The organism is Nonomuraea antimicrobica, from assembly GCF_039536965.1.
In the GTDB taxonomy this organism is placed as follows: Bacteria; Actinomycetota; Actinomycetes; order Streptosporangiales; family Streptosporangiaceae; genus Nonomuraea; species Nonomuraea antimicrobica.
This window is the reverse complement of the sequence record NZ_BAAAZP010000219.1, coordinates 1-43,973: the sequence shown is the minus strand read 5'-3', so window position 1 is coordinate 43,973 and position 43,973 is coordinate 1. Positions and strand designations below refer to the sequence as shown.

General features: G+C 70.5%; 51 protein-coding genes. 31 read left to right on the top strand and 20 right to left on the bottom strand.

The genetic code is table 11. The annotated features are described in order from the left end of the window. Together ABD844_RS47235 and ABD844_RS47230 are read left to right on the top strand one after the other, a co-directional pair. A partial coding sequence (locus ABD844_RS47235) for a transposase (protein WP_344894624.1) occupies window positions 1-427 on the top strand: 427 nt, incomplete at its 5' end. 653 nt (window positions 428-1,080) lie between these two features. Further along, on the top strand, window positions 1,081-1,704 hold the full coding sequence (locus ABD844_RS47230; protein WP_344894621.1) for a DJ-1/PfpI family protein: 624 nt from the start codon (window positions 1,081-1,083) through the stop codon (window positions 1,702-1,704). 484 nt (window positions 1,705-2,188) lie between these two features. Here ABD844_RS47230 and ABD844_RS47225 read toward each other — a convergent pair whose 3' ends face one another. After that, complete coding sequence (locus ABD844_RS47225) at window positions 2,189-2,449, bottom strand: CopG family transcriptional regulator (protein ID WP_344894618.1); 261 nt, start codon at window positions 2,447-2,449, stop codon at window positions 2,189-2,191. Between the two features lie 368 nt (window positions 2,450-2,817). Between ABD844_RS47225 and ABD844_RS47220 the strand changes: the two genes are divergently transcribed. Together ABD844_RS47220 and ABD844_RS47215 are read left to right on the top strand one after the other, a co-directional pair. Beyond that, on the top strand, window positions 2,818-3,273 hold the full coding sequence (locus tag ABD844_RS47220; protein WP_344894615.1) for a hypothetical protein: 456 nt from the start codon (window positions 2,818-2,820) through the stop codon (window positions 3,271-3,273). A gap of 130 nt (window positions 3,274-3,403) precedes the next feature. Further along, window positions 3,404-3,868 (top strand): hypothetical protein, encoded by a 465-nt coding sequence (locus tag ABD844_RS47215; RefSeq protein ID WP_344894612.1) that lies wholly within the window; start codon window positions 3,404-3,406, stop codon window positions 3,866-3,868. Between the two features lie 695 nt (window positions 3,869-4,563). Here the strand turns inward: ABD844_RS47215 and ABD844_RS47210 are convergent. Further along, complete coding sequence (locus ABD844_RS47210; protein WP_344894609.1) at window positions 4,564-5,058, bottom strand: FBP domain-containing protein; 495 nt, start codon at window positions 5,056-5,058, stop codon at window positions 4,564-4,566. 74 nt (window positions 5,059-5,132) lie between these two features. On the opposite strand from ABD844_RS47210, the gene ABD844_RS47205 reads away from it, so the two are divergent. Beyond that, window positions 5,133-5,705 carry a TetR/AcrR family transcriptional regulator gene (locus ABD844_RS47205; protein ID WP_344894606.1) on the top strand — a complete coding sequence of 191 codons (573 nt, stop codon included), beginning with the start codon at window positions 5,133-5,135 and terminating at the stop codon, window positions 5,703-5,705. A gap of 27 nt (window positions 5,706-5,732) precedes the next feature. Here the strand turns inward: ABD844_RS47205 and ABD844_RS47200 are convergent, their stop codons facing one another. Further along, window positions 5,733-6,206 carry a GNAT family N-acetyltransferase gene (locus tag ABD844_RS47200; protein ID WP_344894639.1) on the bottom strand — a complete coding sequence of 158 codons (474 nt, stop codon included), beginning with the start codon at window positions 6,204-6,206 and terminating at the stop codon, window positions 5,733-5,735. A gap of 192 nt (window positions 6,207-6,398) precedes the next feature. On the opposite strand from ABD844_RS47200, the gene ABD844_RS47195 reads away from it, so the two are divergent. Further along, window positions 6,399-6,602, top strand: coding sequence for a hypothetical protein (locus ABD844_RS47195; protein WP_344894603.1), 204 nt, complete (start codon window positions 6,399-6,401; stop codon window positions 6,600-6,602). A gap of 3 nt (window positions 6,603-6,605) precedes the next feature. On the opposite strand, the gene ABD844_RS47190 is transcribed toward ABD844_RS47195, so the two are convergent. The 3 genes from ABD844_RS47190 to ABD844_RS47180 form a co-directional block, all read right to left on the bottom strand. Further along, window positions 6,606-7,085 (bottom strand): GNAT family N-acetyltransferase, encoded by a 480-nt coding sequence (locus ABD844_RS47190; protein ID WP_344894600.1) that lies wholly within the window; start codon window positions 7,083-7,085, stop codon window positions 6,606-6,608. 49 nt (window positions 7,086-7,134) lie between these two features. Next, window positions 7,135-8,112 carry a DUF2332 domain-containing protein gene (locus tag ABD844_RS47185; RefSeq protein ID WP_344894597.1) on the bottom strand — a complete coding sequence of 326 codons (978 nt, stop codon included), beginning with the start codon at window positions 8,110-8,112 and terminating at the stop codon, window positions 7,135-7,137. Window positions 8,113-8,205: 93 nt separating this feature from the next. Further along, window positions 8,206-10,209 (bottom strand): GxGYxYP domain-containing protein, encoded by a 2,004-nt coding sequence (locus ABD844_RS47180; RefSeq protein WP_344894594.1) that lies wholly within the window; start codon window positions 10,207-10,209, stop codon window positions 8,206-8,208. A gap of 205 nt (window positions 10,210-10,414) precedes the next feature. Here ABD844_RS47180 and ABD844_RS47175 point away from each other — a divergent pair, with 205 nt between their 5' ends. The 4 genes from ABD844_RS47175 (at window position 10,415) to ABD844_RS47160 (ending at window position 14,971) form a co-directional block, all read left to right on the top strand. Then, window positions 10,415-11,668 carry a sensor histidine kinase gene (locus tag ABD844_RS47175; protein ID WP_344894591.1) on the top strand — a complete coding sequence of 418 codons (1,254 nt, stop codon included), beginning with the start codon at window positions 10,415-10,417 and terminating at the stop codon, window positions 11,666-11,668. Then, a complete protein-coding gene (locus tag ABD844_RS47170; RefSeq protein WP_344894636.1) occupies window positions 11,665-12,330 on the top strand; it encodes a response regulator in 666 nt (221 codons plus the stop codon). Before ABD844_RS47175 ends, ABD844_RS47170 begins: the two co-directional genes overlap by 4 nt. A 172-nt stretch (window positions 12,331-12,502) precedes the next feature. Beyond that, window positions 12,503-12,844, top strand: coding sequence for a hypothetical protein (locus ABD844_RS47165; protein WP_344894588.1), 342 nt, complete (start codon window positions 12,503-12,505; stop codon window positions 12,842-12,844). Between the two features lie 3 nt (window positions 12,845-12,847). Then, a complete protein-coding gene (locus tag ABD844_RS47160; protein ID WP_344894585.1) occupies window positions 12,848-14,971 on the top strand; it encodes a carbon starvation CstA family protein in 2,124 nt (707 codons plus the stop codon). 71 nt (window positions 14,972-15,042) lie between these two features. Here ABD844_RS47160 and tenA read toward each other — a convergent pair whose 3' ends face one another. Continuing rightward, the gene (gene tenA / locus ABD844_RS47155) at window positions 15,043-15,717 is read right to left on the bottom strand and encodes a thiaminase II (protein WP_344894582.1); all 675 of its coding nucleotides are present in this window, start codon (window positions 15,715-15,717) and stop codon (window positions 15,043-15,045) included. A 175-nt stretch (window positions 15,718-15,892) separates the two neighbouring features. Between tenA and ABD844_RS47150 the strand changes: the two genes are divergently transcribed. After that, window positions 15,893-16,840: a DNA polymerase domain-containing protein gene (locus ABD844_RS47150; RefSeq protein ID WP_344894579.1), complete on the top strand. Its 948-nt coding sequence runs from the start codon at window positions 15,893-15,895 to the stop codon at window positions 16,838-16,840. A gap of 125 nt (window positions 16,841-16,965) precedes the next feature. Next, entirely contained in the window at window positions 16,966-18,462 is a 1,497-nt protein-coding gene (locus ABD844_RS47145; protein ID WP_344894576.1) for a M28 family metallopeptidase, read from the top strand. A 59-nt stretch (window positions 18,463-18,521) separates the two neighbouring features. Here ABD844_RS47145 and ABD844_RS47140 read toward each other — a convergent pair whose 3' ends face one another. The 3 genes from ABD844_RS47140 to ABD844_RS47130 form a co-directional block, all read right to left on the bottom strand. After that, window positions 18,522-19,139, bottom strand: coding sequence for a hypothetical protein (locus ABD844_RS47140; protein WP_344894573.1), 618 nt, complete (start codon window positions 19,137-19,139; stop codon window positions 18,522-18,524). A gap of 445 nt (window positions 19,140-19,584) precedes the next feature. Continuing rightward, window positions 19,585-19,917 carry a helix-turn-helix domain-containing protein gene (locus tag ABD844_RS47135; RefSeq protein ID WP_344894570.1) on the bottom strand — a complete coding sequence of 111 codons (333 nt, stop codon included), beginning with the start codon at window positions 19,915-19,917 and terminating at the stop codon, window positions 19,585-19,587. A gap of 4 nt (window positions 19,918-19,921) precedes the next feature. Continuing rightward, on the bottom strand, window positions 19,922-20,245 hold the full coding sequence (locus ABD844_RS47130; RefSeq protein ID WP_344894567.1) for a type II toxin-antitoxin system RelE/ParE family toxin: 324 nt from the start codon (window positions 20,243-20,245) through the stop codon (window positions 19,922-19,924). A gap of 692 nt (window positions 20,246-20,937) precedes the next feature. Here ABD844_RS47130 and ABD844_RS47125 point away from each other — a divergent pair. Genes ABD844_RS47125 through ABD844_RS47115 form a run of 3 tightly spaced genes read left to right on the top strand, consistent with a single transcriptional unit; the run spans window position 20,938 to window position 23,456 of the window. Then, window positions 20,938-22,011, top strand: a complete 1,074-nt coding sequence (locus ABD844_RS47125) for a sensor histidine kinase (RefSeq protein WP_344894633.1) — start codon at window positions 20,938-20,940, stop codon at window positions 22,009-22,011. Then, window positions 22,008-22,703 carry a response regulator gene (locus tag ABD844_RS47120; RefSeq protein WP_344894564.1) on the top strand — a complete coding sequence of 232 codons (696 nt, stop codon included), beginning with the start codon at window positions 22,008-22,010 and terminating at the stop codon, window positions 22,701-22,703. The genes ABD844_RS47125 and ABD844_RS47120 overlap by 4 nt, the downstream gene beginning before the upstream one ends. A 42-nt stretch (window positions 22,704-22,745) precedes the next feature. Next, the gene (locus ABD844_RS47115) at window positions 22,746-23,456 is read left to right on the top strand and encodes an FkbM family methyltransferase (protein WP_344894561.1); all 711 of its coding nucleotides are present in this window, start codon (window positions 22,746-22,748) and stop codon (window positions 23,454-23,456) included. A gap of 7 nt (window positions 23,457-23,463) precedes the next feature. Here the strand turns inward: ABD844_RS47115 and ABD844_RS47110 are convergent, their stop codons facing one another. Then, window positions 23,464-23,907 carry a MarR family winged helix-turn-helix transcriptional regulator gene (locus ABD844_RS47110; protein ID WP_344894558.1) on the bottom strand — a complete coding sequence of 148 codons (444 nt, stop codon included), beginning with the start codon at window positions 23,905-23,907 and terminating at the stop codon, window positions 23,464-23,466. A 108-nt stretch (window positions 23,908-24,015) separates the two neighbouring features. Between ABD844_RS47110 and ABD844_RS47105 the strand changes: the two genes are divergently transcribed. After that, the gene (locus ABD844_RS47105) at window positions 24,016-24,396 is read left to right on the top strand and encodes a VOC family protein (protein WP_344894555.1); all 381 of its coding nucleotides are present in this window, start codon (window positions 24,016-24,018) and stop codon (window positions 24,394-24,396) included. Here ABD844_RS47105 and ABD844_RS47100 read toward each other — a convergent pair. The 4 genes from ABD844_RS47100 to ABD844_RS47085 form a co-directional block, all read right to left on the bottom strand. Further along, complete coding sequence (locus tag ABD844_RS47100; RefSeq protein WP_344894552.1) at window positions 24,371-25,549, bottom strand: hypothetical protein; 1,179 nt, start codon at window positions 25,547-25,549, stop codon at window positions 24,371-24,373. The two genes, ABD844_RS47105 and ABD844_RS47100, sit on opposite strands and share 26 nt — an antisense overlap. Beyond that, on the bottom strand, window positions 25,546-26,130 hold the full coding sequence (locus tag ABD844_RS47095; protein WP_344894549.1) for a DUF6879 family protein: 585 nt from the start codon (window positions 26,128-26,130) through the stop codon (window positions 25,546-25,548). The genes ABD844_RS47100 and ABD844_RS47095 overlap by 4 nt, the downstream gene beginning before the upstream one ends. A gap of 43 nt (window positions 26,131-26,173) precedes the next feature. Beyond that, window positions 26,174-26,299 (bottom strand): hypothetical protein, encoded by a 126-nt coding sequence (locus tag ABD844_RS47090; RefSeq protein ID WP_344894546.1) that lies wholly within the window; start codon window positions 26,297-26,299, stop codon window positions 26,174-26,176. Window positions 26,300-26,363: 64 nt separating this feature from the next. Next, window positions 26,364-27,425, bottom strand: coding sequence for a HesA/MoeB/ThiF family protein (locus ABD844_RS47085; protein WP_344894543.1), 1,062 nt, complete (start codon window positions 27,423-27,425; stop codon window positions 26,364-26,366). Between the two features lie 311 nt (window positions 27,426-27,736). Here ABD844_RS47085 and ABD844_RS47080 point away from each other — a divergent pair, with 311 nt between their 5' ends. Continuing rightward, window positions 27,737-28,261: a sigma-70 family RNA polymerase sigma factor gene (locus tag ABD844_RS47080; protein WP_425568775.1), complete on the top strand. Its 525-nt coding sequence runs from the start codon at window positions 27,737-27,739 to the stop codon at window positions 28,259-28,261. 34 nt (window positions 28,262-28,295) lie between these two features. Continuing rightward, entirely contained in the window at window positions 28,296-28,991 is a 696-nt protein-coding gene (locus ABD844_RS47075) for a zf-HC2 domain-containing protein (protein WP_344894540.1), read from the top strand. Between the two features lie 72 nt (window positions 28,992-29,063). On the opposite strand, the gene ABD844_RS47070 is transcribed toward ABD844_RS47075, so the two are convergent. Further along, a complete protein-coding gene (locus tag ABD844_RS47070; protein WP_344894537.1) occupies window positions 29,064-29,675 on the bottom strand; it encodes a dienelactone hydrolase family protein in 612 nt (203 codons plus the stop codon). 134 nt (window positions 29,676-29,809) lie between these two features. On the opposite strand from ABD844_RS47070, the gene ABD844_RS47065 reads away from it, so the two are divergent. Continuing rightward, window positions 29,810-30,475 (top strand): hypothetical protein, encoded by a 666-nt coding sequence (locus tag ABD844_RS47065; RefSeq protein ID WP_344894534.1) that lies wholly within the window; start codon window positions 29,810-29,812, stop codon window positions 30,473-30,475. 57 nt (window positions 30,476-30,532) lie between these two features. Here the strand turns inward: ABD844_RS47065 and ABD844_RS47060 are convergent, their stop codons facing one another. The 3 genes from ABD844_RS47060 to ABD844_RS47050 all read right to left on the bottom strand — a co-directional run bounded on the left by ABD844_RS47060 (window position 30,533) and on the right by ABD844_RS47050 (window position 35,304). After that, entirely contained in the window at window positions 30,533-30,901 is a 369-nt protein-coding gene (locus tag ABD844_RS47060; protein ID WP_344894530.1) for a hypothetical protein, read from the bottom strand. Window positions 30,902-31,051: 150 nt separating this feature from the next. Further along, complete coding sequence (locus ABD844_RS47055; protein ID WP_344894527.1) at window positions 31,052-34,498, bottom strand: tetratricopeptide repeat protein; 3,447 nt, start codon at window positions 34,496-34,498, stop codon at window positions 31,052-31,054. Between the two features lie 113 nt (window positions 34,499-34,611). Next, the gene (locus tag ABD844_RS47050; RefSeq protein WP_344894524.1) at window positions 34,612-35,304 is read right to left on the bottom strand and encodes a winged helix-turn-helix transcriptional regulator; all 693 of its coding nucleotides are present in this window, start codon (window positions 35,302-35,304) and stop codon (window positions 34,612-34,614) included. Between the two features lie 176 nt (window positions 35,305-35,480). Here ABD844_RS47050 and ABD844_RS47045 point away from each other — a divergent pair, with 176 nt between their 5' ends. The 12 genes from ABD844_RS47045 to ABD844_RS46995 all read left to right on the top strand — a co-directional run bounded on the left by ABD844_RS47045 (window position 35,481) and on the right by ABD844_RS46995 (window position 43,403). After that, the gene (locus ABD844_RS47045; protein ID WP_344894521.1) at window positions 35,481-35,732 is read left to right on the top strand and encodes a MoaD/ThiS family protein; all 252 of its coding nucleotides are present in this window, start codon (window positions 35,481-35,483) and stop codon (window positions 35,730-35,732) included. Between the two features lie 166 nt (window positions 35,733-35,898). After that, window positions 35,899-36,564, top strand: a complete 666-nt coding sequence (locus tag ABD844_RS47040; RefSeq protein WP_344894518.1) for an LmeA family phospholipid-binding protein — start codon at window positions 35,899-35,901, stop codon at window positions 36,562-36,564. Window positions 36,565-36,673: 109 nt separating this feature from the next. After that, window positions 36,674-37,186, top strand: a complete 513-nt coding sequence (locus ABD844_RS47035) for a sigma-70 family RNA polymerase sigma factor (RefSeq protein ID WP_344894515.1) — start codon at window positions 36,674-36,676, stop codon at window positions 37,184-37,186. After that, entirely contained in the window at window positions 37,186-38,094 is a 909-nt protein-coding gene (locus ABD844_RS47030; protein ID WP_344894627.1) for a zf-HC2 domain-containing protein, read from the top strand. The genes ABD844_RS47035 and ABD844_RS47030 overlap by 1 nt, the downstream gene beginning before the upstream one ends. Before the next feature lie 28 nt (window positions 38,095-38,122). Next, complete coding sequence (locus tag ABD844_RS47025; RefSeq protein ID WP_344894512.1) at window positions 38,123-38,536, top strand: TlpA family protein disulfide reductase; 414 nt, start codon at window positions 38,123-38,125, stop codon at window positions 38,534-38,536. A 78-nt stretch (window positions 38,537-38,614) separates the two neighbouring features. Next, window positions 38,615-38,698, top strand: coding sequence for a putative leader peptide (locus tag ABD844_RS53500; RefSeq protein WP_350668905.1), 84 nt, complete (start codon window positions 38,615-38,617; stop codon window positions 38,696-38,698). A gap of 59 nt (window positions 38,699-38,757) precedes the next feature. Next, complete coding sequence (locus ABD844_RS47020; RefSeq protein WP_344894509.1) at window positions 38,758-39,171, top strand: DUF4395 domain-containing protein; 414 nt, start codon at window positions 38,758-38,760, stop codon at window positions 39,169-39,171. After that, window positions 39,168-40,007 (top strand): sulfurtransferase, encoded by an 840-nt coding sequence (locus tag ABD844_RS47015; protein WP_344894506.1) that lies wholly within the window; start codon window positions 39,168-39,170, stop codon window positions 40,005-40,007. Before ABD844_RS47020 ends, ABD844_RS47015 begins: the two co-directional genes overlap by 4 nt. Further along, window positions 40,007-40,312, top strand: coding sequence for a DUF1416 domain-containing protein (locus tag ABD844_RS47010; protein ID WP_344894503.1), 306 nt, complete (start codon window positions 40,007-40,009; stop codon window positions 40,310-40,312). The genes ABD844_RS47015 and ABD844_RS47010 overlap by 1 nt, the downstream gene beginning before the upstream one ends. Before the next feature lie 208 nt (window positions 40,313-40,520). Further along, window positions 40,521-41,081 (top strand): RNA polymerase sigma factor, encoded by a 561-nt coding sequence (locus tag ABD844_RS47005; protein WP_344894500.1) that lies wholly within the window; start codon window positions 40,521-40,523, stop codon window positions 41,079-41,081. Next, window positions 41,078-41,824, top strand: coding sequence for a methylated-DNA--[protein]-cysteine S-methyltransferase (locus tag ABD844_RS47000; RefSeq protein ID WP_344894497.1), 747 nt, complete (start codon window positions 41,078-41,080; stop codon window positions 41,822-41,824). The genes ABD844_RS47005 and ABD844_RS47000 overlap by 4 nt, the downstream gene beginning before the upstream one ends. A gap of 277 nt (window positions 41,825-42,101) precedes the next feature. Next, entirely contained in the window at window positions 42,102-43,403 is a 1,302-nt protein-coding gene (locus tag ABD844_RS46995) for a hypothetical protein (RefSeq protein ID WP_344894494.1), read from the top strand. On the opposite strand, the gene ABD844_RS46990 is transcribed toward ABD844_RS46995, so the two are convergent. Then, a partial coding sequence (locus ABD844_RS46990) for a hypothetical protein (protein ID WP_344894491.1) occupies window positions 43,390-43,973 on the bottom strand: 584 nt, incomplete at its 5' end. The two genes, ABD844_RS46995 and ABD844_RS46990, sit on opposite strands and share 14 nt — an antisense overlap.

The following is a 43,973-nucleotide window of genomic DNA, read 5'->3' as shown; positions in this document are numbered from 1 at the left end:
AGCACGCCGATCCTGTCTGATTCTTTCCAAGATCTGTATCACGAAGTCAGACGCAACCCAGAAGCACAAGCGGCGCGGCGAGTTCCTGGAGTTCTGCCGCTACCTGCGCAGCCTCTACCCGCCCGAGGTCCGCATCGCCATCGTCTGCGACAACTTCAGCCCGCACCTGACCACCAAGAAGGACAAGCGAGTCGGGCAGTGGGCAGAGGCGAACAACGTCGAGATCGCCTACACGCCCACCAACTCCTCGTGGTTGAACCGCATCGAGGCACAGTTCACCGCACTGCGCGAGTTCACCCTCAACGGCACCGACCACGCCAGCCACCGCGAGCAAGGCAGCATGATCCACCGCTACATCGCCTGGCGAAACCGCAACACCGACAACCCACGCCTACGACGCATCGTGAAGAGGGCAAACGTTGCCTGATGCGGCACTAGGCCCGTGCCAGAAGCAGCCTCCTCCAGCATGCATTCTGTTGCCACGATGCTGCCCGTTGCATGCCCGATGGGCCGGGAGACGAGGGGGATAGGGGGAATCGCAGGGAAAGCGATCAGTGCGCTGAGCTGCCTTTGCTGCTGAAGCGTGATCGAATCAGCGTTCTTTCTGCAGTTCTCTGTTGGGTACTGCCGAATCGTCTTTGTAGAGATCGAGCGGCGGCGCTCCTGCAGCTCGGCGGCCGGGCATGCTGCTTGAGGGTCGGTCCCGGTCGCCGGCGGCTCGGGCCGCGCTCTATGCGAGGCCGCTGGTCCCTACTGGTTGGCGGGCATCATGGCGCGGGACCACGATGCACGGCCACTCTTCTGGCTCCCCAATCGTCAGCCAGCCCATCTCATCGCCGTCAATGGTGCTGCCCCAGGGAAGGAACCTGCCCGGTTCAGGCCACATAGCCAATGGGTGGTATTCGGGAAAGTCTTCACGGAGATCTCTGTATGCGTCACCCCACTGCGCCGCCGGTACGCGATCGCACTTGACGTAGGAACGTCAGGCGGTGGGGCGTGTGCAGAGAGGGGAGCGCCGAATCTGACACGACAGCGAAGACGCCACCTCATAGCATGATCGAGCTAACCGGAGGAGTCATCGTGCGCATCGCCATCCCGCTGTTTGATCGGTTCACGGCCCTTGACGCGGTCGGCCCGTACGAGGTGCTCAAATTCCTTCCTGATGCCGAGATCGTGTTCGTCGCCGAAGAACCCGGGCCGGTGCGTGATGTCCCCAAGTGGTTGGCCATCAGCGCTGACGCGGCGTTCGCCGATGTTGACTTCTGCGATGTACTGCTCGTTCCAGGGGGACCCGGCAGCCGGAGCCTCCTTCAGGACGACAAGCTTCTCGGCTGGATCCGTCGAATGCACCAGGGGAGTGTCTGGACCACCTCCGTCTGTACGGGCTCGCTGCTGCTGGCCGCAGCCGGGCTGCTCAATGGACTCTCTGCGACGACACACTGGGGAGCGATCGACGTCCTGGAATCGTTCGGAGCGACCTACACGCCCGAGAGAGTCGTGTTCCAGGGGAAGATCGTGACCGCCGCTGGGGTTTCTTCCGGCATTGACATGGCCCTCGCCTTGGCGGCGCAGATCGCTGATCGGACCACGGCCGAGGCGATCCAGCTTGCGATCGAGTACGACCCCCAGCCACCTTTTGACGCCGGCTCCCCTGCCAAGGCGCCGCAGGCCGCCAAAGATCTCCTCGCCAGGGGGATCCGCTGACGTCCGAGCGATCAGAGCACGGTGAGGCTGGCCGCCTGGTGGACAGCATGATCATCGTGCAATTGGCCAGGGCGACGAGAGGTCGGTCAGATCTTGACGACAGTGACGCGTACGCCACACAGGGCGGCGAGGTCCTCGGGGTCGGAGGTGAGGACCGTGACGGGATCTGGGGCAGCGAGTGGCACTGAGCACGGCATCGATGGCGTACTTGTGCCCGTACAGGCCGGCGTCGGACAAGAGAGTGGCGGGCGATTGGTTCGGTGTCCGGCTCGACGACAGGGCGGGACAACGTCCACTCCAGGGCCGGCCGGTTGACGCGGGGGGTGGACCACCTCGACGAGGATGGCGGCAGAGGTGATGACGCGGAGGTCGTCAGCGCGGGCGAGAGCGAGCCATGCGGTGACCGTACGGTCACGCAGGACGGCCTTGGCGAGCCCCTCGCTGTCGAGGACAAGGGTGCCGCCGGGAGTGGCGGGGGAACGGGTCACGCGGCCGTTCCACCATTGGGCTGTCCCCGCCGGGACTGGTGCAGTTGGTCGCGCAGTGCCTGGACTTCGTCGTCGGTGATGGGGCCGTGCTCGGCTTCGGCGACCTGGATGAGTTCGCTGAGATTGTCGCGCTCGATCTGGCGGGCGACGGCAGCGGCGACGTAGGCGGACAGGCCGGAAGGAGCACTCCGGGAACTGGCGGTCTCGGCGATGTCACGCGGCATGACAATCGAATACTTGCCGGTAGGCTCGCTCATGCTCTCTATCCCACCTCTCATCCTCCTGTGGCGTCGCGGCCGCGATGCCGACGTCAGCGGAACTGGCGTGGATCATCGCGGTGATCTACGGGTGCGCCCTTGGGCTGGTGATCAGGCAGTGGGGTCTGACGTGGGTGTACGGGCTGAGCGTCGTCGACCTGCCTCCCCCGGTCCCGTTCGGCAGGCCGTGGAACGTGCGTTCCGTCGCGTCCCCGGTCATCCCGTCGTTCCCACGTCTGTCGAGCTGCCGCGAAGGGTCCCCGCTCCGAGGGCTCGACAACGCGCGTCAGCGAGGCCGCCTGAGAGCGTCAGCCGTTCGAGGAGGGCGAGACGGGAGGTTGTCGTACTAGGCGGCTATGGTTCGGCGCGTGACGTATCCCGAGGTCATCCCGATTTCATATGAGCCCGACTACCACACAGACCGCATCGGCCGGTGGCGCGATGGTCAGTTCCTCGGTGGGGTTGTTCCTGCGTTCCGGAAGGGCTACTCGAGAACAGAGGATTGGCTGTCACATAAGCGGTGGTATGCCGTGCTTCACCGTTTCGGCCCTGAAGGTCACTACCTTGACTCGCGCGTCGAATGCACCGGAGCCGAGGACAGGCACAGAGAGTCGGTGGATGCCGCTGATCGGCGTCTGAGTAAGTGGCTCGCCGAGTTACCCGGCCTCGAGTTCGGCGACATCGCCATTCGTCCGTTTCGATTGGAGTTCGATGGGGTGGTATTCGGCCTGATCCTGGAAGATCACGAAGGCGAGGAGTGCGCCGAGCTGTACCCCCATGACCTTGGCTTCTACGCACCCTGGGACGGCCTCTACGACACCTGATCGTCCCTACGGCGAGTGGGAGTCCTCCAGTTCTGCCGGTCGCCCGGGCCGGCTGCAGCGCTGATCTCGTGAATCAGTGGGAGGCGTCTGTTGGGGCCGTGAAGTCGTACCGGGTTACTAGCCTTGATGCATGACAGTGGAAGACCGGCTCGCCGCCGTTGATGGACTGCTCGTCCGGCCCTTTCCAGATGAAGCGGAACAAGTGGCGGTGGACGGAGGGGCGTGGGAGGGGTATCGCTCCAGCGGGCAGGGCTATCACGTGTACGTTCTGAAGGCCAGCCAGGAGTTCTGGGACGGTCGCGGCGAGGAGGTCGTCGAGGCGGCGGAGGAAGAGATCGCCGCCGCGTACGAGGCGCTGGCGACCGTGCTGACCGAGCGCTGGGGGCGGCCTGAGGCGGTCGATCTGTGGCCTTGGCTGGAGAGTGAGGCCCCGGCGCCTGAGCCGATGGACCAGCTCTGCCAGCTCAGCGACAGGATGGTGGTCTGGCGTCCGGGTGGCGCGGATGGACGATGGGTTGCGCTCGTGGTGGGGCAGGCTGATCCGGAGTTTCCGATCCAGTTGCTTGCGGCGGTCGGTGAGGCGCCGTTTCATTGAGATCTCGTTCCAGTGAGGTGTCGTGGGAGTGCTTGGTGAGCCTTGTGGTTTCGCGCGCCGAGGACTGTTGTTGTCAGGTGGGTGTTCCGTGGGCGGGGCCGTCTCGGGTGTGGGGTGGGAGGGGGACGCGTCTGGTTCGGTGAAGGCGCTGATTCTTGCGCGCAGTTCGTCGGCGTCGCCGGGGGTCAGTTCGGCGACGAGGTCGAGGGCGTGCCGCGGCGTGTCTGTGCCTTCGCGTAACCGGCCGGCGGACAGTTGGGCCTCGCCCAGTGGTTGCAGGGTCCGGGTGCCGAGCGCGCGTTTTCCGCTGCGGCGCCAGGCCAGGGGGCGGCGGTAGTAGGTGATCGTCCCCTCGTACTGGCCGAGCAGGTGGTGGATTGGCCCATGCTGTCGAGCGTGGCGGACTCGCCGGGCAGGTCGTTCAGCTCGCGTTGGATGGACGGTGCCTCCTCGCAGCGGCGTAACGCCTCCTCGTACGCCCCCCGCGCTGCAGCGGGCGTGGAACCAGCCGATGTTGTTCAGGACCCGGCCCGCGCCCGCCCGGTAGAGGCTCAACGCCTGCGTGTTCAGGTCCAGCCTCTTCGCGGACTGGTCGTGGCGGTCCGCCGGCACGCTGACCCCCTCCCTGGCCCGCCCTGCCGGCCCGGGAGGCGAGCAGTCGTTCGCGTCTTCCCGGGCCGGTTCGCTCGCCGTCGTCATCCGACCTTGTTCAGGAAGGAGCGCAGGTTGAGCCGGATGCGGGCGACCTTCTCCTCCGAGGTGAGGGACTCGTCGATGACTCCGGCTCCCGCGGTGTCCTTCTTCCCTCTGGTGTAGAGGGAGCAGGACAGGTCGGTGCACAGGTACTGTCCGACCGAGTTGCCCTGGCGGCCGGCCTCGCCGGTACGGCGTGCGGTCATCAGCGCCACGCCCCCGCCCGTGTGCGTGGTCAGGCACAGCGAGCACATGCTGCGTGCCGTGAAGCCCCGCGAGCCGCCGGACGTCACCCGGAGGGCGATCCCGACCAGCGGGCCGTCCCGCTCGGCGATGAGGTAGGCGCGTTCCGGCGCGCCCGGATCTCGCCAGCCGAGGAAGTCGAGGTCGTCCCACGGCAGGTCGGCGAGGTCCTTGGGCAGGCCGAGCCGGTTGGCCTCACCCTTGGAGCAGTTGATGAATGATGTGCGAATGTCGCGTTCGGTGACTGGTCTCATGAGCGGCGAGGCTAGTCGTCCTAGACATGCTATGCAAATACTTAAACGGTGTAAGAAAGCGAGAAGGGTGGCCCATGGCACGTGCGGGAGTGACTCCGGAGCGGCTGACCCTGGCGGCGGCGGAACTGGCCGACGAGATCGGCTTCCAGAACGTGACCGCCTCGGCGCTCGCCCGCAGGTTCGGCGTCAAGCCCGCGGCCCTGTACGCGCACGTCAAGGACCTCCAGGACCTGCGCGTCAGGGTGGCGGCGCTGGCCCTGTCCGAGCTGGCCGACCGGGCCGCCGCCGCGCTGGTCGGGCGTGCGGGCAAGGATGCGCTGGTGGCGTTCGCCAACGCGTACCGGGACTACGCGAAGGAACACCCGGGCAGGTACGCGGCGGCGCAGATCGAGCCCGACCCGGAGACGCCGGCGGCGAGCGCCGCGCGGCGGCACGCGGACATGACGCGGGCGATCCTGCGCGGCTACGACCTGGCGGAGCCCGACCAGACGGACGCGGTACGGATGCTGGGCAGCATGTTCCACGGCTACGTGAGCCTGGAGACGCAGGGCGGGTTCGGTCGCCACCCGCGCGACGTGGAGGTTTCTTGGCAGCGGACCTTGGACGCTCTCGACGCCGTCCTCAGGAACTGGCCGCCGCCCGCCTGAACGGCCCTGGCGCTCCCGCGGGCTCGTTCATGAGCCGGGGGTCGGTCCGGGCACGGGGAACGTGGTCGCGTGGATCTGTGCGGGGCGGTCCCGGTACGTGGTCTCGCGTTCGAAGGTCAGGTCGATCTTGGCAGCGACCCGCTGCGAGGGGACGTTGTCCGGGTGGATGATCGCGATCAGCCGTTCCAGGCCCAGGATGTCGCGTGCGTGGTCGCGGCACGCCGCCGCCGCTTCGGTCGCGTAGCCGTTCCCCTGGAGCCCGGTTCGTACGAGGTAGCCGACCTCGGTGTGGACGGCCCCGTCCACCTCCTGCAACGTCAGGCCGCAGTTGCCGACGAACGCGCCGTTGCTCCGGAGGGCGACCAGCCACAGTCCGTGCCCGTGTTCGTGGTAGCCGTGTTGGCTCCACCGGATCCAGCCCAGTGCCTCGTCCCTGGTCTTCGGGCGGGGGTAGTGGCGCATGACGTCCGGGTCGCCCAGTAGCGCGGCCAGGTCGTCCAGGGCGTCGGGGTCATCTCGCGGAACGCGAGGCGCGGCGTCGGCCGGGGAGGACGGCGAGGGCGGCGAGACGAGGTCACGGGGCTCCTTGAGTGGCGGGCGGTAGGTAGCCCGGGTCGGTGGGCTGTGGGAAGGGTCCCGGGTTGGTGGGGGGAGGATGTGGGGCGTCTGGTGGGTGGAGGGGGAGGGCGTCCGATGAACATGCCGGTGCTGGTCGATTGGCTGACCTTGCTGCTCGCACCCGTGATCTTCGCCGGGCTGGGGCTCGTGGTCTACGCGAGGAGGCGCGTGGCGGGCGAGCCCGGCGCGAAGCTTCCGGCGTGGGCGCGGGTGGCCCAGTGGTTGGCGGTGGGCAGCGCGTTTTTCATCGTGTTCATCAGGCTCGTGTGGGGTGTGTGAGTGCTACGGTTGGCGGCTCGTCAGGTCGAGGACGCCGACCGTCTGGCCGCCGCTCGTTTCGCCGGTGAGCCGGAATCCGAGCTTGCGGTAGAAACCCTCGGGGCCGTCTTCCCCTGGCTCCCACGTGACGTACATCTGGTGGCCGCCGTTGCGCCTGACCTCGGCGGCCACCGACTCGACCGCGAAACGGCCGACCCCCTTGCCCTGCGCGTCCGGGGTCACGTTGAGGCGCCACAGCCCGGAGCGGATGTCGGTGCCGGTGCCGTTCCAGTCGATGTCGATGAAGGCCATGAGGAAACCCACCGCGTGGTCGTCGCCGTCGAGGATGAGGCGCGGCCAGGCCGCCTTGGGATACACGTACGCCTCGGCCAGCGACTTCACCACCGGCGAGACGAAGCGCTCCTGGTCGGGCCGGACCTTGATCCCGATGGCCGTGTCGAAGTTGGCGGAAGTTACAGGGATGAGGTGGAGATTCGTCGGCATAACGGAAACTCTAGGGGCGGCGGTTCCGCACGCCTGGGGCGTCCGGAGGTCACGGCAGCCACTGGATCAGGCCGCCGTGGACGGCGGTGAGCGCGACGGGCCGGTGGTCCAGTGCCAGGACGTACGTCAGCTTCCGCGCCGGCGGGAGCGGCCCGAGGCGGGCGGTGATGTCGGGCAGCACGTCGGGGCCCTCCTGGGAGATCCAGTGGGCGTCGAGGCGAACGAGCCGGTCCACGAACGCGGCCCGCTCCGCCATCGGCACGTACGTGAGGACCGCGGTGTGGTAGACGACGAGCGTGGCGTCCTGAGGGGCTTCGGCCGCCAGCTCGCCGAGGCGGGCGTTCAGGTCGCCCCGTACGATGCGCGGCGGGTCGGCTCGGGCCAGCGCGATCGCGGTGTCCAGCCGGCTCAGGCGGTCGTGTTGTTCCGGCCAGACCAGCGTACGCAGCCAGTGGACGTCGTCCGGGTCGGTGACGTCGAGCGGATTGAGGTCGATGCCGGCCCGCCAGGCGACCGAGACGGTCCCCGGCCTGGGCAGCTTCCCTTCGACGTGGCAGGGCAGCCGCAGCGGGCTGTCCACGTCCCCGGTCACGACGCCGTCGTAGTCATAGGCGTAGCGGTCGGGGAACAGGCACAGCCCGGCCGACGCCCCCACCTCCAGCAGGGCGAGGGGCTGGGGCAGGGACGCGAGCAGCGGGTAGAGCGCGGCGCATCTGGCCGGTTCGTTCGTCTGGGTACGGCGGGCGAGCATCGTGGCGACGACCGCGTCGCGGTGGCCGAGGAGGGCCCGCCGGAAGTCGGCGTAGTCGTCCGGGACGCCGGTGACGTGGCGGACGGCGGCGAAGAGGAGGTTGGGCTGGCGCTTGGCCGGGGGGAGGGTGGCCAGGAGGTCGAGCAGGACGGGGTCGTCGGCCACGTTCCTGGCCAGGTGTTCGTAGAGCGGGGACTCTCCGTGGGCCTCCATGGACGCGAAAAGCCGGTACTGCCCGGCCGTGCCGTCGGCGGTGGTGGCGGGCTCGGGTGGCATCGGCGGCCTCCATGGTCAGGTGGGGGCGGGTCCCGTCACGGAGCCTAACAAGATCGACGGGCCCGCCCTCTGTGGGATCGGTACGCGGGCCGGTCAGCGCGTGCCGAGGTGCTCGTTCAGCAGGTGGAAGAACGTGTCCCCGCGGACGACCTCGAACGGCTCGCCGAGCAGTTCGCCCAGCTCGGCGAGGTCGGCCGGGGTCCAGTTCCAGGCGTTGACCGCCCCCGCGACGAACAGCAGGCCCGTCCCGTCCCACCCCTCGACATGCTTCAGCAGCGTGTCCCGGTACTCCTGGGCCTTGCCCTGCGGCGAGAGGTTGCCGATCACGGGCAGCCCTGCGAGGCGGGTCAGCAGGTCGCCGGTCTCCCACGACTGGATGATGCCGCGCAGCGGCGTGTGCTCCGCGTACGAGGCCACGATCCGCTCGTCGAAGGCCACCCACCCGTCGCCCTCGGGCCTGCGGTGGTTGTAGGCGTAGACGAGGTCCATGCCGGTACGGCGCAGGAAACGTCCGGTGAGCTTCGTGTAGGCCGACAGGTCGCCCTGGGGCCAGGAGCCCGGGTAGGTGTAGCCCGCGCCGGAGGGCCCGGCGATCAGCAGGTCGTTGGCGGTGGCCGTGCGCTGGTAGTACGCGAGCAGCGCGGGCCCGAGGTCGGCCAGCAGCGGGCTGACCGTCCAGTTGGTGGGTACGCGCCCGCGCGCCGGATCGTCCCAGATCTCCCGCATCCTGCGCTGGCAGTACTGGATGTTGTCGCCCTCGCCCACCGTGAGCGTGAGGTAGACGCGGTTGCGCAGGGTGGCAGGAGGGCGGGGGCGTACGCGGTCGGAGATCTTGGCGGGCACGCCCGCGTGGACGGTGGCGTTCATGTAGTAGTCGGCGGGCACGACCTCGACCGCGTGCTGCGCGGCCCGGTCCACGCCGCCCCACTCCCCGGCCACGTCGTTGGCGAACCAGCCCGCGTACGGCGTGGTCGGCGCCACCTTCCCGAAGATCTCGTCGAGGAGCCGCCCGGTCTGGCCGGAGGGCGGCAGCCAGAACACCATGGCCCGCCTGGCCACCGTGTAGTCGCGGAAGTAGGGGAAGGGCTCGATCCGCGTGGGCGCGGTGGTGGTGGCCGTGACCAGGTACTGGTTCCACAGGTCCACCTCGACGAGGAGCTGTCCGGTCCCCGCGGGCGCGGTGAAGCGGTAGATGAAGTAGTTGCCGCCGTCGGCGAAGCGGTTGGCCTCCCCGCCGAGGGCGGAGTTGACGCCGTCGAAGAGGTACGGGGTCTCCGCGTCCGTGCCCGGGGTGAAGGAGGCGAGTGGCGTGCCGTCGGCCCTGACCGTGACCGAGCCGACCGAGGCGCCCCAGCCGTCGTCGCCCAGGGAGTCCTGGAAGCGCAGGTAGACGCCGTCCTGGCCGGACAGCTCCTGGCTGAGGTCGAACGTGCGCACCTGCCGGTTGGAGGAGTCTCTGACGCGTTCGGTCTCCCTGGCGACCTCGCGCCACCGTACGCCCTCCACCCGTACGGTCCTGGTCGGCGGCAGGCCGCTGAGCAGGGCGTGGGTGCAGCGCGGGAACAGGGTGTCGAGCTGCCAGCGGTAGGTGGCCAGGACGTCGTCCGGGGCGAAACGGCCGCGCAGGTCGGTGACGATCCTGAGGCCGTACTCGGCGGCCTGGTCGGCGGTGGCGGCGACGGCGTTCTCCAGCCCGGCCAGCGTGGTGGCGACGTTCACCGAGTCGGGGACGGCCGGGTCGTGCACGATCGCGCCGCGTACCTCGCCGCGGTAGCGGGCGACCAGGTCGAGCGGACGGTCGTGGCGGGTGACGGTGGCGCCGGTGCTGTCCAGCCAGCGGGCGTCGTGGTTCGCGGCGTCGTAGTTGAAGTAGAGGCGGGGACGGCTGCGGTTGACGACTCCCTGGAGGGTGGTCAGGAGGAGCTGGTCGTTTCCGTGGAGGGTGCTGAGGTCGGCGAAGTCGAGGCGGGTCGGGCGGCCGAAGCCGGGGAGGAGGGGGGTCGGGGTGGTGGCGGCGGTGGCGGGCGGGCCGATGCCGAGTCCGCCGGTCGCGAGGGCCACGCCGTTCGCCCACAGGAAGGTACGTCGAGACACCATCGGCGTTCACTGCTCCTCGCGGGGGGACCAGGAATGACAGCGTTGTCACCTCTTTCCAGCGAACGTAACAACGTGCCGGAATGTTGTCCATGGGGTGAAACGCCTCGCGGGTCGGTCTCGGCGGCTCTTCGTCGGCCGGGCCCGGGGGTGGGACCGTACTTTTGGCCGGTGTCGCCGTGCGAGGCGCCGACCTTAGCGTGTGCTTGTGCGGGAGCGATGGGTGGAGGCCGGGCTCGGCGTGGCGTTCGCCGTGGTGCTCGCCTTCTGCGCGTACCGGCTGGCGGTGAGCTGGGGCGGCGGCTACTGGGTGTTCGACTGTGCGGCGGGCGCGGTGGTGTGCGGGCTCGCCCTCGTACGCCGTCGCGCCCGGTGGTGGGCGGCCGTCGCCGGTCTCGGCGTGGCGGTGGCCGCCATCGTGGTAGCGCGGCTGGCCGAACTGCCCGCCGAGCCGGGGCCGGGTCTGGCTCTTGGACTGTCGGTGCTGGTCGGGTCCGCGATCAGGGTGCTGCCGCCGCCGCAGGCCGTGGCGGTGGGCGGTGGCGGTCTGGCGGTGGTCGCGGGCAGCCTGTTCTCCGGCTCCGCGCACACCGCGCTCGTCCTGCTGAACGGCCTGGCCTGGCTGGCCGCGCTCGCCGCCGGTCTCGGGCCACGGCTGCTCGACGCCCGCCGTGCGGCCGCCGCCGACCGGGTACGCCGCCACGAACGCCTTGAGCTGGCCAGGGAACTGCACGACGTCGTGGCCCACCACGTCACCTGCGTCGTACTCCAGGCCCTGTCGGGGGCCGCGCAGCTCGTCGCCCGCGGGGACCCGGGCCGGGTGGCGGGCTCGCTGGCGGACATCGAGGCCGCCGGTTCCGACGCACTGGCCGCGACCCGGCGGGTGGTCGGCCTGTTGCGCGAGCCAGGAGGGCCGCCTCCCGACGCGTACCGACCCGCCGAACGGCTCACGGAGCTGGTCGGCCGCTTCGCCGGGCCCTCGGTGTCCTTGCGCCTGCCCGACGGGGAGCCGGTGTGGCCGTCGGAGGTGGCCGGTACCGTCCACCGGGTGGTCCAGGAGGCGCTGACCAACGTCTCCCGCCACGCGTCCGAGGCTGCCGCGGTCACCGTCACCGTCACTCAGGCCGAAGGGCTGGTGAGGGTCGAGGTCGCTGACGACGCCCCGCCCTCTCCCGGCACCGGTTGGGGCGGTGGCAGTGGTGGTGTCGGTGGCGGTGTCGGTGGTGGAGGCGGATACGGGCTGGTCGGCATGCGGGAGCGGGTGGAGTCCCTGGGCGGGGAGCTGACGGCGGGGCCGCGTCCCGAGGGCGGCTGGGCCGTCCGGGCGGAGCTGCCGCTACCGGACCGCGCCACCCCGGCCGGTCGCAGGCGGGGCGACGGCGGTCGCGGGCGGGGCGACGGCGATCGCGGACAGGGCGATGGCGGTCGGGGGCGGGGCGACGGTGGTCGGGGGTGGCGGTGAGCATCACGGTGCTGCTGGCCGACGACCAGGCGATGATCCGCGACTGCCTGCGCCTCATCCTGGAGGACCAGCCCGACATCCGCGTGATCGCCGAGGCGGCGGACGGCGCCGAGGCGGTCGCGCTGGCCCGGCGGCTGCGTCCGGACGTGTGCCTGGTGGACGTCCAGATGCCCCGCCTCGACGGCATCGAGGTGACCGGCGCGCTGGCCGGGCCGGGCGCCCGCGACCCGCTGCGCGTGATCGTGGTCACCACGTTCGACCTCGACGAGTACGTCTACGGCGCGCTCCGCGGCGGCGCGACCGGCTTCGTGCTCAAGGACGCCGGCCCCGACCTGCTGGTCGAGGCGGTACGGGCGGCCCACAAGGGCGACTCCCTGATCTCACCGCAGATCACCCTGCGCCTGCTGCGCCACCTCGCGGCCACCGGGGTCACCATGGACGAACCCGTCAGAGCGCCCTCGCAACCCCTGTCCGAGCGGGAGACCGAGGTCGTCCGGGCCGTCGCCAGGGGCCGTACCAACCAGGAGATCGCCGCCGAGCTGTGCATCTCCCTGAGCACGGTCAAGGGGCACGTGACCGCCGTCCTGGCCAAGCTCGGGATGCGCAACCGGGTCGAGCTGGTCGCCTGGGCCTGGGAACGCCGCCTGGCCGAGCACTCCTGACCGGCCGTGGGCCCGTTCCCGCTCGTCCCGACTCCTTGTGGATCGTCCCCTGCTCGCCGGGTGCCCGGACCGGCCGAGATCATCTTGTGAGGCGTACAAACGTTTCAACGGCCATACCGCCGGGTACGGCGGACGTGAATTTCTGAGCTGCCTGTTCTTTCAGGAGCCACAGATGTCCCCGATAACGCTCACTCCCGCCGCCCGAGAAGCCCTCCGTACCGAAGAAGTCGTCTTCTTCGACTGGCACGTGACGGGCCTGTGCTGTGCCGACGCGGGCGAGTTCTCGGTCAGGCCGCTGAGCCGCGCCAAGCTGCCCCGGCGCGCGCGCAGGCTCGGGACGACCGATCTGGTGTACGCCCATCCGACCGCCTGGGTGCATCTCGCCGAGCTTCCGGTGACGATCGACTGCCGTCCGCTGTGGCGCTGGCGGCGGTTCACCTCCGATCTGCCGCCGGACGCCGGTCTGCGCTGCTGCCTGGGCCGCCCCATATATGGCCCTTCTTCAGGGAGGTAACGGGTGAAGCTGCGTTCCATCATCATCTGGACGGCGGTGGCCGTCGTCGGTGCCGTGGGGTGGGGCGTGCTCGCCCTGTCCAGAGGCGAGAACGTCAACGCGGTGTGGCTCCTGTGCGCCGCGCTCGGCTCGTACGCCATCGCCTACCGCTTCTATGCCCGCTTCATCGTGCGCAAGGTGCTGCGGGCCGACGACCGCAGGGCCACCCCGGCCGAACGGCTCGACAACGGCATCGACTACCAGCCGACCGACCGGCGGATCCTGTTCGGCCACCACTTCGCCGCCATCGCCGGGGCGGGGCCGCTGGTCGGGCCCGTACTGGCCGCTCAGATGGGCTATCTTCCCGGCACCATCTGGATCATCGCGGGCGTGATCTTCGCCGGGGCCGTGCAGGACATGGTGGTGCTGTTCTTCTCCATGCGGCGCAACGGGCGCAGCCTGGGGCAGATGGCCCGCGAGGAGATCGGGCCCGTCGGCGGGGCGGCGGCGCTCATCGCGGTCTTCGCCATCATGATCATCCTGCTGGCCGTGCTGGCGCTCGTCGTGGTCAACGCCCTGGCGCAGTCGCCGTGGGGGGTCTTCTCCATCGCGATGACCATCCCGATCGCCCTGTTCATGGGGTTCTATCTGCGGGTGATCCGGCCGGGCAGGGTCGTCGAGACCACGGTGATCGGGGTCGCGCTGCTGATCCTGTCGATCGTGGCGGGCGGCTGGGTGCAGGGGTCGAGCTGGGCGCCGTTCTTCACGCTCAGCCCGTCGGCGCTGGCGCTGTGGCTCATCGCGTACGGGTTCGTCGCCGCCGTGCTGCCCGTGTGGATGCTGCTGGCGCCGCGCGACTACCTGTCCACGTTCATGAAGATCGGCACCATCGTGCTGATCGCCGTCGGCATCGCCGTCACCATGCCGCCGCTGCAGACCACCGCGTTCACCGACTTCGCGTTCAACGGCAAGGGGCCGGTCTTCGCCGGGTCGTTGTTCCCGTTCGTGTTCATCATCATCGCCTGCGGTGCGCTGTCCGGCTTCCACTCGCTGATCTCGTCCGGCACGACGCCCAAGATGATCCAGAAGGAGAGCCAGGTCCGGATGATCGGCTACGGCTCCATGCTCATGGAGTCGTTCGTGGCGGTCATGGCCATCACGGCGGCCAGCGTGCTCAGCCCCGGGCTCTACTTCGCGATGAACTCGCCCGCGGGCGTCGTCGGGGCCACCGTGCAGAGCGCCGCCGAGGCGGTCACCAACATGGGCTTCGTCATCACGCCCGACCAACTGCAGGCCGCGGCGGCGGCCGTCCAGGAGGAGACGCTGATCGCCAGGACGGGCGGCGCGCCCACGCTGGCCGTCGGCATCTCGCAGATCTTCTCCGGATTCCTCGGGGGAGCGGGGCTGCAGGCGTTCTGGTACCACTTCGCGATCATGTTCGAGGCGCTGTTCATCCTCACCACGGTCGACGCGGGGACGCGGGTGGGTCGGTTCATGCTCCAGGACACGCTGGGCAACCTGTGGAAGCCGATCGCGCGGGTGAGCTGGTGGCCTGGGCTCGTCGCGGCCAGCGCCGTGGTCGTGGCGGCCTGGGGCTACTTCCTCTACCAGGGCGTCAACGACCCGCTGGGCGGCATCAACCAGCTCTTCCCGCTGTTCGGCATCGCCAACCAGCTCCTGGCCGCCGTGGCGCTCACCGTCGCCACGACCCTGCTGATCAAGAGCGGGCGGCTCAAGTGGGCCTGGGTGACGGGGATACCGCTGGCCTGGGACGTGGCGGTCACGCTGACCGCCAGCTACCAGAAGGTGTTCTCGCCCGACCCCACGCTCGGCTTCTTCGCCCAGCGTGACCGCTACCAGACGGCGCTGGATCAGGGGCAGCTCCTCGCACCGGCCAAGACGACCGGCGCGATGCGGCAGATCGTGGTCAACTCGACCGTCGACGGCATCCTGGCGGCGCTGTTCGCCGTCCTGATCATCGTGGTGATCCTCGACGCGGCCCGGGTGTGGGTCAAGGCGATCAGGTCGCGGGAGCCACTGCCCGACACCGAGGCGCCGTACCAGGAGTCGACGCTTCTCGCGCCGGCCGGGCTCATCGCCACCCGGGAGGAGAGGGAGGCGATGGCGAAGGCTTCGCCCGGCGGCTGACGCACCTCGCTGCGCTCACGGCACTCGCCGCGTTCGCGGCGCTCAGGGCGTTCAGGGTGCTCTCAGGGCGTTCAGGGTGCGAGCCACTGTTGTGTCGGCCAGGTCTCGCGCCGCCAGGCGCTGTCCCAGAACATCCACTCGTACGCCGCCGCCCGGCAGTACGCCTGCGCCATGGCCTCGCGGGTGTCCCCGTCGGCGGCGGCGGCGAGCCGGTCGGCGATGCCCTTGGCCTGCTCGACCGAGGCCGCGAAGCCCGGGTCCGCGTAGGTGGAGATCCACTTGCCGTACGGGTGACCGTTGGCGTCGCCCGCGTGGCGCAGCAGCGCCGTACCGACGTCCTGGTAGATCCAGAAGCACGGCAGGACGGCCGCCGCGATCACCTCGTACGGCGCGGTGAGGGCCGTCGCCTGAAGGTACGACGCGTACGCCAGGCAGGTCGGCGAGGTGGCCAGGGCCTTGGCGTCGGCGCCCAGCTCCTCGATGTAACCGGCGTGCAGCAGGCGTTCGGCGGCCAGCGCGGTGTGCGCGCTCTGGGCCCAGAACGCCGCGTCGGCCGGATCCGTGGCGCGGGCCGAGGCCGTGGCCAGCACCTTGGAGTACGCCTCCAGATAGCGGCCGTCCTGCACCATGTAGAACGCGAACCGGTCGCGGTCGAGGGTGCCGTCGCCCAGGGCGACGACGAAGGGGTGCCGGTGGACGGCGCTCATCAGGTCGGACGTGCGCTGCCACATGTCATGGGAGAACATCGCGGTCTCTTTTCCGAGGTCCGGAGGATGGGGGAATGCGGACGAAGACAGGACGGCCGGACGTCATCGCTGCTGCGAAGGTGGCATTCTACGAGCCTTGACCCGCTGGTACTGCCTGGCCGCGGCCCCGCCAGGGAAGTTGACCACACGTTCGAATATGGGCATCGTAGGTCGGGTGGCCGCTGATGAGACGCGTGACGGGGTTGCCCTGACCAACCTCGACCAGCCGCTGTTCGACGGTGCCGATGCCACCAAGCGCGATCTGGTCGACTATCTCGACGCCGTCCGTGACCGTATCCTGCCCGTGCTGCGCGACCGGGCGCTCTCGGTCATCCGCGTTCGTCCAGGGCAAGAGCCGTTCGTGCAGAAAAACCTCCCCAAATATGCCCCCGACTGGGTGCGTTCGGTGTCGTTGTGGGCTGAGGCGTCGCGCAGGCAGGTCACGTACGCGCTGTGCGACGACCGCAGGACGCTGCTGTGGTTCGCCAACCAGCGGGCGGTCGAATATCATCCGGCGCTGTTCGCCGGTCACCACCCCACCCACATGGTCCTCGACCTCGACCCGCCCGAGCACGACGACTCCTTCTCGCTGGCCGTGCGCGGCGCGTTCCTGGTGCGTCAGGCGCTCGCCGACGCCGGGCTGGCGGGCGCGGTGAAGACGAGCGGGGCGAAGGGCGTGCACGTGTTCGTACCCGTCGCGGAGGGCACGGCGATGGACGATCTCGCGGCGGCCACCAGGGCCCTGGCCGCCCGTGCGGAACGGGTGGACCCTTCGCTGGCCACCACGGCGTTCATCAGGGAAGATCGCGCGGGCAAGGTGTTCCTCGACTCGACGCGGGCGGGCGGCGCGACGGTGGCGGCCGCCTACAGTCCGCGCATCCGGCCGGGGGTGCCCGTGTCGTTCCCCGTGGCCTGGGACGATCTCGACCGGGTGGCGCCGGGCGACTTCACCATCCACACCGCGCCGGGGCTGCTGGCCGAGGCCGACCCGTGGGCTGAGCACATGCCCGAGCCGCAGCGGCTGCCCGCCGACCTCGTCGAGGAGGGGCACACGATCCCGGTGGCCCGCGTACAGGCGATGCACGAGGGGAAGCGGCGGGCACGCGCGCGTCGCGCCGAGTAGCCGGGGGCGATGTCCGGTTTTTGCCACATGAGTGGGTCTTCTCGTTGATCCTCTGCCGGGTTACCGTCCGGAGGCGGCGCCTCGGGGACGTGGCCGCGACTTCCGTCCACAGTGGGGGAACCCGAATGAGAAGAACGCTCACCGTACTGATCACCGTGCTCGCCTTACCCCTGGCCATGGCCGCTCCCGCGCACGCGGGCGGCCTCGACGACGTGTTCGCCAAGCTGCTCGTCAAGCAGGTCAAGGGGACGAACGCCAAGAAGCACCTCGACGTCCTGCAAGCCATCGCCGACGCCAACGGCGGCAACCGCGCCACCGGCACCCCCGGCTACGACGCCTCCCGCGACTACGTGGCGGGCAAGCTGCGCAGGGCCGGGTACAAGGTGACGTTGCAGCCGATCAACTACGTCGAGAGCTGGTCCGAGAACAGCCCGCCGGTCCTCGACCTCACCGCGCCCGGCGCGAAGTCGTACGTGCCCAACGAGGACTTCTTCTCCTTCCAGCCGTCCCCGGCGGGCGACGTGACCGCGCAGGTCCAGGCCGTGGACCTGACCCTGCCGCCGGCCCCGGTGCCCAGCTCGACCAGCGGCTGCGAGGAGTCGGACTTCGCCGGGTTCACCGCCGGCCGCATCGCGCTCATCCAGCGTGGCACCTGCGCCTTCGTACAGAAGGTTCAGAACGCGAAGACGGCCGGAGCGTCCGGCATCATCGTCTTCAACGAGGGCCAGCCGGGGCGCACCGACGCGTACCCGCTGGACATCGGCGAGTGGCGGGCCGGGATCCCGATGGTGTTCGCCGACTTCGCCGTGGGCGCGGAGCTGGCGGGCACGGCGGGCGCGACCGTCCGGCTCAAGGTCGACGCCAACCTCGTGCTCGGCACCACCGACAACGTGATCGCCGAGTCCCGCTTCGGCGACCCGCGCAACGTCGTCATGGTCGGCGCGCATCTCGACGGCGTGCCCGTCGGTCCCGGCATCAACGACAACGGCTCGGGCAGCGCGGCGATCCTGGAAGTGGCGGAGGAGATGGCGTTCTTCCCGGTCAAGAACAAGGTCCGCTTCGCCTTCTGGGCCGCAGAGGAGATCGGGCTGCTCGGGTCGGACCAGTACGTCGCGTCCCTGTCGGAGTCGCAGCGGGACCGGATCAGGGTCTACCTGAACTTCGACATGATCGCCTCGCCGAACTACGCGTACAAGCTGTATGACGGCGACGACTCCGACAACGTCGGCTCACCGGCGGGTCCCCCCGGCTCGGCCCAGATCGAACGGCAGCTCTCCGCCTTCTACGACTCCCGCGACCTGCCCACCGTCGGCACCGACTTCGACGGACGCTCCGACTACGGGCCGTTCATCGCGGTCGGGATCCCGTCGGGCGGCATCTTCACCGGTGCCGAGGGGATCAAGACGGCCGAGGAGGCGGCGCTGTTCGGCGGGACGGCGGGAGTGGCGTACGACCCGTGCTACCACCAGGCGTGCGACACGATCGCCAACATCGACCTGACGGCGCTCGACGTCGACGCGGACGCGATCGCGGACTCGGTCGCCCGCTTCGCCTTCGACCTGCGCGCCATCCCACCCAGGACTGCCGCCGCCCAGTCGGCCACCGCTCTGTCGGCGGGCTGACTCCGTCGTGGCCGGGCGGGCGGCCGCCCGGCCACGCGCTCGCCTCCTTGGTGGTCCGCCTACGTTCGGGGCTGCACGGGATCGCCGGTACGCAGGGCCGACAGCAGCACGTCCGGCGCGTCGGCGAACAGGCGGATCGAGGTGACCTCGGCCCGGCGGCCGAACGGGCGGACGGCGGTGACCGGCCCGGTCAGCTCGATCGTCACGTTGGTCTGCGAGGAGACGGCCACGGTGAGCCGGTCGTTCTCGATCGCGACCATGTGCGACTCGTTGTAGACCCGGCTGGTGCGTACGGAGGCGATGCGGTCGCGGGGCACGCGCAGGTCGAAGTACACGCCGTACCGGATGCGCAGTTCGCCGGGGGTGACGACGTGGGGCCGGGTCGCGCAGGCGGCGGCCAGCATGGCGCCGAACAGCAGGCCGTACACGTCGGCGACCAACACCGCGTACCGCAGCCAGTCGGGCACGCCGAGGGCCACCAGCAGCAGGTCCACCACCACCGTCTCCACCGCCATGGCGAACACCATCAGCGTCAGCATGAACGCCTGCTCCTTGGCGTACGTCACGACGGTCGCACCGGCGGGCACCCCGTGCCGTCGGCGTACGACCCACTGCCCGATGGCGGCCAGGCCCTTGAGCTCGAATCCCACGATCCGCAGCACGGGTTCGACCATCACGTTCCTCTCCTCGACGATTCACCTCCGATGAGAAACGTTGACGTCGCGTCAAGGTCAAGCCCAGACGCCCCAGCCGATTCGATTACCAGCGACCCAGACGGTTCAGCGGTCGCCGCCAATCGCCCGCATTCCGGGCACGCGCACGCCAGCCTCGCCGCGATACCCTCGACCTGCGCGGGATGACTTGGGCCTTCCTTGTGGAGCGGGTGACGGGAATCGAACCCGTGCTGTCAGCTTGGGAATTCCTTCAGGGTCACAGAATTCGACCAGGGGAAGATCTCTTGCCGTCGTATAGCCAAAGCGTCGCGCGCTTCGCCCCAGCCAGGGGTATGGGTGCGGGTCCTGCGTGACCGGACGCGACGCCTCACGCCACGGGCCACACAGTTGTGCGTCTGTCTTTCGCGTCACGTCAACCGTGTAGCTGGGCGTCAAGGCACCCGCTTCCTCACGCCGCGGTGATGGCCCGAAACTCCACCGGCGCGGAGACGTCACCGTGCATCACCACATCAATCTCCAACGCCACTGCCAACCGCACCATCAGTGGAATCGTCGGCATGTGCGCTCCACCCTCCAAGCGGGAGACTTGCGGCTGCGTCATGCCCGCCCGCTCGGCCAGCTCCGTCTGCGACAGGCCCAACTCGATCCGGCGGCGGTATACAGCCGCGCCGAGTTCCTGCCCCAGCCGTGCCTCCTCCACCATCGCGGCGTACTCGGGGTTCACTTCCTCACCGGCAAGCCGCTTGGCCTTGATCGTCTTCCACTTGCCATGCCCGGCCATCCCTTCAGCTCCTTCCCTCATAGATCCAATGCGCGGCGCCGTGCTCCAAGCCGCCGGCCATGCACTCAGCCATCGCCTTGCGAGCGCGCTCCACATCGCGCGGCTGCCGGTCTCGCGTCTTGTAGAAAGCGGTCAGCAACACCGCCCGGCGGCCCTGGGCCAGCCAGTAGGTGAGGCGCACCGAGTGGTGTGCGATATCGAAGCGCAACTCCCACAACCCGTCACCCAAGTCGCGAGCATGACCGTACGGCGTCCGGTCGCCGAATTCAGCGAGCCGTTCGACGGCGGCCTCGACAGCAGCGTGATCCCGGTCGGACAGAGTGTCCAACCAAGCCCCCACCGCTGGCTCCAGCTCGATGTCGTACTGTCAATCCCCCCAAACCGTGGAGACGGTCCTATGCCACAGCGGCCCTCAGCAGGGCCAAGGTCGCGGGATCCCACTGGCCAGGCAGAACCAGACGCCTGGAACGGTCGGAGGCGTATTAGATTTCAAGGGGTGAGCCGGACCCGTCGCATTATCGGGCTGATCGCGGTCGCCGTCGGCCTTGCCGCAACCGTGCTGTGTGAGGCGGGTGCTTTCGTATCGGAACTCTTTCGCAGGCCCACGGGCCACGGCCGCCATTCCAAGGATGCGCCCTCTCGTCCCGTACCCGAGCGGCTACCTCGCGAGGAAGGCCGCGCGGACCCGTCGCCTTGATGGCAATGAGATAGACCCAGCAAGTTTCCAGCGCCGGGGCACGTGCTCGCCTGGAGGAGTCAGGGAGCCAAAGAAGGTCAAGCCCGGGAGGTGCCAGCCTTCCTGAGCACTCAGGAGGGGTACGGAAAGCCTCGCTGGTCGCTGGAGGCCGGTTGGGGCACGGGCTGATCGTGTGTGGTGTGACCGCGTAGGTTGTGGGGGTGTTGACCGTCCTCCGTAATGCGCACCTTGCGCGGGTGCCTGGTTCGCCGGCCGATCCGGGGAGGCCGTTGGTGTCGCGGCGTCCGTACGTCGCCGTCGCAGGGGTGGTCGCCTTGTTGAACGTGTATATGTTCGGGGACCTGCTCGGGCTGGGCGGGCTCGGGGTGCTGATCGGGGTGTTGTACGGAGTGCCGGTCGTCGTGGCCTGGTACCGGCCGATGGTGGCGTGGTGGAGCATGCTGGGGTTGCTGCTCGCGGCGACGGCGCTCGGCGTCGGTGACTGGGGGCCCTGGCTGATCAGCGATCAGTTGCCCCAGGCGGTGGTGATGTTCACCGTGGCGCTGGTGTCCACGTGGCGGGTCACCGCCGTGGCGTACCTGATCACGCTGGGGGCGGGGGTGTTGTCGGCGTCGTGGGTGCAGTACAGGTGGCCGAATGTGGTGCTGGCCATGATGATCTGGGGGCTGAGCCTGTTGACCGCGACGATGCTCGGGCACCATCTCAAGATGCGGCGGCTGAGCACGCTGCGGGTCGCGGAGGAGTACGGCAAGCGGCGGCTGCTGGAGGAGCGGGCGCGGGTCGCCCGTGAGTTGCACGATCTGGTGGCGCATCACATGTCCGTGATCGCGGTGCAGGCGGCGACGGCCCCGTACCGGATCAAGGGTGGGGTGTCGGGGGAGGTGGCGCGGGAGTTTCGTGACATCAACGCCGCCGCCAGCGCCTCGCTGGGTGAGATGCGGCAGTTGCTGGGTGTTCTGCGGGGTGATCGGGACGGTCCGCTGACGGAGCCGCAGCCAGGGCTGGGCGAGCTCGCCGAGTTGGTGGAGTCGGCGCGGCGGGCGGGTACGCCGGTACGGATGGAGCTGCAGGAGCCGGTCCCCGAGCTGGGGGCGTCGGTGTCGCTGACCGTGTACCGGATCGTTCAGGAGGCGCTGAGCAACGTGATCAAGCATGCCAACGGGGCTCCGACAGCGGTCACGATCGGCCGGGACGGTGCAGACCTCGTGGTCGAGGTGGTCAACGAGGCGGGGGCGGAGTCAGCGTCCGGGGCTGGGGCTGGGGCTGGGGCTGGGGCTGGGTTTGGGCTGGTGGGGATGCGTGAGCGGGTGACCCTGCTTGGCGGTGAGTTGTTCGCGGGGACGCGGGCCGACGGGCGTTACGCCGTGCGGGCCGTGCTGCCACTGGAGGGGAAATGATCTCCGTACTGATCGCGGACGACCAGGCGATGGTCAGGGGAGGGTTCGCGGCGCTGTTGTCGGCGCAGCCCGACGTCCGGGTGGTGGGCGAGGCCGCGGACGGCGTCGAGGCGGTGGCCATGGCCAGGAGCACGCGACCGGACGTGGCGCTCATGGACGTCCGCATGCCGCGGCTCGACGGGCTGGAGGCCACCCGGCGCGTGGTCGCGGGCGTCCCGGGGACCAGGGTGGTGATCCTGACCACGTTCGACGTCGACGACTACGTGTACACGGCGCTGCGTGCCGGGGCCAGCGGGTTCCTGTTGAAGGACGCGCCGCCGGAGGATCTGATCAGCGCGGTACGCGTGGTGGCCGGGGGAGAGGCGCTGCTGGCCCCGTCGGTGACGCGGCGGCTGATCGAGGAGTTCACGAGCAGGCAGTCGATCGACGAGCGCGAGGCGTTGCGGCTGAACGCGCTCACCCCTCGCGAGCTCGACGTGCTCAGGCTCATCGCCGACGGTCAGTCCAACGCCGAGATCGCGCGAAGCCTGACCATCGCGGAGGAGACGGTCAAGTCGCACGTGGGCCGGATCCTCGGCAAGCTCCACCTGCGCGACAGGGCGCAGGCGGTGGTGCTGGCCTATGAGAGCGGCCTGGTGGTGGCCGGACGTAGCTCCGCGGAGGCACGGCGCGGCAGGAGGTTGCGCTCCTGAGGGGGATCCGGGCGCACCGACCTGGTTCCTACCGTCCTGGGCATGATCAGACTGTCGACGGCGGCCATGGTGGCCCGCACGCTGTCCCGGGAGTCGGAGTTGCGCGGGCTGGCGCAGCTCGTCGGGCATGGTGACGTGTGTTTGGACATCGGTGCTGCCTACGGGATGTACACCTTTCCGCTCGCTCGCCTGGTGGGGCGTAGGGGGCAGGTGCACAGCTTCGAGCCGCTGCGCGTGCCGTACCGGATCTTGGAGAGGGCGCGGCGGGCGGCGGGGGCCGGCCAGGTGATCGCCACCAATGCCGCGCTCGGCCCCCGCAACGGACGGCAGCGGCTCCGCCTGCCCTACCGGTTCGGGCTGCTGCCCAACCACGGCTGGGCCCACCTGCTGACGGATGTGAAACGCCCGGATGAGTCCGGTGGCAGGACGATGGAGGTGCCGGTGTACTCCATCGACCACATCTGCGAGACCCGCAGGATCCCGTGGGTGAACTTCATGAAGGTGGACGTGGAGGGCTTCGAGTCGGCGGTGCTGGAGGGCGGGCTGCGGACGATCGAGCGCCAGCGGCCTGCCCTCCTGCTGGAGATCGAGGACCGTCATCTCGACAAGTACGGCCTGGCCGCGGACGACGTGGTGGAGCCGCTGCTGGGGATGGGATACCGGATGCACATCTGGTGGCGCGGCCGATGGCAGCGTACCCACGAGGTCGCCCATCGGCGGCGCAACTACCTGTTCAGCACCCGGCACCTGTAGCGGGAGGCTAGGCGCCCGCCTCGTCGGCCAGGCGCCGCAGGTAGCCCGCGAACCGCCGCCGGTCCTGCTCGTCCCAGGAGGCGGTCAGCTCGGCGAAGGCGTCCACTTGCCAGGCCCGCGAGCCCGCCAGCAGGTCGTGGCCGCGTTCCGTGAGGCGCAGGGAGGCGCGGCGGCGGTCGTGCTCGGAGGTGGCGCGGGCCAGGTAGCCGGCGTCGACGGCGTCCTTGACCATGCGGCTGGCGCCGGAGTGGTCGAGCCCGAGCTGGTGCGCCACCGTGCCCACGGTGGGCTCGTCTCGGGCACTCGTGTGAACGGCCTCCACCACGAGGATGTGCTGCACGTGCCGGCCCTGCCCGGTCAGCTCCTGCGACGCCCGGCCCGCCCACCGCCGTGACCAGAACCGCACCAGCCGGAACAACGCGGGCCCGCCGCCCTCTTCCTCGTCGCTCACGCCGACTCCTCGCTCATGCCGACCACCTTACGACAGATTGCATGCGATACGCATATATGATTATGTGCGTATCGCACACATTTCCGTCCTGCGTCGAAGGGGTGCCGCATGGGCATCGTCATGAACCACCTGATCGTCCCGGCCGCGGACAAGGCCGTCGCCGCCGCCTTCTTCGCCGAGCTGCTCGGCCTGCGGGTCGGCGCCCCGGCCGGCCCGTTCGCCCCCGTACGGGTCAACGGCGACCTCACCCTCGACTTCGACGACCGCCGCCGACCGCAGCCGGGCCACTACGCGTTCCTCGTGGACGACGTCACCTTCGACGCCGTCATCGAGCGGCTGCGGGCCGCCACGTCGATCGACTACGGGTCCGGGCCCATGAACGGCTGGGACAGGGAGATCAACCAACTCGCCGGCGGACGTGGTGTCTACGTCCGCGACCCCGACGGGCACAGCTACGAGTTCTTCACGGCCGTGCCCGACCCGTCCTGAGCCGCCGGGCCAGCCGCCTCAGCCTGTCGCCGTGCCGCCGCCACCAGGCCCGCGCCCACACCACGTCCGGGAGGATGATGAGCGCCAGCACCACGACGGCCTCGGCCATGGCGGGCAGGCTCTCCGCCCGTACGAGGTGGCGTACCGACTGCAGCAGCACGGTGAGCACCAGCGGCAGGGTGACGAGGACGGCGAAGGCCAGGCAGGCGAGCGTGCCCGTGCTCTGGAGCGCCGCGTAGAGGCGCACCACCGTGCGCTCGCGCGGCGGCAGCCCGGCCAGCGTGCCCCGCCTGCCCCGCAGGAGCCCGCGCAGGTAAACGCCCCCGTCCCCGTAGAGGTTGCGGCAGCCGGTGAGGTCCTGTAGGAGGAAGTACAGATCGGTACGCATGAACACGAGGAGCTGCGCGGCCACCCGGACCACCTGGATGAGGACGACCCAGGTGGCGAGCGGATGCGGCCCCGCGAAATACGCCCACGTCAGCGCCAGACCGCAGACGGCCAGGTCGAGGACGGTGCCGGACAGGTAGACGGTGACCCGCACCCGCCTGGGCGCCACCCACACGCCCGACACGTCGGTCTGGGCCACCAGGAACTGCAGGCGCGTGCCGAGCGCGATCCGCGCGGGCACCCCGGCGGCGCGGGCGGTGACCAGGTGGCCCAGCTCGTGCAGGCCGGTCGCCAGCCACAGGACGGCCGCCCAGGTCAGCAGCACGACGGCGGTGTGGTCGGTCCAGAGCGCCGCCTCCCAGGCAGGGAAGATCGACGGCCGCGCGACCAGGCAGGCGACCCCCGTCGCGATCGGAACCAGCAGGGCCAGGTGCGCCACGGGATGCAGCGCCCAGCCAAGGTGCCGCGGACGCAACCACGGGAGGCTCGGCCGTACCGGCGGCGGGCTCGGCACCGGACGGCCCGCGACCCCGGCCACCAGCCCGGCCGCCACGAGGTCGGCGACGAAGTCCGCCACGTCGAGGTCGGCGCCGGTCTCGGCCAGCAGGTGGGTCCTGGCCTGTTCACGGTCCATCCCGTCCTGCAGCAGGCGGATGACCCGCAGCCCCTCCTCGGGCACGGCCACGAAGTCGCCGGAGTCCACCCGCCCGACGATCCACTCGTCGCCGTCGTGGCGGACGCCCAACTCGTGGAACGTGACAGTCAACCCGCCCTCATCCTGGTCCAGTACGAGCGCAGGTCCTCACCCCGGTCGAACAACCCGGACAGCACCGGGACGCACGGCTCCACGAAGCGCGGCTCGGTGATGCGGCGTGCGCCGCGGTGCCTGCCGTCCCGGTCGTAGAGCACCTCGTACAGCAGCGTGGGATGGAACAGGACCAGCTCCGGAGCGGGCCCCCCGCCCTCGTACGGCCGCAGCGCGGAGACCGGCACCACCCTGCTGTTCTCGCCCTCCTCGGCGCGCGCCGACAACACCGCCAGCTCCCAGCGCAGGTAGCGCGTGAGCGGCTCCTCGACCACCCTGATCCGCCGGAAGTCCATCCGGCCGGGATTGTCGGAACGAAATCCGGGACGCATCTCCGCGACCAGCGCCATGGCCCGCCGCCAATCGCCGTCGAGCATCGCCCGATAGCTCGGCAGGTCGCCCTCGTCGAATTCCTGGGCGCGTTCGAGCTTCCAGAGGACGCCACTCGCGATTTCGAATTCCCGGGCGAAGTCGGCGCCGTATTCGGCGGCGTTCATCGAGGTGCCGGGGGCGGACCGCAGCCGGGTCAGGACATCACTCATCAAGACTCCCGGGTGCGGGCAGGTCGCCCTGCCCGCACGTGGATCAGTTGGAGTTGCCGTGGCTGGGCTTCAGTACGCCAGTCGTCTCGATCTTGTCCAGCCGGCGCACCGTGATCTTCTTCGGCGCCTTTCGCTCCTGCTGTGGTTCCGGGGCAGGGGTGTTGCTCATGGCACTCCTTACCGGTCGGGTCGGGGAAACGGTGGCGTCATCGTATGATCGAATCCAAGTCACCTCAACAACAGATTTCACATTCGTTTCTCGCGGGATATCGGGCATAGACGTGCGCGTCCGGATCCAGCAATGTCAGACCGTGGAAATAGCCGGGCGGCGTCCTCGCGAGCCCGGTCACCAGCGTCAGCACGTCGTGCGCCACCAGTTGCCCCGACAGCCCGGCCGAGGCTCCGGTCACGCCGGGCCAGGCGTAGCCGTCGCCGGGCTGCGGCGGGATCCCGGCCCGTACGCACTCGAAACACGGCCCGCCCGGGCCGAAGACGCCCACGCTGACCAGCGGGCCGTTGTACCCGCCGCTCACCCACGGGATCCCGGCCGCCGCGCAGACGCGGTTCGCCCAGGTCTGGATCCCGTACGGCTCGCGCGGACGGTCGGCGCACAACGCCAGCGCGTGGAAGCCGCCGACCAGCCGGGCCAAGTGCTCGGGCCCGTCCACGGCGGCCTGTTCGCCGGTGATCTCGATGTCGGAGTTGACCCGGCGCAACCGTTCCAGGGCCGCCTCGGTCTTGGGCCGGCCGACGTCCGCCTCGGTGTAGAGGATCTGCCGGTTGAGGTTCGACAGCTCGACGACGTCGGGGTCCACCAGGTGCAGCCGGCCCACCCCGGCGGCGGCCAGCGACCAGGCCGCGTGGCTGCCGGTCCCGCCCAGGCCGAGCACCAGCACACGGGCGGACTTGAGGCGTACCTGGGGCTCCCAGCCGTGCTCGCGCGGCGTCAGGTCCACCCAGCGGAAGAACTCCCGGTTGCGGCGGTAGCGCTCCTGCTCCCGTTCGCTCAGCTCGGCGCAGGGCGCTGGGACGGCGTCCTCCACGTGGCCGGAGGAGAGCAGCGTCGTGACGATGCCGTGGGCGTCGTCGGGGGTCAGGGTGGCGAAGGCGGCGCACAGCTCGGCGGCGATCGCGGTGGGGGGCCGGGTGCCGTCCATGAGGGCCAGGGCCGACCAGGCCCATCCGTCGGTGTCCCTGATCTCCGAGGCTATGCCGTACATGGCGCCGCCCAGCCGGATGGTGCCGTCGTCGAGGCGGTGGGGAGCGTGCTCGGGTTTGATCCGGGGAAAACGCATGCACCGATGGTGGGCACGCACCGGCCCTCGGTCAAGATCTGTTTGACCGGTTCCTGTCCGGTGCGGTTGCGGGCCTCGGTGAAGGGCGTGGGGTCGCGGATCGCCAACCGAGTGAGCATAATCCCGTCAATTGGGGTTGGAGGTGCGATTTGCCAGATGAATCTGGCTCCGCGGCGAGCTGGGGAAACCGCCTGACCGCGCCCTCGCCGCCTGGCTAAGGTGATTTTCGAAAGTTTCGCCGAACTTTCGCCAAATCAAGTCTGCCAAGCGTGATATTTCAGGATATCCGCAGCGCGAGGAGCCCGCCTCCCGTGAATCATCGCGTAACCGACGAGGCCATGGTCCGAGCCCTCTACCGCGAATACGGCGTCCCCCTGACGGCCTTCGCGATCAGGCTGACGGGCGGTGACCGGCGCTGGGCCGAGGACGTCGTCCAGGAGACCCTCGTACGTGCCTGGCGCAACCTCCACGACCTGCGGACCGAATCCGGCTCGCTGATGCCCTGGCTGGCGGCCGTCGCGCGCCGCGTCGTCATCGACGACCGCCGCCGCGCGTCCGCGCGCCCTCTCGACCCGGTCGAGGACCTCCCCGAACACGTCCAGCCCGTGGCGGCCGAGGACGACCGCCTGCTCAGGGAGATCGTCGTGACCGACGCGATGATGTCGCTCTCCCCGGCCCACCGCCAGGTGCTCACCGAGACGTTCCTCCTGGACCGCACCGTCCAGGAGGCGGCGGAGACGATCGGCGTGCCCGTGGGCACGGTGAAGTCCCGCGTGTACTACGCCATGCGCGCCTTACGCGTCGCGCTGGAGGAAAGGGGGGTGACGCCGCCGTGACCGAGGCGCGTCACGATGACAGGGGGGTGGCGCCATGACGGAGGCACACCACGAGGACGTGGCCGCGTACGCGCTCGGCCTGCTCGACGCGGAGGAGCGGGCCGCGTTCGTGCGCCACCTGGACGGCTGCGCCCTGTGCGCCGCCGAGGTGGGCTCGTTCGCGGCCATGGGGGAGTTGATCAAGGGGGTGCACCCCGACGACCTGCTGCCCGGCCCGCCGGCCGCGCAGGTCGAGACCCACCTCGTACGCCGCGCCGCCACCGAACGCCGGCGCCGCCGCTTCCACCGCACGTTCATGACCGCCGCCGCCTGCCTCGTGGTCGCGGCAGGAGTCTTCCTCGCGGTCGGCTCCATGACCGCCGAACCCGATCCCGACAGCGTCCACGGCCCGGCCCGCGACCTGCTCATGACCGGCCGCACCTACTCCGTCACCGACCCGGCCACTGGCGTGTCCGGGGTCGTCGGCCTGGAGGACAAGGGCTGGGGCACCCACGTGGCGCTGGAGCTCAAGGGCGTCAAGGGCCCGCTGCAGTGCCGCCTCATGGCGGTCGGCGACGACGGCCGCTCGGAGGTCGTGGCGAGCTGGGGCGTGCCGGAGAAGGGGTACGGCGTGCCCGGCTCGCCCGACCCGCTCGTGCTGCACGGCGGCACCAGCCTGCCCCGGTCCGAGCTGAACCACTTCACCGTCCAGACCCTCGACGGCAGGACCCTGGCCACCGTGGCGGTGTGACCACTCGCCGATTCTGGCCCGGCAGCGTGCGGGGGTGCGGCAGGCGCCGTCAGGGCGCGGCGGGCGCGGTGGTCAGCCCGTCGGCCTGCGGGATGCCGCGAAATGGGTGACGAACCAGTCTCTGGCGTGACCGGCCACGGCCTCCAGCGCACCGGGCTCCTCGAACAGGTGGGTGGCCCCTGGCACCACCGTGATCCGGCTGTCGGCGCGCAGCCGCCGCTGCGCCTCCTCGTTCAGCTCCACCACCAGGGGGTCGCGTCCGCCCACGATGAGCAGGGTCGGCGCGCGTACCAGGGCCAGGCGGTCACCGGCCAGATCGGGACGCCCGCCGCGCGAGACGATCGCGGCGACCGCGTTGTCCGGCTCGGCCGCCGCCCACAGCGCCGCCGCCGCGCCGGTGCTGGCGCCGAAGTAGCCGATCGGCAGCCCGGCCGCCTCCGGCTGCGCCCGCACCCACGCCGTACTCTCCAGCAGCCGCCCCGCCAGCAGCCCGATGTCGAACACGTTACGCCGATCGCCCTCCTCCTCCGGCGTGAGCAGATCGAACAGCAGCGTCCCCAGCCCCGACTCGTTGAGCGCGCCGGCCACGTAACGGTTGCGCGGGCTGTGCCGGCTGCTGCCGCTGCCGTGCACGAACACCACCACGCCCTGAGCGGCGTCAGGAACGATCAGATCCCCGGACATGCGCCCCCTCCCCTCGCACCCTGCCGCTACCCGGTTACGGACGCCGCTATCAGCCGCGCCGCCGGGCCGCCCCGGACCGGTCCTGGGCGGCCGGACCTGGCGTCGCGCGGGGATGATCATGGCATACTGCTCGGATGTCCGACTTCGCCGAGTTCAGAGCCAGGGGACGCGAGGCCCTGCTGTCCGGCCGGGCCGTCCACGACAGCCCGATGGTGGAGGGGTCCGACCGCTGGGGCGCGGCGGCCGTGCTGCGGCCCGAGGGGACGGCCGTGACGCGCATGACGGAGCTGGCCGCCACGGCCCCCGCCCCCGGCCACTGGGTGCACGGCGGCCGGAGCCTGCACCTCACGCTCAGGTCCCTGGAGTCGTACCGGGCCCGCATCCCGGCGGACGACCGGCTGCGCCGCGCCTATGGGGAGGCGCTGTCCGAGGCCGTACAGGGCCTGGTCCCGGCCCGGGTCTACCTGGCGGGCGTGAGCCCTCACCAAGGCGGTGTCCTGGTGGGGGCGCATCCGGTCGACGACACGCTGGGCACGCTGTCCAAGCGCTACGCCCACGCGCTGGAGTCGCGCGGCGTACGGGACCTGGACCACGGACGCGTCCGCGACCGCTGGTACGTCAGCCTCGTGCACTTCGCCACCCCGCTGACGAACGGCGCGGAGATCGTCGAGTGGTGCGACGCCCACGCTGCCGCCGACTTCGGCCCGGTGGACCTGGAGACGGCGGAGATCGTCCAGTTCGTCCACACGGGCCCCGGTATCCGGGTGGACTCCCTGGAGCTGGCCCGCCTCACGGGATGAGAGACGGCGGGACGGCGTCCTGGCCCCGTTTCACGGTGCCGCCCCGCCGCCGGCCCCTCAGCCCAGCACCAGCGCCGTCACGAACCGCAGCAGGTGCCAGGCCACGTACACGCCGAGCGAGCAGAACGCCCACTCCTTCCCCCTGCCGATCCGCGAGACCCATCGCAGCTCCTCGGTGGGCTCGCGCCGTACCCGCAGGCTCCTGCTGACGTAGTACGCCGACACCAGCCAGGCCGAACCCGACCCGATGACGAGCCCGAGCGCGAGAGCCGTCAGGACCGGTGACTCCCCGAGGGCCGGGGCGGGCGGGAGCTGGCGGAGCCACGCGCCCAGCACCACGGCGAGCACTGCGACGGTGATCCGCCGGTCCTTGCGTGCCTGTCGCTTGAGCCATTGAAGGTCTCGACGCAGATGGTTCTTGAGCATCCGGATCACCTCCGTTGTGAGCAGCCGGTGAGAACAGCTAACGAAGAGATCAGGAAAAGATCTGCGACCTCGACCCCGAGGTTTCGCGACTTTTATCGGAATTTCCGGCGTTTACCGACTTCGTCCGGCATTTCAGGAAAAGTCGCGTCCTCAGGAAAGATCCCGGAGCTCCGCCGCGGCCTGCTGCGCCTCGAACACGTCTCCCACGTCTTCGAGCGTCCGTACGGCGTCCCTGAGCTGGGCGACCGCCTGGGCCCGGTGCCCGAGCCGGGCCGAGACCAGCCCCAGCGCCCGCAGCGCGCACCCGAGGTCCCGCCGCGTCCCGCACTCCAGGTGCACGTCCCTGGCCTGCCGGGCGTACACCAGGGCCTCGTCCGCCCGGTCCAGGTCGAGCAGCACCATGGCCAGCGTGGTCAGCGCCGCCGCCCAGCGGTCGCGGGTGCCGCTCTCGTTCTGCAGCTCCACCGTCTCCCTGGCCGGTTCCAGCGCCGCCGCCGACCGGCCCGCCGTGTGCAGCGCCTGCGCCATGGACAGCAGCGCGCTGGCCCGGTTGTCGCGCAACTCCTCCCTGATCGCCAGCGCCGCCTTGGCCGCCCGCAGCGCGGGCCGGTGCTGCCCCAGCGACAGGTACGTGTACGCCAGCGTCTCCTGCACGTCGGCCTCGGCCCGCCGGTTCCCCATGCCCTGCACGATGTCGAGCGCTTCGAGCGCGTACACGAAGGCCACCTGCGGCAGCCCCTGCCGCCGCCGCACGCGGGCCAGCCGGTTGAGCATGCGGGCCTCGACCGGCTCGTCGCGGATCACCCGGCCGATGGCCAGCGCCTGGTTGAGGTAGTCGTCGGCCCGCAGGTAGTCCGACAGCCGCCAGTGCACCAGGCCGATGTCCCCGAGGGTCTCGGCCTTGCCCTGCTCGTGGTGGAGTTCGACCTGCACGGCCAGGGCCTGTTCGTAGTACGACAGCGCCTCGTCGTAGCGGGAGCCGTTGCGCGCGATGCGGCCGAGCGCGCACAGGGCCCGCCCGCAGCCGTACTGGTCGCCGGTCGCGGTGTAGCCGGCCAGCGCGCGTTCCGCGTCCCGCTGGGCGTCGTACGGCAGCCGCAGCAGGTCGTAGATCTCGGCCAGGCACAGCAGGGTCTCGGCCTCGGCGTGCTCGTCGCCCAGCTCGTGGCAGATCGACAGCGCCTCCAGGCCCTCCGACAGCGCGGCGTTCGGCTCGCCCAGGTTGCGCTGCACGGTGGCCAGGATGATCAGGCTCTGGGCGGTGCCGTGCCGGTCGCCGAGCTGCTCCCGTACGTCGAGGGCCTGGCCGGCGTGGTGCAGCGCCAGCTCGTACCGCTCCTGGGACACGTGCAGCCGTGACAGCGTGTGCAGGCAGCTCGCCACCCCGCGCAGGTCGCCGATCTCCTTGTAGACCTCCAGGGCGGCACCGGCGTGGCTCAGCGCGTCCTCGCTGTTGCCCGCGATGCCGTGCACCTCCGCCAGGTCGTTGAGCGCCCGCGCCCGCCCCACGCTGTCGCCCAGCTCGGCGAAGTCCGCCAGCGCCTCGCCGATGAACCTGGCCGCCAGCGTCGAGGGCCCGATGTCCCGGTGGATCGAGCCGAGGTTGCTGCGCATCAGCGCGATGGCCCGCCGGTTGCTGACCTGCATGGCCGAGGTCAGGCCGCCCTGCTGGACCTCCAGGTTGTTGGCGTAGTAGCGCAGTCGGCGGAACGGCTCGAACACCGCCTCCGCCAGTCGCCAGGCCATCCCGTGCGCGCCGCTCTCCCCGGCCAGCCGTACGGACGAGACCAGCGACCGCCGCTCCGCCTCGAACCACTCGCGCGGCGTCTCAGGGTCGGTCGCCTTGGCCAGGTAGTGGTCGAGCAGCCGCGCCCTGGCCTCGCGCACGCCCGCCTCCGCGTGCCTGCCCAGCTCCCTGGCCAGCCGCTTGACCAGGTCGTGCACCCGGTAGCGGGGCCCGGGCAACGGCTCCACCAGGTACGCCCGGTGCAGCCCCTCCACCGCGACCACCGCCTCGCCCACCGGCACGCCGAGCGCGGCGGCCAGCACCTCGGGGCTGAAGTCGCGCGTCGGCAGCAGCCCGACATGCCGGAACGCCCGCCGCTGCGCCGGGCTCAGCGACTCGTACGCCAGGTCCAGCGCCGACCTGAACGCCTCCTCCGGATCGCCCACCAGCAGCAGATCGGGCCTGCGCAGTTCCTCCACCCGCCGCTGCACGCTGAGCCCGGGGTTCTCGGCCAGTTTGGCGGCCGAGATCCGCAACGCGAACGGATGGTACGAGCACACCCGCGCCAGCTCGGCCAGCGCGTCCCGGTCGGCCGTACGCGGCGAGCCCTCCCCGAGCACCGCCACCAGCAGCGCCACCGCGTTGCCCGGGTCCAGCACCAGCAGGTCCATGAGGTCGGAGTGCCCGGTGGCGCGCAGCGGGGCCATCCGCGTCCTGCTGGTCACCAGCACCACGCAGTCCTTGCCGCCGGGCAGCAGGGCCCGTACCTGGGACGGGTCGGCGGCGTTGTCGAGGATGAGCAGCAGCCTGCGCCCGGCGATCCTGCTGCGGTAGAGCAGCATCAGCTCGGCCTCGTCGGCGGCCGGCATGTGCTCGCCGATGCCGAGCGAGCGCAGGATCTGCCCGAGCGCCTCCGTGGCGCTCATCGGCGGCTGGCTCGGCGACTGGCCCCGCAGGTCGATGACGATCTGCCCGTCGGGGAACCGGTCGGCGTGCAGGTGCCCCCAGTGCGTCACCAGGGCGGTCTTGCCGATGCCCGGCAGCCCCTGCACGACCATGGTGTTGGTCCGGCGGGGGCGTTCCAGCCAGGCGGTGAGCAGGTCGAGGCTCTGCTGCCGGCCGGTGAAGTCGGGGATGTCGGCGGGGAGCTGGCGCGGCTTGGGCACCTCGCCCACGGGCAGCGGCTCGGCCGGTCCGCCCGGCCGGATCAGGAACGGCGTCACCCGTCCCCGCCACGGAGCCGACAGGTGCTCCCAGCTCCCCGCCACGCCGCGCAGCGCGGACGGGTCGGCGATCCGCATCCGCCGGTATCCGGGCCGGACCAGCCAGCCCCGGTGCACCCACTGGGTGAGCTGCCGCTGCACCACATCCGGCGAGCTGCCCACGAGGTCGGCCAGCGTCTCCATGGACAGCGGCGGGGCCGACTCGGCGGCCAGCCCGTACCGTTCGTCCAGGTGCAGCAGCCAGACCGCCAGCCGGGCGGCCACGGGCGCGCGGGCCAGCGCCTCGTGCCTGCGGGCGGCCATGTTCCTGGCGAACAGCTCCTGCACCAGCGCCGTCGCCACAGTCGCGGAGGAGGCGGCGTGCTCGCGTAAGCGCCGCAGGTCGATGGGCCAGACGCGCACCTCGGTCAGCGCGTCGACCTTGACGCGGTCGGCGGGGCTCCAGAACGCCAGCTCGCCGACGAGGTCGCCCTCGCCCCGCAGGTCGTGCACGGCCTCGCGCTCGCCGGCCGGGGTGTGCTCGCGGGCGTAGCCGTAGTCGATCAGGTAGACGCTGTGCGCGGGCCTGAGCGGTGAGCAGATCGTCTCGTTGCGCCGGTAGACACGCGGGCGGGCGCCCTCGTCGACCAGCGACCTGAACGGACCCACCCCGACGCCACCCCTCTAGGACGGCGGTGTCCCGGCATGACAGGCGCGATACAGCCTGTGCGACGACCTGTCACCACAGTGCACTTCAGGAGGAACCCCGCTGTCAATGCGCCTCAGACGTTGGCGGTGTCGGCCCGGTCGGGGACGAAGCGGTAGCCGACGTTACGGACCGTCCCGATCAGGGATTCGTTCTCGGTGCCGAGCTTGGCGCGCAGGCGGCGGACGTGGACGTCGACCGTCCTGGTGCCGCCGAAGTAGTCGTAGCCCCAGACCTCCTGCAGCAACTGGGCGCGGGTGAAGACCCGGCCGGGGTGCTGGGCGAGGTATTTGAGCAGCTCGAACTCCTTGAACGTGAGGTCGAGCACCCGGCCGCGCAGCCGTGCCGTGTAGGTGGCCTCGTCGATCGCCAGGTCGCCGCTGCGGATCTCGTCGGGCGCGTCTTCGGCGCCGGTCTGCGAGATGCGGCCCGTGGCCATGCGCAGCCGCGCCTCCACCTCGGCCGGGCCCGCGCTGTCGAGCAGCACGTCGTCGACGCCCCACTCGGCGGTCATCGCGGCCAGCCCGCCCTCGGTCACGACGACCAGCAGCGGGCAGTCGACGCCCGTGGTGCGGATCAGCCGGCACAGGCTCTTGGCCTGCACGAGCTCCTTGCGCGCGTCGACGAGGACCGCGTCGGCGGGCGGGGTGTCGATGAGGGCGGACGCCTCCGCCGGCGCGACGCGGATCGAGTGCAGCAGCAACCCCAGCGCCGGTAGCACCTCGGATGACGGCTCGAGGGCGTTGGTCAGCAGGAGCAGGTTGCTCATTACGGCCTCCTCAAACACGCAAGGACCCGGAGGCTACGTCGCCCAGGTCCTGTAGGTGAGGATATCCCACGAGTAAGTCGCGTCCATTGGGAGTCCCGCAGGTGAACAGCGCGTCTCCTGAAACAACCTTGTTAAGGGCGTCGCACAATAGAGCAGAAACCGATTGTGAGGCAGGCATGGCCACGGGAAAAGTACGTTATTGGGCAGCGGCGAAGGAAGCGGCCGGAGTCGCTGAAGAGCCCTTCGAAGCGGTCACTCTTGGTGAACTCATGACCAAAATCACACAAAATCGTGCAGATCTGGCACAGATTGTGCGGCGCTGCTCGTTCCTCGTCGACGGCTCCCCGGTCGGGAAGCGGTCCCATGACGACGTGCTGCTCGGCGACGGCTCGACCGTGGAGGTGCTGCCTCCGTTCGCGGGCGGATGAGCAGGCGGGCGAGCGGCGGGCGAGCGGATCGGCGGGCGGGCGACGTGGCAGGTGACGTGGCAGGTGACGTGGCGAGGGATCGGCGGCGAGTGAGCGGGTGCTTTGCGGGGGAATGGGGGATGTCAGTCGGTAGGCTCTTGACCCCCGCTCGAAGACAGGGAGCCCCATGCGCAAGCTGATCGTTTTCCTGATCGTGCTCGTCGTTCTCCTTGTCGCCGTCGATCGGGTGGCCGTGGCCGGCGTCGAGAAGGACCTGGGCAACAGGATCGCGGCCGCCGCGGACCTCTCCGACCCTCCGACCGTGACCATCGAGGGCATCCCCTTCCTCACCCAGGCCCTCTCCGGCCACTATCCCGAGGTGCGGTTCGACCTCGGCACGTTCTCCTACGGGGGAGTGCCGATCAACAACCTGCGTGGCGCCGCCTACGACGTGACGGCGCCCCTGGCCGACATCATCCAGAACCGGCCCGACGTCCGGGCCGGCCGGGTGACCGTCAGCGGCACGCTCACCCGGGCCACCATCGACAAGTTCGCGCCGAGCGGCGTGAAGATCGGCGGCAACGGGGAGCGGCTCACGGCGTCGGGCGAGGTGGCGGTGGGGGCGAGCAAGGTCAAGTTCGACGCCGAGCTGCGGGTCGAGGTCGCCGACGGCGGCATCAGGGTCACCGCGGAGAAGATCGAGGGCGTGCCCGACCAGGTCGCCGGGCTGCTCTCGTACACGATCCCGTTCAAGGGGGACCTGCCCTTCGACGTGAAGGTGACCAAGGTGCGAAGCGTGGCCGAAGGGCTGGAGATCTCGGCCGAAGCGTCTGACGTGCCGATTCGTGGATGAGGTTGAACCGCTGCGTCCCGGCGTACGTGATGAGGGGCGTGAGCGAGCAGAGCGAGCGAGCCGACCGGAGCCGCGGCACGGCGCTCGCGGGCCCGACGGAGCCGGGCCTGTGAGCGCGGCGGACACCGCTGACGAGGAACTGGTGAGAACCCTCTTCGACGAGCACGCCGGGCCCCTCTACGGCTACGTGCTGCGGCTGACCGGCGACTCCGGCCGGGCCGAGGACGTCGTCCAGGAGACCCTGTTGCGGGCCTGGCGGCATCCCGACGCCCTGGCCGGTCGGCCCGTCCGCGCGTGGCTGTTCACCGTGGCCCGTAATCTCGTCGTCGACCAGCATCGGGCCAAGAAGGCCAGGCCGCAGGAGACCGGCGACGAGGCGCTGGCGGTCCTGCCGGCCGACGACGAGCTGGAGCGGGCGGTCGAGTCGTGGGCGGTCGCCGAGGCGCTGGCCGCTCTGCGACCGGAGCACCGCGAGGTGCTGCTGGAGGTCTACTACCGGGGGCGATCAGTGAAGGAGGCGTCGGCGACGCTGGGCATTCCGGCGGGCACGGTCAAGTCCCGTACGTACTACGCGTTGCGCGCTCTCAAACTGGCGCTCGAAGAACGGGGGCTGGCACCGTGATGACGTGCGAGGAGGTCCGGATCGCGCTGGGCGCGCACGCCCTGGGCGCGCTCGACCCGGAGGAGGCGCTGGAGGTCGACCACCATCTGGCGACGTGCGAGGCGTGCGGCGCCGAGCTGGTCGAGCTGGAGGGCGTCGGCTCGTTCCTGGGCAAGGTGTCGGAACGCGACGTCGAGCTGGTGGCCAGCCCTCCGCGCCGAGTGCTCGACCGGCTGCTGAACGACCGCGTCAAGCGGGCCAGACGCGGCCGGATCCTGATGGCCGTGGCCGCCTCGGCGGCGGTGCTGGTGGTGGGCGGCACGGTGTGGACGGCGATCCAGGCGAGGTCGGTCATGGAGACGTCGAGTTCGGCGCAGGCCCCCGCGGTGGCCCAGTCGGCGAACCCTGAGTCGAGGGCGCAGCAGGACCAGGGCTCCGCGCTGGTGGCCCCGCTGAGCAGCGAAGAGCCCTCGCGGAGTCCCGAAGCGCGGTCGCAGCCGTCGAAGAGCCCCGCGTCGCGGTCGCAGACCGCCGACAAGGCCGACGAGGAGCCCGCGGAGAAGGCCGAAGGGCAGGCCGACACCGCGGCCACGCGGCAGCCCGGCGAGGGCCGCGAGTTCCCCGGCGTGAACAAGGCGGAACAGTACCGCGCCACGGTGCTGGCCCTGCCCTCCGACACCGGTACGGAGCTGGGCGTACAGGTCGGCGGCGTGCCGGTGGGCACCGTCTGCCGCCTGGTCGTGGTCGCCGCGGACGGGCGGCGCGAGGAGACGCCGACGTGGGTCGTCAGCCGCCAGTCGTACCAGGACAACACGGTCTTCCGGCAGGACACGACGTTGGCCCTGCGGGAGATCGTCAGGTTCGAGGTCGTCGACCAGACGGGCAGGCTGCTCGTCAACGTCCCGGTGCCGGAGGACGCGCGGAAGTAATCGCGGGCCCGCTCGGTTGCATCTGACGATGACGGGATTCTGGGTGGTGCTGGCGACGCTGGTGCTGGGCACGGTGATCGGGGTGATCCGGCTGCGCCGCGACGGACGCGTACGCGACACGGACGGTGACCGGCTGTCCGAGGCCGACCTCGGGCAGGGGCTCGGGGAACGGGCCACGCTGGTGCAGTTCTCGACCGCGTTCTGCCAGCCGTGCCGGGCCACCCGGCGGATCCTGGCCGACGTGAGCGCGGTCGTGCCGGGGGTGCGGCACATCGAGATCGACGCCGAGTCGAGGCTCGATCTCGTACGGCGGCTCGACATCACCCGCACGCCCACCGTTCTGGTGCTCGACCCGGCGGGCGCCGTGGTCAAGAAGGCCGCCGGCCAGCCCAGGAAGGGCGAGGTCCTGGCGGCGCTGGCGGAGGCCGTACCGGAGGCGTGAGTGTGAGCCGTCTCACAAGTTGTCTCACCAACCGGACGAGATGTGACAGATGACGAGACGCCGAGTAGTGTCATCGCCATGAACCCGTCGACAGAGCTGCTCACGAAGCGGCGCGCGGTTGATTTCTGCCGCGTCGCCACCGCGCTCTGTCGCGCTGCCTGAGGACGATCTCGCGCGGACATCCGATCCGCCCCAAATCGACCCTTCAGGAGCATCCCGCGATGCGTGCCGATCCTAGAGCGCTGCGTTTCGGCGCGGCCGTCACCACTCTTGTCCTCGCCTCCGTTCTGGTGACGGGGAGTCTCTGGCTGCTCGCCGCCCAGGCGGTGGTCTTCGCCCTCGGAGCAGTCTGGCGCTCGCCGTACCCGATGCTTTTCAAGGTGCTCGTCCGAAGCGTCCCGAAGGAGACCGAGGACGCCCGCCCACCGCGCTTCGCCCAGGCGGTCGGGTTGGTCTTCGCGGTCGCGGGCCTGGTCGGGTACTCCACCGGGATCACGCCGCTGGCCCTCGCGGCCACGGCCGCGGCTCTCCTCGCCGCCTTCCTCAACGCAGCCTTTGGATTCTGCCTTGGCTGCGAGATGTACCTGCTCATCCGCCGACTACTGCCCGCCGCCAACATGGAGGTATCCAAATGAGCCGCTCCGCCGCCCTGGTGGACGCCGACTGGGTCGAAGCCAACCTCGACACCCCCGGAGTCGTCCTCGTGGAGGTCGACGAGGACGTCAGCGCCTATGACAAGGGCCACATCCGTGGCGCCGTCAAGGTCGACTGGCGCCAGGACCTGCAGGACCCGGTGCGCCGCGACTTCGTGGACAAGACCGGTTTCGAGGCCCTGCTGTCCGACCGGGGCATCTCCAACGACGACACCGTCGTGCTCTACGGCGGAAACAACAACTGGTTCGCCGCCTACGCCTACTGGTACTTCAAGCTCTACGGCCACTCCGACGTGAAGCTGCTCGACGGCGGGCGCAAGAAGTGGGAGCTCGACTCCCGCGAGCTGGTGCGCGAGGTGGCCGAGCGGGCCAAGACCCAATACGTCGCCCAGGAGCAGGACTCCGCCATCCGCGCCTTCCGCGACGACGTCGTCTCGGCGATCGGCAAGCTCAACCTGGTCGACGTGCGCTCACCCGACGAGTTCACCGGCAAGCTGCTGGCCCCGGCCCACCTCCCGCAGGAGCAGGCCCAGCGCGGCGGCCACGTGCCCACGGCCCGCAACATCCCGTGGTCCAAGGCCGCCAACGACGACGGCACCTTCAAGTCCGACGACGATCTGCGCGTCCTCTACCAGGACGCCGGGGTCGACTTCGGCAAGGACACCATCGCCTACTGCCGCATCGGCGAGCGCTCGGCGCACACCTGGTTCGTGCTGCACGAGCTGCTCGAGCAGGCCAACGTGAAGAACTACGACGGTTCGTGGACCGAGTACGGCTCGCTCGTGGGCGTGCCGATCGAGTTGGGGGAGGCCCGCTGATGAGCACCGCGGCACAGGGATGCGGAGCGCCGGAGCAGACCGCGACGCTGCCCGCCGGGATCGATCTGTCCAACCAGGCCGTGATCCAGGGCGTCGTGACCGGCACGGGCACCGCCTACGCGCGGCTGCTCGACAAGTCCGGTGAGTTCACCGGCGAGGTCGTGGTTTCCGACGACGGGGTCTTCCGGTTCTTCGCCGCGCCCGGCGACTGGACCGTCCGCATCATCGCGGGCGGCGGCGTCACCAGGGACGTGCGCGTCGAGGCAAGGCTGGGCGAGGTCGCCCAGCTCGCGGTGGCCGTCTGACCGCTGAAACGCGCCTGAGGCCCGCGTCCGCCACGGACGCGGGCCTCTCGCGTGCCACCGGCCGGGGCGCGATGGACCGGGGTCCAGTGGGGCGGGGTGTGGTGGAGCGGGGCGCGGTGGACCGGAGTGTGGTGGGGCAGGCTCCGGTGGAGCGGGGTGTGGTGGGGCGGGGTGCAACGGGCCGGGACCCGGCGGTGTTGTAGTGGACGTGAGCGAATCCGACTGCCCCGAGCCGGTGCGCAAGGCGCTACTCGACGACCTCGACGAGGGCTTCGCCGAGCTGTACGGCGCCTACCGGGGCCTGGTCTTCTCGACCGCGCTGCGGCTGAGCGGGCGCTGGGCCGACGCCGAGGACCTCACCGCGGAGGCGTTCCTGCGGGCGTACCGGGCGCTGGCCGGATATGAGCGCGACCGCGTCGCCGCGCTCCAGCCGCGCGCGTGGCTCATGACGATCCTCATGAACATCTGGCGAAACTGCGCGCGCACCAGGTCCCGCAAACCCCCGCCCGACCTGTGGGACGAGCCGGTCGACACCGTCGATCCCGGAGAGGACGTGGAGGAGGCGGCGGTGCGCCACGAGACCGGCGACGAGCTGGCCGAGCTGCTCGGCCTGCTGCCGGAGGAGCAGCGGGCCGCGGTCGTGCTCAGGCACGTCGTGGACCTGCCGGTCAGCGAGATCGCCACGGTGCTGAAGATCCCCCAGGGTACGGTCAAGTCGCACGTGTCCAGAGGGCTGCGGCGCCTACGCGCACTGGGAGGTGCCCGATGACCCACGATCCACTGCTCACCGCACTCGCGGCACTGGCCGCAGAGCCGCCGGACGGCCTTCTCGACCGGATCGCGGCCCACTGGGTACGCGTGCCGAGCCCGCTCGGGGAGCTGTCCGTCGCGTTCACCGACCAGGGCGTGGCGTACGTGCACGAGGGGGAGGGCTTCGCCGAGACGTTCAGGAAGCGCTTCGCCCGTCCGCTGCTGCCCGCCGTCCGGCCGCCCGCCGGTCTGCTGCCCGCCCTGCGTACGGGCCGCCTGTCGGGGGTCCGGCTGGACCTGCGCGGGGCGAGCGGCTTCCAGCGCGAGGTGCTGGAGGTGGTGCGGACGATCCCGAGGGGCGAGGTGCGGCCGTACTCGTGGATCGCGGCCCGCGTGGGCCGTCCCAAGGCCGTACGCGCGGTCGGCACGGCCCTGGCCCGCAACCCCGTGCCGCTGCTCATCCCCTGCCACCGGGTCACGCGCTCGGACGGCGTGCCGGGCGACTATGTGTTCGGCCCGTCGGCCAAGGAGCGGCTGCTGCTGGCCGAGGGCGTCGACCTGGACCGGGTGCGGGAGCTGGCCGGGCGGCGGGTGTTCTACCTGGCCAGCGACACGACGGGGGTGGTGTGCTTCCCGACGTGCCACAACGCCCGCCGCATCACGCCCGCCCACCGGCACGGCTTCCGCGACCTCGCCCAGGCCAGGGCGGCCGGCTACCGCCCCTGCCGCACCTGCCGCCCGGCCTACGAACAGGCCGGGTAGCTCCCCCGAACAGGCCGGGTAGCTCTCCGGGGGCACGGAGGCTCGGTCGGGTGGCGCGGCGGCGTCGCCCGCACGGGTCGGGCCTGCACGGGGTCGGGCCCGCACGGGTCGGCCTGTGCGAGGTCGGCTCGTGCGAGGTCGGCTCGTGCGAGGTCGGCTCGTGCGTGGTCGGGCCCGTGCGTCGTGTTCGCTGTGCGTCCATGATCGATCTGCGGAGAGTGGCGTTCTTCGGGTGTTGCTGCTGCGTCGCGAGGGGCATACCGCTACGATTCCACCGATGTCCGGATCGACAGGTGCGACGGCGCCCCCGCGACCTGGGCCCACGACGGCTCAGGAGCTGCCGTCGCCGTACTCGCTGCCCCTCCACGCCCTGCGCCTGCTCCAGAGGTGCGCTCTGCCGCTGATTCTCTGGTTCGCCGCCGGTGAGCTGGTGCGCTTCGTGCTGCTCTACGCCGCCACCGAGGTGGCGTACGGCGATTTCCGGCAGGTCCGGCTCGTGGCCGTCATGACGCTGCTCACCTTCGTCATCCTGGCCGCGCTGACCGTGGTCACCGGCATGCTGCACGCCCTGCGCGGCGCGCTGTGGGAGATCCGGGCCAGGAGCGGGGAGGGCGCGGCGGACGAGCGGTTCTTCCGTACCCTCGACCGGGTGGCCCCGGCCTTCGCCGTGCTCTACCTGGCGTGGGGGTTCCAGAAGGAGGACGCCCGCGACGTCTACCAGATGGACATCTTCCATCACTTCTACGACCTGACCAGCGCCTCCTGGTTCGGCGAGGACTCCGACGTCGGGCGCGGGCTGGTCGACCTCGACTGGCGGGTGTCGCTCGGGGCGATGGCCGCCATGTTCGCGCTGAAGGCGCTGTTCGCGAAGTTCGTGGCGAAGGGCAAGGGCGGGTTCTTCGGCTTCGGCGCCGCCTTCTCCGAGTTCGCGTTCGTCTTCTACGGGCTGAACGCCACCGTGGTCCTCGCGAACGCGCGTTCTGACTGGGTGGAGCACCGCAGCGTGGTCAGCGGCGCCGAGGAGATCTGGGCCGAGACCAAGAAGAGCGTGCCCGTCTGGGACGCCGTCACGGACTGGTTCGGCGACGTCTGGCCGTTCTTCCTCGACGCGGTCACGGTCCCGCTGGCCTGGCTCACCGTGGCGATGCTCGTCTACGGCGCCTACTCCGACGAGACCCGCACGCTCGTCAAGGGCACCAGGCTGGAAAGGGGCGTCGATCGCCTCGAAGGCAGCCACGACCTCACCCAGAAGTCGTTCGACCAGGTCACCGGCGGCTTCCGGGACCGCTGGCTGCCGCTGGCCAACTCGCTGCGGGTGGTGTTCAGGGCGGGCGCGCCCCTGTTCGGCATGATGTGCCTGTGCTACGTGGGCGTGACGGTGGCCGCCGAGTACGCCGACCGCTGGCTGCGGCAGCTCATCGGCACCCAGGAGGAGTGGGTGTGGACCTTCCAGGGGCCGCCGCTGTCCTTCCTGCGTGAGATGGTCGTGACGGTGCTCACGACGGCGCTGCTGGCGGCCACGTACGACCTCGCGGCCACCCGCGCCCGCCTGCGCGGAGAGCCGCTCAACGACGTGTGAACCGCAGCACGTCGACGTTCTTCTCCAGCTTTTTCACGGCCTCCGGGTCGAGGAGGTCCTCCGTGGGGGTGTCGGAGCGGTAGGTGCTCGGCCGGAACGTGAGCTCGACCTCGTCGGCCACCGGGCTGGGCACGATGACCCGCCCTTCGATCGTGTACTCCTGGCCCACCACGAGCCGGTCGAACGGCCTGTCGCCCACCGGCAGGGGCTGCACCGCCCACGTGCGCCCCTCGGTGTCCTCCAGCCGTACCTCCTGGGGCTCTGCGGTCATGGTGGCGCTGCGCTCGTCCAGGACCTTCCGCGTGATGTCGACCTTCAGCCAGGTCCCGTCGGAGCCGTACACGGTGTCCTCGGGGGCCTCGGTGTGGCTGATGGCGGCCGTGAACTCGATGTTGTAGCTGGTCTTCCCCGCCTGGCCGAACGGGACGACGATCTCCCTGGTCTCCTTCTCGGTGGTCTTCTCGTAGAACAGGTAGCCGTCGTAGCTCTGGGCGCCGACGGTGAGCAGGGACACGACGACGGCCGCGGCCGCGATCAACGCCGTGCGGCCGCGGCGCCGGGCGCGCGGCG

Excerpts from the sequence above, each read along its gene's own strand:
- ABD844_RS47225 (WP_344894618.1), bottom strand. The coding sequence starts at position 2,449 with ATGAGCGAGCCTACCGGCAAGTATTCGATTGTCATGCCGCGTGACATC.
- ABD844_RS47215 (WP_344894612.1), top strand. The coding sequence starts at position 3,404 with ATGACAGTGGAAGACCGGCTCGCCGCCGTTGATGGACTGCTCGTCCGG.
- ABD844_RS47210 (WP_344894609.1), bottom strand. The coding sequence starts at position 5,058 with ATGAGACCAGTCACCGAACGCGACATTCGCACATCATTCATCAACTGC.
- ABD844_RS47205 (WP_344894606.1), top strand. The coding sequence starts at position 5,133 with ATGGCACGTGCGGGAGTGACTCCGGAGCGGCTGACCCTGGCGGCGGCG.
- ABD844_RS47195 (WP_344894603.1), top strand. The coding sequence starts at position 6,399 with ATGAACATGCCGGTGCTGGTCGATTGGCTGACCTTGCTGCTCGCACCC.
- ABD844_RS47190 (WP_344894600.1), bottom strand. The coding sequence starts at position 7,085 with ATGCCGACGAATCTCCACCTCATCCCTGTAACTTCCGCCAACTTCGAC.
- ABD844_RS47185 (WP_344894597.1), bottom strand. The coding sequence starts at position 8,112 with ATGCCACCCGAGCCCGCCACCACCGCCGACGGCACGGCCGGGCAGTAC.
- ABD844_RS47180 (WP_344894594.1), bottom strand. The coding sequence starts at position 10,209 with ATGGTGTCTCGACGTACCTTCCTGTGGGCGAACGGCGTGGCCCTCGCG.
- ABD844_RS47165 (WP_344894588.1), top strand. The coding sequence starts at position 12,503 with ATGTCCCCGATAACGCTCACTCCCGCCGCCCGAGAAGCCCTCCGTACC.
- tenA (WP_344894582.1), bottom strand. The coding sequence starts at position 15,717 with ATGTTCTCCCATGACATGTGGCAGCGCACGTCCGACCTGATGAGCGCC.
- ABD844_RS47145 (WP_344894576.1), top strand. The coding sequence starts at position 16,966 with ATGAGAAGAACGCTCACCGTACTGATCACCGTGCTCGCCTTACCCCTG.
- ABD844_RS47135 (WP_344894570.1), bottom strand. The coding sequence starts at position 19,917 with ATGGCCGGGCATGGCAAGTGGAAGACGATCAAGGCCAAGCGGCTTGCC.
- ABD844_RS47120 (WP_344894564.1), top strand. The coding sequence starts at position 22,008 with ATGATCTCCGTACTGATCGCGGACGACCAGGCGATGGTCAGGGGAGGG.
- ABD844_RS47115 (WP_344894561.1), top strand. The coding sequence starts at position 22,746 with ATGATCAGACTGTCGACGGCGGCCATGGTGGCCCGCACGCTGTCCCGG.
- ABD844_RS47105 (WP_344894555.1), top strand. The coding sequence starts at position 24,016 with ATGGGCATCGTCATGAACCACCTGATCGTCCCGGCCGCGGACAAGGCC.
- ABD844_RS47095 (WP_344894549.1), bottom strand. The coding sequence starts at position 26,130 with ATGAGTGATGTCCTGACCCGGCTGCGGTCCGCCCCCGGCACCTCGATG.
- ABD844_RS47090 (WP_344894546.1), bottom strand. The coding sequence starts at position 26,299 with ATGAGCAACACCCCTGCCCCGGAACCACAGCAGGAGCGAAAGGCGCCG.
- ABD844_RS47085 (WP_344894543.1), bottom strand. The coding sequence starts at position 27,425 with ATGCGTTTTCCCCGGATCAAACCCGAGCACGCTCCCCACCGCCTCGAC.
- ABD844_RS47075 (WP_344894540.1), top strand. The coding sequence starts at position 28,296 with ATGACGGAGGCACACCACGAGGACGTGGCCGCGTACGCGCTCGGCCTG.
- ABD844_RS47070 (WP_344894537.1), bottom strand. The coding sequence starts at position 29,675 with ATGTCCGGGGATCTGATCGTTCCTGACGCCGCTCAGGGCGTGGTGGTG.
- ABD844_RS47065 (WP_344894534.1), top strand. The coding sequence starts at position 29,810 with ATGTCCGACTTCGCCGAGTTCAGAGCCAGGGGACGCGAGGCCCTGCTG.
- ABD844_RS47060 (WP_344894530.1), bottom strand. The coding sequence starts at position 30,901 with ATGCTCAAGAACCATCTGCGTCGAGACCTTCAATGGCTCAAGCGACAG.
- ABD844_RS47050 (WP_344894524.1), bottom strand. The coding sequence starts at position 35,304 with ATGAGCAACCTGCTCCTGCTGACCAACGCCCTCGAGCCGTCATCCGAG.
- ABD844_RS47045 (WP_344894521.1), top strand. The coding sequence starts at position 35,481 with ATGGCCACGGGAAAAGTACGTTATTGGGCAGCGGCGAAGGAAGCGGCC.
- ABD844_RS47040 (WP_344894518.1), top strand. The coding sequence starts at position 35,899 with ATGCGCAAGCTGATCGTTTTCCTGATCGTGCTCGTCGTTCTCCTTGTC.
- ABD844_RS47030 (WP_344894627.1), top strand. The coding sequence starts at position 37,186 with ATGACGTGCGAGGAGGTCCGGATCGCGCTGGGCGCGCACGCCCTGGGC.
- ABD844_RS47025 (WP_344894512.1), top strand. The coding sequence starts at position 38,123 with ATGACGGGATTCTGGGTGGTGCTGGCGACGCTGGTGCTGGGCACGGTG.
- ABD844_RS53500 (WP_350668905.1), top strand. The coding sequence starts at position 38,615 with ATGAACCCGTCGACAGAGCTGCTCACGAAGCGGCGCGCGGTTGATTTC.
- ABD844_RS47020 (WP_344894509.1), top strand. The coding sequence starts at position 38,758 with ATGCGTGCCGATCCTAGAGCGCTGCGTTTCGGCGCGGCCGTCACCACT.
- ABD844_RS47015 (WP_344894506.1), top strand. The coding sequence starts at position 39,168 with ATGAGCCGCTCCGCCGCCCTGGTGGACGCCGACTGGGTCGAAGCCAAC.
- ABD844_RS47010 (WP_344894503.1), top strand. The coding sequence starts at position 40,007 with ATGAGCACCGCGGCACAGGGATGCGGAGCGCCGGAGCAGACCGCGACG.
- ABD844_RS47000 (WP_344894497.1), top strand. The coding sequence starts at position 41,078 with ATGACCCACGATCCACTGCTCACCGCACTCGCGGCACTGGCCGCAGAG.
- ABD844_RS46995 (WP_344894494.1), top strand. The coding sequence starts at position 42,102 with ATGTCCGGATCGACAGGTGCGACGGCGCCCCCGCGACCTGGGCCCACG.